This is a genomic window from Paenibacillus sp. Y301 (genome assembly GCF_059445505.1).
This window is the reverse complement of record NZ_JCAIUL010000003.1, coordinates 172,520-230,190: the sequence shown is the minus strand read 5'-3', so window position 1 is coordinate 230,190 and position 57,671 is coordinate 172,520. Positions and strand designations below refer to the sequence as shown.

Annotated in this window: 60 protein-coding genes (2 of these 60 running past the window's edge); 14 read left to right on the top strand and 46 right to left on the bottom strand. The window is 40.5% G+C overall.

Annotated features, from left to right (window positions below; translation table 11 throughout):
• Positions 1-709, top strand: the 3' portion of a protein-coding gene (locus tag AC1D69_RS07500) for an MATE family efflux transporter (RefSeq protein WP_495455513.1). 647 nt of this gene lie to the left of the window's left edge; 709 of the gene's 1,356 nt are visible here — the last part of the coding sequence; its start codon lies off the left edge, out of view; the stop codon is at positions 707-709.
• 119 nt (positions 710-828) lie between these two features.
• On the opposite strand, the gene pfkA is transcribed toward AC1D69_RS07500, so the two are convergent.
• Both pfkA and AC1D69_RS07490 read right to left on the bottom strand, forming a co-directional pair.
• Positions 829-1,800, bottom strand: a complete 972-nt coding sequence (gene pfkA, locus AC1D69_RS07495; protein WP_495455684.1) for a 6-phosphofructokinase — start codon at positions 1,798-1,800, stop codon at positions 829-831.
• Positions 1,801-1,821: 21 nt separating this feature from the next.
• A complete protein-coding gene (locus AC1D69_RS07490; protein WP_495455683.1) occupies positions 1,822-2,847 on the bottom strand; it encodes a tetraprenyl-beta-curcumene synthase family protein in 1,026 nt (341 codons plus the stop codon).
• Between the two features lie 269 nt (positions 2,848-3,116).
• Here AC1D69_RS07490 and AC1D69_RS07485 point away from each other — a divergent pair, with 269 nt between their 5' ends.
• Positions 3,117-4,448, top strand: coding sequence for a multi antimicrobial extrusion protein MatE (locus AC1D69_RS07485; protein ID WP_495455512.1), 1,332 nt, complete (start codon positions 3,117-3,119; stop codon positions 4,446-4,448).
• Positions 4,449-4,519: 71 nt separating this feature from the next.
• Here the strand turns inward: AC1D69_RS07485 and AC1D69_RS07480 are convergent, their stop codons facing one another.
• Positions 4,520-5,263, bottom strand: a complete 744-nt coding sequence (locus AC1D69_RS07480) for a YebC/PmpR family DNA-binding transcriptional regulator (protein WP_495455511.1) — start codon at positions 5,261-5,263, stop codon at positions 4,520-4,522.
• Between the two features lie 181 nt (positions 5,264-5,444).
• Positions 5,445-5,642, bottom strand: coding sequence for a cold-shock protein (locus AC1D69_RS07475; RefSeq protein WP_495455510.1), 198 nt, complete (start codon positions 5,640-5,642; stop codon positions 5,445-5,447).
• Positions 5,643-5,811: 169 nt separating this feature from the next.
• Between AC1D69_RS07475 and AC1D69_RS07470 the strand changes: the two genes are divergently transcribed.
• The 5 genes from AC1D69_RS07470 (at position 5,812) to AC1D69_RS07450 (ending at position 9,771) form a co-directional block, all read left to right on the top strand.
• The gene (locus tag AC1D69_RS07470) at positions 5,812-6,045 is read left to right on the top strand and encodes a hypothetical protein (RefSeq protein ID WP_495455509.1); all 234 of its coding nucleotides are present in this window, start codon (positions 5,812-5,814) and stop codon (positions 6,043-6,045) included.
• 6 nt (positions 6,046-6,051) lie between these two features.
• Positions 6,052-6,231: a hypothetical protein gene (locus AC1D69_RS07465; RefSeq protein WP_495455508.1), complete on the top strand. Its 180-nt coding sequence runs from the start codon at positions 6,052-6,054 to the stop codon at positions 6,229-6,231.
• 205 nt (positions 6,232-6,436) lie between these two features.
• Positions 6,437-8,227 carry an oligoendopeptidase F gene (gene pepF, locus AC1D69_RS07460; RefSeq protein WP_495455507.1) on the top strand — a complete coding sequence of 597 codons (1,791 nt, stop codon included), beginning with the start codon at positions 6,437-6,439 and terminating at the stop codon, positions 8,225-8,227.
• A 190-nt stretch (positions 8,228-8,417) separates the two neighbouring features.
• Complete coding sequence (locus tag AC1D69_RS07455) at positions 8,418-8,756, top strand: LapA family protein (RefSeq protein ID WP_495455682.1); 339 nt, start codon at positions 8,418-8,420, stop codon at positions 8,754-8,756.
• Positions 8,737-9,771, top strand: a complete 1,035-nt coding sequence (locus AC1D69_RS07450) for a M42 family metallopeptidase (RefSeq protein WP_495455506.1) — start codon at positions 8,737-8,739, stop codon at positions 9,769-9,771. The genes AC1D69_RS07455 and AC1D69_RS07450 overlap by 20 nt, the downstream gene beginning before the upstream one ends.
• A gap of 91 nt (positions 9,772-9,862) precedes the next feature.
• On the opposite strand, the gene AC1D69_RS07445 is transcribed toward AC1D69_RS07450, so the two are convergent.
• The 7 genes from AC1D69_RS07445 to hemE all read right to left on the bottom strand — a co-directional run bounded on the left by AC1D69_RS07445 (position 9,863) and on the right by hemE (position 17,829).
• On the bottom strand, positions 9,863-11,809 hold the full coding sequence (locus tag AC1D69_RS07445; protein WP_495455505.1) for an ABC-F family ATP-binding cassette domain-containing protein: 1,947 nt from the start codon (positions 11,807-11,809) through the stop codon (positions 9,863-9,865).
• Positions 11,810-11,887: 78 nt separating this feature from the next.
• On the bottom strand, positions 11,888-12,706 hold the full coding sequence (locus tag AC1D69_RS07440) for a DUF92 domain-containing protein (protein WP_495455504.1): 819 nt from the start codon (positions 12,704-12,706) through the stop codon (positions 11,888-11,890).
• A gap of 3 nt (positions 12,707-12,709) precedes the next feature.
• Entirely contained in the window at positions 12,710-13,333 is a 624-nt protein-coding gene (locus AC1D69_RS07435; RefSeq protein WP_495455503.1) for a fumarylacetoacetate hydrolase family protein, read from the bottom strand.
• Positions 13,334-13,341: 8 nt separating this feature from the next.
• On the bottom strand, positions 13,342-14,112 hold the full coding sequence (locus AC1D69_RS07430) for a glycerophosphodiester phosphodiesterase (RefSeq protein WP_495455502.1): 771 nt from the start codon (positions 14,110-14,112) through the stop codon (positions 13,342-13,344).
• A gap of 36 nt (positions 14,113-14,148) precedes the next feature.
• Complete coding sequence (locus tag AC1D69_RS07425) at positions 14,149-15,579, bottom strand: CapA family protein (RefSeq protein WP_495455501.1); 1,431 nt, start codon at positions 15,577-15,579, stop codon at positions 14,149-14,151.
• A 211-nt stretch (positions 15,580-15,790) separates the two neighbouring features.
• The gene (gene hemH, locus AC1D69_RS07420; protein ID WP_495455500.1) at positions 15,791-16,741 is read right to left on the bottom strand and encodes a ferrochelatase; all 951 of its coding nucleotides are present in this window, start codon (positions 16,739-16,741) and stop codon (positions 15,791-15,793) included.
• 44 nt (positions 16,742-16,785) lie between these two features.
• The gene (gene hemE / locus AC1D69_RS07415; RefSeq protein WP_495455499.1) at positions 16,786-17,829 is read right to left on the bottom strand and encodes a uroporphyrinogen decarboxylase; all 1,044 of its coding nucleotides are present in this window, start codon (positions 17,827-17,829) and stop codon (positions 16,786-16,788) included.
• Positions 17,830-18,030: 201 nt separating this feature from the next.
• Between hemE and AC1D69_RS07410 the strand changes: the two genes are divergently transcribed.
• Positions 18,031-19,245 carry an MFS transporter gene (locus AC1D69_RS07410; protein ID WP_495455498.1) on the top strand — a complete coding sequence of 405 codons (1,215 nt, stop codon included), beginning with the start codon at positions 18,031-18,033 and terminating at the stop codon, positions 19,243-19,245.
• 94 nt (positions 19,246-19,339) lie between these two features.
• Here AC1D69_RS07410 and AC1D69_RS07405 read toward each other — a convergent pair whose 3' ends face one another.
• Positions 19,340-19,972, bottom strand: a complete 633-nt coding sequence (locus tag AC1D69_RS07405) for an O-methyltransferase (RefSeq protein ID WP_495455497.1) — start codon at positions 19,970-19,972, stop codon at positions 19,340-19,342.
• Positions 19,973-20,168: 196 nt separating this feature from the next.
• On the opposite strand from AC1D69_RS07405, the gene AC1D69_RS07400 reads away from it, so the two are divergent.
• Together AC1D69_RS07400 and AC1D69_RS07395 are read left to right on the top strand one after the other, a co-directional pair.
• On the top strand, positions 20,169-21,326 hold the full coding sequence (locus tag AC1D69_RS07400) for a THUMP domain-containing class I SAM-dependent RNA methyltransferase (RefSeq protein WP_495455496.1): 1,158 nt from the start codon (positions 20,169-20,171) through the stop codon (positions 21,324-21,326).
• A 167-nt stretch (positions 21,327-21,493) separates the two neighbouring features.
• The gene (locus AC1D69_RS07395) at positions 21,494-23,467 is read left to right on the top strand and encodes an LTA synthase family protein (protein WP_495455495.1); all 1,974 of its coding nucleotides are present in this window, start codon (positions 21,494-21,496) and stop codon (positions 23,465-23,467) included.
• A gap of 72 nt (positions 23,468-23,539) precedes the next feature.
• On the opposite strand, the gene AC1D69_RS07390 is transcribed toward AC1D69_RS07395, so the two are convergent.
• From AC1D69_RS07390 to AC1D69_RS07340, 11 genes are all read right to left on the bottom strand, one after another.
• On the bottom strand, positions 23,540-23,815 hold the full coding sequence (locus tag AC1D69_RS07390) for a hypothetical protein (protein WP_495455494.1): 276 nt from the start codon (positions 23,813-23,815) through the stop codon (positions 23,540-23,542).
• 108 nt (positions 23,816-23,923) lie between these two features.
• Positions 23,924-24,145: a YuzB family protein gene (locus AC1D69_RS07385; RefSeq protein WP_495455493.1), complete on the bottom strand. Its 222-nt coding sequence runs from the start codon at positions 24,143-24,145 to the stop codon at positions 23,924-23,926.
• Positions 24,146-24,177: 32 nt separating this feature from the next.
• Positions 24,178-24,480, bottom strand: coding sequence for an iron-sulfur cluster assembly accessory protein (locus AC1D69_RS07380; protein WP_495455492.1), 303 nt, complete (start codon positions 24,478-24,480; stop codon positions 24,178-24,180).
• A 128-nt stretch (positions 24,481-24,608) separates the two neighbouring features.
• Complete coding sequence (locus tag AC1D69_RS07375; RefSeq protein ID WP_495455491.1) at positions 24,609-24,851, bottom strand: hypothetical protein; 243 nt, start codon at positions 24,849-24,851, stop codon at positions 24,609-24,611.
• A gap of 128 nt (positions 24,852-24,979) precedes the next feature.
• On the bottom strand, positions 24,980-26,179 hold the full coding sequence (locus AC1D69_RS07370) for a M14 family zinc carboxypeptidase (protein ID WP_495455490.1): 1,200 nt from the start codon (positions 26,177-26,179) through the stop codon (positions 24,980-24,982).
• Between the two features lie 319 nt (positions 26,180-26,498).
• Positions 26,499-27,311, bottom strand: a complete 813-nt coding sequence (gene racE, locus AC1D69_RS07365; protein ID WP_495455489.1) for a glutamate racemase — start codon at positions 27,309-27,311, stop codon at positions 26,499-26,501.
• Between the two features lie 193 nt (positions 27,312-27,504).
• A complete protein-coding gene (locus AC1D69_RS07360; protein WP_495455488.1) occupies positions 27,505-27,867 on the bottom strand; it encodes a YtxH domain-containing protein in 363 nt (120 codons plus the stop codon).
• A gap of 169 nt (positions 27,868-28,036) precedes the next feature.
• Positions 28,037-28,960, bottom strand: coding sequence for a DUF4261 domain-containing protein (locus AC1D69_RS07355; protein WP_495455487.1), 924 nt, complete (start codon positions 28,958-28,960; stop codon positions 28,037-28,039).
• A gap of 17 nt (positions 28,961-28,977) precedes the next feature.
• Positions 28,978-29,412: a DUF86 domain-containing protein gene (locus AC1D69_RS07350; RefSeq protein ID WP_495455486.1), complete on the bottom strand. Its 435-nt coding sequence runs from the start codon at positions 29,410-29,412 to the stop codon at positions 28,978-28,980.
• Positions 29,413-29,456: 44 nt separating this feature from the next.
• On the bottom strand, positions 29,457-29,744 hold the full coding sequence (locus AC1D69_RS07345; RefSeq protein ID WP_495455485.1) for a Dabb family protein: 288 nt from the start codon (positions 29,742-29,744) through the stop codon (positions 29,457-29,459).
• Between the two features lie 86 nt (positions 29,745-29,830).
• A complete protein-coding gene (locus AC1D69_RS07340; protein ID WP_495455484.1) occupies positions 29,831-30,250 on the bottom strand; it encodes a phage holin family protein in 420 nt (139 codons plus the stop codon).
• A gap of 192 nt (positions 30,251-30,442) precedes the next feature.
• On the opposite strand from AC1D69_RS07340, the gene AC1D69_RS07335 reads away from it, so the two are divergent.
• The gene (locus tag AC1D69_RS07335; RefSeq protein WP_495455483.1) at positions 30,443-31,045 is read left to right on the top strand and encodes a helix-turn-helix domain-containing protein; all 603 of its coding nucleotides are present in this window, start codon (positions 30,443-30,445) and stop codon (positions 31,043-31,045) included.
• 125 nt (positions 31,046-31,170) lie between these two features.
• Here the strand turns inward: AC1D69_RS07335 and AC1D69_RS07330 are convergent, their stop codons facing one another.
• From AC1D69_RS07330 to AC1D69_RS07285, 10 genes are all read right to left on the bottom strand, one after another.
• Positions 31,171-31,563 carry a winged helix-turn-helix transcriptional regulator gene (locus AC1D69_RS07330; protein ID WP_495455482.1) on the bottom strand — a complete coding sequence of 131 codons (393 nt, stop codon included), beginning with the start codon at positions 31,561-31,563 and terminating at the stop codon, positions 31,171-31,173.
• Positions 31,564-31,688: 125 nt separating this feature from the next.
• Positions 31,689-32,243 (bottom strand): 6-phospho-3-hexuloisomerase, encoded by a 555-nt coding sequence (gene hxlB / locus AC1D69_RS07325; RefSeq protein ID WP_495455481.1) that lies wholly within the window; start codon positions 32,241-32,243, stop codon positions 31,689-31,691.
• Between the two features lie 7 nt (positions 32,244-32,250).
• Complete coding sequence (gene hxlA / locus AC1D69_RS07320) at positions 32,251-32,883, bottom strand: 3-hexulose-6-phosphate synthase (protein ID WP_495455480.1); 633 nt, start codon at positions 32,881-32,883, stop codon at positions 32,251-32,253.
• Between the two features lie 333 nt (positions 32,884-33,216).
• Entirely contained in the window at positions 33,217-34,890 is a 1,674-nt protein-coding gene (locus AC1D69_RS07315) for a ribulokinase (RefSeq protein WP_495455479.1), read from the bottom strand.
• A gap of 2 nt (positions 34,891-34,892) precedes the next feature.
• On the bottom strand, positions 34,893-35,597 hold the full coding sequence (araD, locus tag AC1D69_RS07310) for an L-ribulose-5-phosphate 4-epimerase (RefSeq protein WP_495455478.1): 705 nt from the start codon (positions 35,595-35,597) through the stop codon (positions 34,893-34,895).
• A gap of 291 nt (positions 35,598-35,888) precedes the next feature.
• On the bottom strand, positions 35,889-36,983 hold the full coding sequence (locus AC1D69_RS07305; RefSeq protein WP_495455477.1) for a GntR family transcriptional regulator: 1,095 nt from the start codon (positions 36,981-36,983) through the stop codon (positions 35,889-35,891).
• A 698-nt stretch (positions 36,984-37,681) separates the two neighbouring features.
• A complete protein-coding gene (gene pstB / locus AC1D69_RS07300; RefSeq protein WP_495455476.1) occupies positions 37,682-38,437 on the bottom strand; it encodes a phosphate ABC transporter ATP-binding protein PstB in 756 nt (251 codons plus the stop codon).
• A gap of 19 nt (positions 38,438-38,456) precedes the next feature.
• The gene (gene pstA, locus AC1D69_RS07295) at positions 38,457-39,344 is read right to left on the bottom strand and encodes a phosphate ABC transporter permease PstA (RefSeq protein ID WP_495455475.1); all 888 of its coding nucleotides are present in this window, start codon (positions 39,342-39,344) and stop codon (positions 38,457-38,459) included.
• Complete coding sequence (gene pstC / locus AC1D69_RS07290; protein ID WP_495455474.1) at positions 39,341-40,246, bottom strand: phosphate ABC transporter permease subunit PstC; 906 nt, start codon at positions 40,244-40,246, stop codon at positions 39,341-39,343. The genes pstA and pstC overlap by 4 nt, the downstream gene beginning before the upstream one ends.
• Positions 40,247-40,338: 92 nt before the next feature.
• Positions 40,339-41,265 (bottom strand): phosphate ABC transporter substrate-binding protein PstS family protein, encoded by a 927-nt coding sequence (locus tag AC1D69_RS07285; protein WP_495455473.1) that lies wholly within the window; start codon positions 41,263-41,265, stop codon positions 40,339-40,341.
• A gap of 211 nt (positions 41,266-41,476) precedes the next feature.
• Here AC1D69_RS07285 and AC1D69_RS07280 point away from each other — a divergent pair, with 211 nt between their 5' ends.
• Both AC1D69_RS07280 and AC1D69_RS07275 read left to right on the top strand, forming a co-directional pair.
• Entirely contained in the window at positions 41,477-42,391 is a 915-nt protein-coding gene (locus tag AC1D69_RS07280; RefSeq protein WP_495455472.1) for a LysR family transcriptional regulator, read from the top strand.
• Between the two features lie 166 nt (positions 42,392-42,557).
• Complete coding sequence (locus AC1D69_RS07275; protein WP_495455471.1) at positions 42,558-43,394, top strand: patatin-like phospholipase family protein; 837 nt, start codon at positions 42,558-42,560, stop codon at positions 43,392-43,394.
• A 1-nt stretch (position 43,395) separates the two neighbouring features.
• Here the strand turns inward: AC1D69_RS07275 and AC1D69_RS07270 are convergent, their stop codons facing one another.
• Entirely contained in the window at positions 43,396-44,304 is a 909-nt protein-coding gene (locus AC1D69_RS07270; protein ID WP_495455470.1) for a VanW family protein, read from the bottom strand.
• Positions 44,305-44,581: 277 nt separating this feature from the next.
• Between AC1D69_RS07270 and AC1D69_RS07265 the strand changes: the two genes are divergently transcribed.
• Entirely contained in the window at positions 44,582-44,938 is a 357-nt protein-coding gene (locus tag AC1D69_RS07265) for a helix-turn-helix domain-containing protein (RefSeq protein WP_495455469.1), read from the top strand.
• A 12-nt stretch (positions 44,939-44,950) separates the two neighbouring features.
• On the opposite strand, the gene AC1D69_RS07260 is transcribed toward AC1D69_RS07265, so the two are convergent.
• The 12 genes from AC1D69_RS07260 to AC1D69_RS07205 form a co-directional block, all read right to left on the bottom strand.
• A complete protein-coding gene (locus AC1D69_RS07260; protein ID WP_495455468.1) occupies positions 44,951-45,586 on the bottom strand; it encodes a hypothetical protein in 636 nt (211 codons plus the stop codon).
• Between the two features lie 404 nt (positions 45,587-45,990).
• On the bottom strand, positions 45,991-47,331 hold the full coding sequence (locus AC1D69_RS07255; RefSeq protein WP_495455467.1) for a UDP-glucose dehydrogenase family protein: 1,341 nt from the start codon (positions 47,329-47,331) through the stop codon (positions 45,991-45,993).
• A 31-nt stretch (positions 47,332-47,362) separates the two neighbouring features.
• Entirely contained in the window at positions 47,363-48,733 is a 1,371-nt protein-coding gene (locus AC1D69_RS07250) for a sugar phosphate nucleotidyltransferase (RefSeq protein ID WP_495455466.1), read from the bottom strand.
• Positions 48,734-49,125: 392 nt separating this feature from the next.
• Positions 49,126-50,133: a polysaccharide pyruvyl transferase family protein gene (locus tag AC1D69_RS07245; protein WP_495455465.1), complete on the bottom strand. Its 1,008-nt coding sequence runs from the start codon at positions 50,131-50,133 to the stop codon at positions 49,126-49,128.
• Positions 50,134-50,147: 14 nt separating this feature from the next.
• On the bottom strand, positions 50,148-51,488 hold the full coding sequence (locus AC1D69_RS07240) for a lipopolysaccharide biosynthesis protein (RefSeq protein ID WP_495455464.1): 1,341 nt from the start codon (positions 51,486-51,488) through the stop codon (positions 50,148-50,150).
• 9 nt (positions 51,489-51,497) lie between these two features.
• On the bottom strand, positions 51,498-52,403 hold the full coding sequence (locus AC1D69_RS07235) for a glycosyltransferase (RefSeq protein WP_495455463.1): 906 nt from the start codon (positions 52,401-52,403) through the stop codon (positions 51,498-51,500).
• 3 nt (positions 52,404-52,406) lie between these two features.
• Positions 52,407-53,438, bottom strand: a complete 1,032-nt coding sequence (locus AC1D69_RS07230; protein WP_495455462.1) for a glycosyltransferase family 4 protein — start codon at positions 53,436-53,438, stop codon at positions 52,407-52,409.
• Positions 53,439-53,465: 27 nt separating this feature from the next.
• Positions 53,466-54,008 (bottom strand): acyltransferase, encoded by a 543-nt coding sequence (locus AC1D69_RS07225; protein ID WP_495455461.1) that lies wholly within the window; start codon positions 54,006-54,008, stop codon positions 53,466-53,468.
• Between the two features lie 49 nt (positions 54,009-54,057).
• Complete coding sequence (locus AC1D69_RS07220) at positions 54,058-54,630, bottom strand: DapH/DapD/GlmU-related protein (protein ID WP_495455460.1); 573 nt, start codon at positions 54,628-54,630, stop codon at positions 54,058-54,060.
• A gap of 4 nt (positions 54,631-54,634) precedes the next feature.
• Positions 54,635-55,756 (bottom strand): glycosyltransferase family 4 protein, encoded by a 1,122-nt coding sequence (locus AC1D69_RS07215; protein WP_495455459.1) that lies wholly within the window; start codon positions 55,754-55,756, stop codon positions 54,635-54,637.
• Positions 55,757-56,926: a glycosyltransferase family 4 protein gene (locus AC1D69_RS07210; protein ID WP_495455458.1), complete on the bottom strand. Its 1,170-nt coding sequence runs from the start codon at positions 56,924-56,926 to the stop codon at positions 55,757-55,759. It abuts the gene before it with no gap.
• Positions 56,923-57,671, bottom strand: partial view of an O-antigen ligase family protein gene (locus tag AC1D69_RS07205; RefSeq protein WP_495455457.1) — the 3' portion only. 646 nt of this gene lie beyond the right edge of the window; the window shows 749 of its 1,395 coding nt (coding positions 647-1,395); its start codon lies beyond the right edge, outside the window; the stop codon is at positions 56,923-56,925. Before AC1D69_RS07205 ends, AC1D69_RS07210 begins: the two co-directional genes overlap by 4 nt.

The window sequence follows — 57,671 nt, the reverse complement described above, 5'->3', positions numbered from 1 at the left end:
TCGTAAACAATCATTTGCTTCCTTAGGCATATTTCACAAATTCCATAGAATATCTCTAAAATCCTGGAGAGAATTATTAAAGATAGGTGTACCTATCGGATTCTCCATCTTTTTTGAAACAGCTGTCTTTGCTGCAGTAACCTTATTAATGAGTCAATTTAATACGGCTACGATTGCGGCACATCAGGCCGCACTGAATTTCGCGACGACGTTATACATGATTCCTTTAAGTATATGTATGAGTCTTACTATTTTGGTCGGATTTGAAAAAGGTGCGGGGCGAACTAAAGATGCCAAACAATATGCGTTTCTTGGAATCGGCAGCGCTGTTGTTCTATCCCTTGTAACCGCCGTTATACTTATCTTTGCTAGTAAACAGGTAGCCTTTCTCTATTCAGATGAAAGTCATATCATTGAACTCATTCAACATTTCTTAATCTATGCGATCTTCTTCCAAATATCAGATGCGATTGCGACACCCACACAGGGGGTATTACGTGGTTATAAAGATGTAACTCCTGCTTTCATTATTGCCTTTATCTCTTACTGGGTGATCGGTCTTCCTGTTGGCTATGTATTAGCTAATTATGCATCTCTTGGAGCAGACGGCTATTGGTTGGGCTTGATCACTGGATTGGCGATTGGAGCGACCCTTCTCCTTAGAAGGCTTATCTATATTCAGCGTCGTGATACAGTCACTGTATCTTGAGTACCATTGCTATACCTATACTTGAGACTACGATATCAAAATAATGCATACAAAAAATGGCAGACCAAGATAACATCTTGGTCTGCCATTTCCATTCCGTCTAACACTCTTAGTACAAATTATTGAGATAAACGTGCTGCTAGTTCATACAATTCGATATTGAAATCTTTTTTACTGTTAACAACCTTATCAATATCAGTAAGAACTAATTCATTTCTAATAATACCACAAGCTTTATCCGATTCGCCGGCAATAAGCATACGCACAGCGAAATCTCCTAAACGACTCGCAAGGTTTCTATCTGCAGGTGTTGGCGTACCTCCACGTTGAATGTGACCAAGTACTGTAACTCTCGGTTCCAATGTTGGGCAACGCTCTACTAGTTGTCTAGCTACATCCTCACCAGTACCTGCACCCTCAGCAACGATTACGATACTGTGGCGTTTACCATGCGCGAAATTCTGCTTCATACGCTCAGCAATTTCATCCATGTCGAAAGGTACCTCAGGAACAATGATCGTCTCTGCTCCTGATGCAAGACCCGCATGTAATGCGATATCTCCACAATGTCTACCCATAACTTCCACAATGGACGAACGCTCATGAGAAGACATCGTATCTCTTAGTTTATTAATTGCATCCACTACAATACTTACTGATGTATCGAAGCCGATTGTGAAATCTGTAAAAGAAATATCGTTATCAATGGTGCCTGGTAGAGCCATTGTGTTGATTCCAAGTTTACTCAACTTATTAGCACCATGATACGAACCATCACCACCGATAACTACGAGGCCGTCAATCCCACGGTTACGAAGAATATCTGCACCCTTTTGCTGACCTTCAGGTGTCATAAATTCTTTACATCGAGCGGACTGAAGAACCGTTCCCCCACGTTGAATGATATCCCCTACACTACGTAGATCCATCGAGAATATATCATCATTTAGTAGTCCTTGATAACCTCGTTGAACACCATACACCTCTAGACCATAATACAATCCACTACGCACAACTGAACGCACTGCTGCGTTCATCCCTTGAGAATCGCCACCACTTGTTAATACTGCTATTTTTTTTACTGACATGATTTCTCTCTCCTCCTTTTATCTTTATAAACGTTTACGAATCCAGCGACTATTCATGAAAAAGAATATCCGGGTAAGCGGACTCCCCTTCATCAATTGTCTTGAGGCAAAAATAACTTCCTGTTGCTCACTAACTTTAGGATCAGATAAGTAGAGGGCCAATAGTCCCTCAATAATCATCCGATGAAACGGAGAAGAAGGAATTGCTGTAACGTCCCTTCTTGCAGACTCTGCAATCATGGTGATCCGTTCTAGCAACATTTCTGTATCTTTATAATAATTACAGAAATTAAGATCTCCGCCCGATTGATCCTCTTCCTGGTCAATTAAATAATCCAACATAATATGTAGGCAGCATACATGTGGAAAATAAGATTTATGAATGGAAGCTGCTCCATCATCGGATAATCCGGTATCAGTTGCAGCAAGAAACAGCATAAAAACAGCTAACGTCGACCCTGTAGCAGCAGCGAATTCCTGCCACTCCAAATGAGGAGTGCGGTGTTTGTGTATCGACCACCAATTCAATAGTGCATCCTCTCGATCATCCGGGTGGATATGCTTGTACACTTGTAAATCCGTATATAGGCTTACCAAATCGATTATATATGGCATTACAACGGCATAGCTTGGAAGAATTCGTACACAGTTCTGGCAAGTCTCCACTAGGTCAGATAGGTAACCTCCATCATTTAATTCCTTGTGCAAAGCATAATAATCATGTTGCTTAGCATCAGGATTAACAGCATCTAACATGGACTGATGTAATAACCTGAAATCTTCTGCGTCCATAGATGTACTTCGGTCACATAAGTTATCAAGATAATCACTAATCGTCTGAAAAGACACAATGAGACGTATTAGTACGTTCCTATCGGGTAAGTCAATCGTTGCATACACTGCACCACCTTGGCAATGAAACTGTTTCGTATCAATGCTAGCTAGTGCCTGAGTCCGTAGTTCTGGATCCGGTATCTCGCTTGCCGTATGACGCCAAGCACTTAATTCCTTACGCACCTCTGGTAAAATATGCTTATATACCCGACTCATTAGACTTAATGGATTACGAGGAACTTGATTTAGGCGTTGCTCATTATCTTTCAATGACGGTGCCTCCACATTATTTATCTACTTAGTCCTATAAATCATCATTATTATAATATGTACCGTCATTTTGTACAAATAAACCAAATCACCATTTCACATTTTATTATTATAGATTCAGAATTTTGTCGAAATCCAGTAAATCACATCCATTTTTTCATGAATATGATATACTATCGCTACTTTATAACTACAACTTTAAGGAGTTTATTCCTATGTCGATTGACGAACCACTCTCTTGGAGGCGGTTGTTCACATTTTTTATACCCCTTGGGATATCAGCATCACTTGTAACCATATCACATGTCATCATTAATGGTACTCTCGCTCGAGCTGCAAATCCAGAAACCGTTATAGCGAGTTATGCCATCGCCAGCAGCCTTTTAACGATAACTGAACGTCCATCTACATTGTTAAGGCAGACTTGTTCAGCACTTGTAAGAGATCGTATATCCTTCCAAGCCGTGAACTATATAACCAAAGCATTCTTAGCCTTTGTTATGCTTATAGGATTCATTATCGTTTATAGCCCTGTTGGACATGGTATTTTTAAATATTTATTTGGAGTGGACCCTAGTCTCTTATCCTCTGTGATCGATGTGTATCAGATTCTTATGTTTGTTAGTGTCTTCTCTGTTATTCGTAATATTTATCAAGGTGTTATAATAACCCATAATCGCACAAAATGGCTAACGATCGGGATGGCTATTCGCCTTTCTGTTATGTATATTTTATCTTTATATTTTGTTCTTTCGGATAATATTTCTAGTGGACGTGTTGGAGCTATTATCTTCTTAGCAGGTATGATCATTGAAGCCGCTGTTAGCTATTGGGAAGGCCATCATATCGTACGCAAAATGCCAAAGAAGCAGGTAGATCATCCTATAGAGACCAAAGGTCACGTCTTCGATTTCTATAAACCTTTGCTGCTATCATCTTTCATTGCTATGTTTATTGGCCCTGTTATTAATATCATGCTTGGAAAAACAACAGGTATTATTTTGGCCATATCTGCATTTACCGTTGCTAGTAGTTTGATGCAATTAATGCTGAGTTTCTTCACTTATATTCATCAAATCGTACTCAATTTCCATTATAATAATCCTGCTCTGGTGAAGAAGTTCGCGCTTAGCATAGGATTTATTCCATTCTTCTTACTAGTAAGTACCGCTTATACCCCTCTTGGTCCTTGGGTGTTAGAACATTTGATGAATGTGACCGGTGATCTGCTCACTGAAAGTCTTCTTACCTTGCGTGCCTTTGTGTTATATCCACTGGTCATGCCGTGGCTTGACTATGGGAATGGGCTAATTCTCCTTCGAGGACAGACAAAGACGATGTTCCGTTCTCAGACAGCTAATGCTATATGTACAATTATTGTCTTATGTATTCTCGTATTTTTCTCTCCAGGATGGAATGGAATGGTCGGCGCAATATCGCAATCCTTAGGATTACTCGCAGAATTGTCCATCGTGTGGATCGTTATACGACGTTATAGCAGAGAGCCTTCCCTAAATCACAAACGACACACGTTAAAGCATCATTAGAAGACACAACAAATGCACTGACCTTTTCATTCTCAAGGGTCAGTGCATTTGTTGTAATCTTAAAAAAATCCTTATCCAATACGTTCAATCTCTGCTTCACTGATTTCGAAGTTCGTATAAACATCTTGTACATCATCGTTATCTTCAAAAGCATCCATCATACGTAGCAATTTCTCCGCATTCTCGCCTTCCACATCAATGGTGTTCTGTGGAATCCAACGTACTTCAGAGCTACTAAATTCAAGATTAGCCCCTTCCAAAACACCCTTGATCGCTTCAAACTCATGAGGATGAGTTAACACTTCAAAGCTCTCTTCATTGGTGATTACGTCTTCTGCTCCAGCATCAATCGCTTGCAACATAAGTGTATCTTCATCTAGATCTTCAAATTTCTCACGGTCAATAACAAGCATACCTTTTTGGTCAAACATGTATGATACACAACCCGACTCACCCATGTTTCCACCACGCTTATTAAAAATCGATCTTACATCAGCAGCCGTACGATTACGGTTGTCTGTTAGACATTTCACCATGATTGCTACACCGCCGGGGCCGTAACCTTCATAATAAATTTCGTCATACTCTACGTTGTCACCATTTCCCGTAGCTTTTTTGATAGCACGTTCAATGTTATCAACAGGCATATTAATCTGACGTGCATTATGGATAGCTGTCTTCAATCCGAAATTGGCTTCTGGATTAGGCCCACCCTTACGTGCTTGTACATAAATTTCACGGCCAAGCTTTACGAATTTATTATTCTTAGCCTGATCTGCTTTCCCTTTGCGATCTTTAAATAATTTAAACTTCATAACGGTAGCGCTCCCTATAAAATTGTATGTTTCATCCCTTACAGTGTATCATTCTGTTGTAGAATCGGTCAAAGTAGGATTGATACCTTTCCCACTAAAAGCAACAAAAAAGCACAATTCTCAATGAAGAAAATTGTGCAAACTACCGAAATTATATCATTCGAAACATCAGGTTTGATTGTTATAATTTGATCACGTTAGCTGCTTGAGGTCCTCGATTGCCTTCAGTGACTTCGAATTCAACCGATTGACCCTCATCTAGCGTCTTGAAACCCTCACCTTGAATGGCAGAAAAGTGAACAAATACATCCTCGCCACCTTCCACCTGAATAAAACCATACCCTTTTTCCGCATTAAACCATTTAACTGTTCCCTTCAAATGAACAACCTCCTAAAAATACCGCCAATGAAAGCGATTGTGAAAATGATACCTCATGATTTTTATCATTGTTTTCGCAACCAATATTATGATATCTCCGTTTTTATTTGCTTTTATAAGTAGGTCTGCGTTATCATTTTATCAAAAGAGCAAACGGAGATATGTGCATATGATAAAAAAACATGAAATATACAAAAAAGACAACTGGAATATGATGACCATCGAAGTTCAAGGAAAGTATATTGTCCTTCGCGAGATCTCAGATCAATGGGGAGAAGAAACGCAAACGTTTCTTAGTCGGCCTGCGCTAATGCATTGGGCTAACAATCGTTTTCCTAAAGAAGAGTATAAGGATAAAGAAGATGAGTGGCGCGAGATCATGGCTGCTTTTAAAGGAGTATAGTTATCAATGGATTCAAGTGATACTCTCATCTTTATCATTGTAGCTTTTGCTTTAGGTGCTGTCCTAGTCATGGGCAAGAACTCCGTCCCGCCTTCATTAAGGCGTTGGATGGCTCTTACTGCCATCGTCATGATCCTCATTGCCTTTATCTTAATAATATTCAGTTTTCTAAACATGGGTTCCTAAATTGATGAGAAAATATTAATAAACATGGGTAGGACTGGATATACTATGGGCTGATCGCATATGTAAAGGAGGTACAACTTTGGCTATTTCAACCAAGTCTGTATCGCTCATCATGGCCCTTAGTATTTTGTCCAGTCCCTTTTCTTCATCAATTGAAGCTTTACAAGGAGCCCAACCTTTAAACACACACTTAAGGAGGATTCCCATGGACCAATTATTGAAACGCTCAGAAGTATCTAAGGATAATCAATGGAAATTAGATGATTTATTTAAAGACCAAGCAGCTTGGGACCAAATTTACAATGAAGTGAAGAAGAAAATTACCAAAGCATCTGACTATCAAGGTAAGCTAGAGTCAGTTCAATCCGTAAAAGAATGCTTTGCCTTAGACGACGATATTTCCTACCACGTGGAACGTCTTTATGTATATGCCCATATGCATCTTGATGAGGATACAACTAACCCTACATACCAAGCACTAACTGAAAAGGCAAAAAAATTAAGCGTTAATGCAAGCGAAGCATTATCTTTCGTAACACCAGAACTTCTGGCACTTCCAGATGCTACACTTGATGCATTCATTGCTGATCCAGCTTTAAGCGAATATAAATTCACACTTCAAGAAATGAAACGTGAAAAAGCTCATGTACTAACAAAGACTGAAGAAGCCCTTCTTGCACAAGTTGGAAATTTATCTCAAGCACCAAAGGATATCTTCGGCATGCTTAACAATGCGGACATGAAATTCCCTAAGATTAAAGATGAGAACGGCAAAGAAGTTGAGCTTACACACGGTAGCTATATTCAGTATCTTGAAAGCCCTAACCGTGAAGTTCGTAGTCGTGCATTCAAGGCGGTATATGAAACTTATGGTAAACAAAAGAATACAATCGCTGCAACATTAAGCGCTAACGTCAATAAGAATATTTTCTACTCCCGTGTTCGTAAGTACCCTTCTGTGCTTGAAATGTCTCTATATGGGGATAACATTCCGAAGGAAGTCTATACGAATCTAGTCGATACGATCCATGAAAGCTTACCTTTACTACATCGCTATATGAAACTTCGTAAGAAACTACTTGGCGTCGATGAATTACATATGTATGATCTGTTTGCTCCACTTGTGGATGAGTACAAAATGGACATTACCTATGAAGAAGCTAAGAAGACAGTTAAAGAAGGTCTGAAACCACTTGGAGAAGATTATTTAACTGCATTACAAGATGGCTATGATAACGGATGGATTGACGTCTATGAGAATGAGGGTAAACGAACTGGCGCTTACAGTTGGGGAGCTTATGGTACTCATCCTTACGTCCTACTGAACCACAAAGAAAATTTAAATAGTATGTTCACGTTAGCCCATGAGATGGGTCATGCATTACACTCATATTATTCAGATAATACGTTGAATTACCGTGATGCCCAATACACTATTTTCTTAGCTGAAGTGGCCTCTACGACGAATGAAGCTCTATTGATGGATTACTTATTAAAGAAATCGACAGATCCTAAAGAAAAAATGTATCTGTTAACTTACTATGCGGACCAGTTCCGTACAACCGTATTTAGACAAACGATGTTTGCTGAATTCGAGAAGATCATACATGAGCATGCTGAGCAAGGTGAATCTCTTACTCCTCAAGCCTTAACCGACATTTACTATGACCTGAACGTTAAATATCATGGTCCAGACATGGCTGTAGATAAAGAGATTGGTATGGAATGGGCGCGTATTCCTCACTTCTATAACAGCTTCTATGTATATAAATATGCAACAGGATTCTCTGCAGCGACTAGCTTCTCCAAACAGATCTTGGAGGAAGGGCAACCCGCGGTTGATCGTTACCTTGGATTCCTTAAGAGTGGTGGCAGTGACTACTCCATAAACATTCTTGAGAAGGCAGGTGTGGATATGTCCTCACCTCAACCAATCCGAGAAGCCATGAGTGTATTCGGAGAATTAATTACGCAAATGGAGCAATTAACGAAGTAATATAATCTATTGTTATAAAATCCCTTGTCCATTAGGTCAAGGGATTTTATACTGTCATTGAAGGGCTACGCTACAAAAAACTTTAGTCTACGCTTCCGAGGTTATGCTTCCGAGGTTATGCTTTCGATGCAATTTTTTTACGATGATTAACTGTGAGTGATGCTACAAAAAAAATTTAGGAGGTGTTATGATGAAAATGCAATGGTCATTGATTGCTGGACTTGTGTTTGCGCTATTAACAGCTTTGTTCGCAGTCATTAATGTTAATCCTGTTGAAGTTAATTTCTATTTCAACGTGGTAAATATCCCTTTAATTCTGCTCATTCTGGGATGTACGCTCATAGGCGGTATCATCGTTGGTTCATATGGGATCTTCAGGCAGTATAAGTTGCAAAGAAAAATCAAACGTTTATCTAATGAGTTAAATCATGTTATCACAGAAACGGGATATTCCAACGAATCATCCACTACATCACCCAATAACGAAAATCATAAGGAGGCTGAACCCCTTGTCAATCCAACCCAATGAGAAATATATTCTGAGTTTCCTTCAGAAGTTACTAAACACGCCTAGTCCGAGCGGTTATACCGCTCAAGTCATGAAATGGATTGAAGAAGAAGCTACGGCCCTTGAGGTGCCCCTCACATGGAATCATAAAGGTGGAGCTATATTAACCATCCCAGGACATGATGACAGCCGTACGATAGGTCTGAGTGCCCATGTGGACACCTTAGGCGCAATGGTTCGTGCAATTAAGTCTGAAGGGACGCTTCGACTTACATTAGTCGGTGGCTTCATGCTTCAAGCTATCGAGAACGAATACTGCACCATACATACACGTAGTGGTAAGACTTATACCGGAACGATATTAAGTATCCATCCTTCTGTTCATGTTTATAGCGATGCCCGCGATTTCAAACGCCAAGAAGAACATATGGAAGTTCGTATTGACGAACTTGTAGAATCCAAAGAAGATGTGAAGAAATTAGGAATTGCTGTAGGTGACTTCATATCGTTTGATCCAAGAGCTATCATCACAGACAGTGGATATATTAAATCTCGTCATCTTGATGATAAAGCTAGTGTTGCTGCTCTATTCGGATTACTTGAATCCATGAAACGTGAGAATTGGAAACCACGCCATACGGTTAAGATTCTTATCTCTAATTATGAAGAAGTTGGACACGGTGCTGCCTTTATTCCTGAAGATATCCAGGAAATGATTGCAGTAGATATGGGATGTATCGGTGATGATCTAAGTTGTAAAGAAACCGATGTATCGATCTGTGCTAAGGACTCTTCCGGACCTTACGATTATGATATGACAAGCCGTCTAATAGAACTAGCTGAATCTGAGAACATTCCATATGCTATCGATGTGTATCCACACTATGGATCAGATGCCTCTGCAGCACTAAGAGCCGGAGCTAACATTCGTGCTGCTCTAATCGGTCCAGGCGTACATGCTTCTCATGCTATGGAACGTACACATAAGCAAGCAGTTATCAATACCATGAAATTACTTGCAGCTTACTTGAAATAATCAGATACAATTCCATGCATTATAAAAAGGCACAGTGCTCTTGAGCACTGCGCCTTTTTTTGATACAAATCATTAATAAGTGGTCAGTCCCTTACATCTTCTCTGCTAATTCATTTAAATAGGTCCAACGCTCCATCAGAAGTTCAAGCTCTTGTTGTGCTTTCTGTTGCTTCAACATAAGTTCCTGAAGAAGGGCAGAATCACTATACGCTTCCTCCATCTTACGATTGATATCCACGATATTCTGTTCAGCCATCTGAATAAGACTATCAATCTGTTCATATTCACGTTGTTCTTTGAAACTGAACTTAATTTTCTCCGTTGACAATACGGATCCCGTTGGTTTTAGAGGTTCAGGTTTGAGCTCAGGCTCAGGTTTGGATTTAATTACGGGTTCGGAAGGTTGATTAACGCTTTGTGGAACCGATCCTTTGGACACGTTCTTAGCCAACCATTCCTCATATTCGCTATAAGACCCTACATGAACTCTGAGATTCCCATCTCCTTCAAAAGCAACAATCTTATCTACCGTACGATCTAAGAAATATCGATCATGGGATACGGAGAATACGACGCCAGGAAACTCATCCAAATATTGCTCCAAGACTGCTAGCGTCTGGATATCCAGATCATTGGTCGGCTCATCCAGTAAAAGAACATTCGGAGCTCCCATGAGAACTCTTAGCAAATATAGACGTCTCTTCTCTCCACCGGATAATTTCGCGATCGGTGTCCATTGAAGCGTTGGTGGAAACAGAAACCGTTCCAACATTTGTCCCGCAGTAATGGTACTTCCATCAGATGTGCGGATAATTTCCGCCTCTTCTTTGATATATTCAATCACTCTTTGCTTCTCATTCATCTCTTGATGTTCTTGCGTAAAGTAACCAATCTTCACCGTAGTACCAAGACTTAGTTCCCCGCCATCGGGCTGAAGTCTACCCGCGATAAGATTCAGTAAGGTTGACTTCCCGCTTCCGTTGGGTCCAACAATCCCTACTCGGTCCTCTGGCACTGCAATATAAGTAAGATCTTTTATTAGGGTCATGCCATTACTCGTCTTACTCAAATGGTCAATTTCTAATATTTTGCGACCAAGACGACTAGAAGCTACCGACATGTCCATGGCTCCAGCACGCTGTACGCCTTGTTGATCTTTCAATTCTTCATATCGATCAATCCGTGCCTTCTGTTTGGTAGTTCTCGCTTTGGCTCCCCGACGCATCCAGGCAAGCTCCGTACGAAGCAAATTCTGTCTCTTATGTTCTGTTGAAGCCTCTCTCTCTTCGCGATCCGCTTTCAGTTCCAAGAATGCTGAGTAATTGGCTTGATATCGAAATAGTCGCCCATAATCTAACTCCAACATAACGTTAGCCACCCGGTCGAGGAAATAACGATCATGGGTAATCATGAGCAAAGCACCGCGTCGCTTCTGTAAATATTGCTCTAACCATGCCACCGAATCTGTATCGATATGGTTCGTAGGTTCATCTAGAATTAGCAACTCGCAAGGTTGAATCAATGCACTAGCTAAAGCTACACGCTTCCGTTGTCCACCAGACAACGTACCCATCAAAGCATCAAACTGTGTAATACCGAGTTTATTCAGAATGGTCTTCGCTTCGCTTTCAAGTTGCCAAGCCTGAAGAGTATCCATCTCTTGATTAAGATCTAGAAGTCTCTCCAACACTGTTTCATTGGTAGGATCAAGTTCTAATAAGTCCATCGTTTCGGTATAATCACGTACGACCTTCATTTGTGGATCATTACCTTGAAACACTTGCTGTAGAACGTTCATCTCTGGATCGAAGTCAGGATTCTGAGCTAGCGTTCTGATTCTAACCGCATTCCCAATAGAAATCTGACCTTCATCTGCCTTCTCTAATCCCGCAATAATGCGTAAGAAGGTTGACTTCCCCGTCCCGTTCACACCTACAATTCCTATCTTATCTTGGTCTTCCATACCAAATGAAGCATCTTGGAATAGCACTTTTTCTCCGTAACTTTTACTTATATGTTCAACAGTCAATATATTCATCTTTAATTTTCCCTACTAACTTTTCTTATTTGATCGTTCTTGGCGTTCTTCTCTATTGTAGCACTTATAGACCCTCATTTATAACCCCATCGCAATGCCAATGAGATATCCTACCAATCCTCCGAAGATCGAACTCCATATGTTTACCGCATCATTATTCATTCTGAGCCACCCACGTATATGTTCTGTTGGTTGGCTGCAATGATGTAATACTTCAACTTCTCTACCACACACACGACACTTGTACATGACTTGAATAGATGCGCCTAATATGGAGTCTGTAAATGCTCCCACCCATCCAGCAACTAATCCAATGAGTACCCATATCAAAAGTCCATGTAATTGAATATCTAAAGATCCAGTTAAGACTTGTAGAAACCAAGCCATTCCTCCGATCATAACTCCAGCGACAGCTGCTGCAGTGCTCCCTAAGAGAGATACGCCACCCGAAGTTCCAACCGTCAATACCTTCCCATTCAGAACAGATCGTGGAGATTTAGAACTTAGACTTCCGATCTCTGTTGCCCATGTATCGGCAGTCACTGTTGCCATAATACCTATAAATAAATACATCCATTCAACATGTGGCCATATCGCATTTAGAATACATAGCACCATTCCTATTCCACCATTAGCTAGTACTTGCCCTGCGTCACGTCGTCCGGTCTTTGCATAAGATTTCTCCATCTCAGCTTTATGGCTCTGCCGGAACTTGGATAACACGGAGGAAGAGACAAAGAATACCAGTAAAATACCGAACCAGAATAAGCCTCCTGCCGCAAAGTAAACTGTTCCCATGATGGTTGCTGCAACGGCTCCTGACACTGCCAGTGATTTCTTCCAATAAGCCAGAACAGACACGATCATGGCGCATATACTACCCACAATCCACAGCATGAGTTAACCAATAACACAGCTTCCCAGCTGCTGATCTCCCCACGAAAGTTCAAATTGATCTCCAGAAGACACAGGTCCAACACCTGCTGGAGTCCCTGTGAAGATGATATCACCTTTACCTAATCCATAATGTAGGCCAATGAAATCCACAATATTTTGTAGTGAAAAAATCATATCGCTCGCATTACCACGCTGTACTTCAACTTTATTCTTAACAACCGTGAAATCCTGCGACGTTAGTTCATCCGTCCCTGGGAAAGGGACAAATGAGGTCAGAGGTGCAGACGACTTGAACCCTTTAGCTGCTGTCCATGGGTGTCCCTTTTCCTTAATCACTTGCTGCACATCACGCAAAGTGAAATCAATCCCTAATGCCATGACATCCACTAAGTCGTTGACACTAACCCCTTGTTCATAATCCCGCTCAATATGGATAACAAGTTCTCCTTCATAATGTACTTCACCTTGATCCTTAGGCAAAGTAATAACACTTTGATCTAGTGGGATAACCGCATGAGAAGGTTTCATGAATATCATCGGTTCCTTTGGTACATCATTACCAAGTTCTGCTGCATGCAATCTGTAGTTACGACCAACACAATAAACATTACGAAGGGTTGAATTCATGAGTTATATCAGTCCTTTTTTTTGAATTTCCATTGCCAAAATGATTGTTTACGTTCTAGAAAGGTTTCGCTCCATACATTAGGACGATTGGTACAGATCATGATCTCTGAATCGATGGATGCCAGCCGTTTCATACTCCTAACATCATCCACAGTCCATGCCATGACTGTAATCCCTTGAGTGACAAGCATAGATACAAGTGTATTATCCAAATGCGAAGCTCCGATGGACAGAAAGGTACATTGCAATGTTTGAAGTCGATCCAGCAAGTCCAGAGGTCTTGCATCAATGATCAGCCCCGTTTTCATATCAGGATTGATCTCTTTCACTCTTTTTAATGCATCACTATCAAATGAGGTTAGTACTACATCATGCTCCATATTATAATACCGAACTCGATCTATAACCGCTTGCTCAAGACCTGGGTACATATCGCCCAGCGTCTTAAGCTCAATATTCAGGCGAAGACGCCCACAACATCGTTTAAGTACATCATCTAGAGAAGGGATTACTTCTCCTTTAAAAGCACTTCCCTTCCAACTCCCCGCATCTAATTGCTGCAATTGTTCCCACGTGTAATCTTTCACCTTACCCTTACCATTTGTCGTCCGATTCAGCTTGAAATCATGAATGACGACGGGTACTCCATCCATCGATAGTTGTGTGTCGATTTCAACCCATTGCACAAAAGACTCTGCCATAGCCATTCTTATTGCTGCCATTGTATTCTCAGGAGCTTTGTATGAAAACCCTCTATGGGCTACGCATAAATTATTCACAACTCTTCTTTAACCTCCCAAACAGACTAACGAGAATCATGATTTAGGTTTAACAACTGTACCGTCTTTATGAATGGTCACACCACCTATAGACAATTCCTGCATTTCTTGAAACAGTCGTTGTCCGTCTTGTTCTGACATAGGTACCGGTTGACCCAGCTCAGCGTGGTAAGGAATAAGTTTTATCTTGCACTCTCCCTTAGGTGTACAGGTTGTTGCAAAGACTGCTGTCTTCCAAGTCGCTGGTGTGGCCGATTTCGTAAATATGAAATTCCCTGTACTATAAGCGATCCATTTACCCTTATATTGCTCAAGTCCTTGAAGGACATGAGGATGTGATCCAATAACAAGGTCTGCACCCGCATCCACAAATTGGTGAGCAAGCTGTGTCTGTTTCACATTAGGAAGCAAAGCTCGCTCTTCTCCCCAATGTGCCATGACGATAACAATGTCTGCATTTTTACGAGCTGTTTTAATCGACTTCAAAGCAACTTCAGGACTATATACTTGTGCTACACCTGGTTTCCCCTTTTCAGCGAACCAATCTGTATCTGGTGCAACTCGACTAACGGCCACAAGAGCAATTTTTATCCCTTGACGTGTGAAATATTCTGGTGCGTAAGCTTCATCTGCATTCTTTCCCGCACCTGCATACTTAATCTTACTCTCATCTAAATGGGTTAACGTATCCAACAATCCTGAAACACCCTGATCTAGGATATGATTGTTTGCTAGACTTACACCATCCATCCCTGCCTTTTTCAAAGCATCTAGAGCCTTAGGAGAGGACTTAAATACATACTGTTTATTTGTTGCTCCAACCCCTGCTGTCGTTACTGGCGTTTCTAAGTTAGCGAAGGTTAAATCGTCCTTTTTAAAGAGTTCCTCTACGTATTTAAAAGGATAATCATACCCTTTCTGACTTAGGATCCCCTCCACTTTTCCCGAAAATATCATATCCCCGACAAAGTGAAACGAAAGAATCGTATCTGCATTAGGAACGATCTCGCTGGCATCATTCGATTGATCCTTTAGCGTTTGTTTTACAGGATTTGTAGATTCCTTACGCTCTTCAGCTTTTGGTGATTCTTTGGGAGTATCCTTAACCGTGTTCTTAATCTGTTCAATATCTGTTTCAGCAACCTTTGTTGGTTCTGTAATCTTCGCTACTACTCCTGTTTGTTTCAGAGTCTCTTCTGGACTAGATTGTTCTGCCTCTAGATTAGCATCAAGAGAACGATCTGCGTCCACCAGGTCGCTACCTTCTGTTGATGAATTCCCAGTTACAATAGTGTCTGTTACATGCAATGGTTCAGCTAGTTTATCATCCTTAGTTATCAAGTAATAAGAGAATAATACTACAATCAAGGAAAATAAAAATAAATTAAGTAATGTCCGTAACTTACGAAAACGCATCTTCTTTACTCTTCTTGCAGCCTTTCCCTTTTCGGAACGTGGTGGATACATTATTCACTCCTTCTTACATCTGTAAAAATGTATAAACTAGTATTAGTGTTCATTATATCAGGTTCAGTTAAACAAATAGAACCCCCGAATCGTCGGGAGTTCTATTGAATACCATATCTCTTTAGGCATACGTTGTTGAAGCCATCCGAGTGGCTACCTCTTTGGCCTGTTTAATACAGCCAGGAAGTCCTATCCCTCATAACTGCACCTGTCATGATTCATCGCTTTTCGCTAAACGGTTCAGTATCTCATCACGAAGTGTTTCCATATAGAGAGGATCGCTATTTAACGAATCAATACGCATTAAGCGCATATCAAGTTCCTTAGAGATGGCTTGAGCCTCTATGTCCAAGTCATACAATACTTCCAAATGGTCCGATACAAAACCTACAGGTGCTACTAACACATTCTCAATTTGCTCGGCACTAAGTTCCTGAAGTGTATCGAGAATGTCTGGACCTAGCCATGGCTCTGCTGTGCGTCCAGCACTTTGCCATGAGAATTGCCAAGAGGTAACTCCTGTCTGCTCTGCAATAGCGCGTGAGGTCTCTAGTAATTGATCCGGGTAAGGATCTCCCATCTCAACAATTCGTTTAGGTAAGCTATGTGCACTAAAAAGTACCCGTACATCTTCTCGATTAGCTCCCGCTTCCTCAAACTGATCTAACTTCGCACTTACACGTTGGCTCAGAGCCTGGATCAATTTGGGATGGAGATGATAATGCTCCACGAAGGACATATCTATACCTAGCTCTGTTGCTTTCGCTTGAGCACGTTTAATGTAAGACCCTACACTCATAACGGAATAATGTGGTGCCAATACAATACCAACAGCACGTTTAATGCCATCTTTAGCCATTTGTTCTATACCGTCTTCGATGAAGGGTGCAGCATGCTTCAATCCTTGGTAACATACGAACTCATTCTCGGCTTGATCACCATTTTGATTAAGCGTCGCTTCCAGCGTGCTTACTTGTTGGTTAGTATTCTCACGTAGGGGGAATACTCCTCCAACAATAGCTTCATAACGACTCACTAAATCTTGAAGCTGTTCCGGAGTTGGAGCATTCCCTCTGCGGATATGTGTATAGTACGTTTCTATTCCTTCTAGGCTTTCCGGTGTTCCATATGACATAACTAAGACGCCTACTTTTGATTTCACGAACAGTTCACCCCTATGTCAAAATGTAATGTTGTCTTTGATCGTTAAGATTTCAATTGAGAAGCCGAATATTCTTGAATAAATTGTGTTAGCTCGGCTAATTTATCAATGGATGCTTCTGGAAACAATCCATGTCCAAGATTAAATATATACCCAGGTTCCTGAATGCCGTTATCGATAATTTCTTTGGCATATTGTTTAATAACATTCATAGGAGCCGTCAAGATATATGGATCAAGATTGCCTTGCATAGCAAATCGACCACCTGTTCTTCGTCGTCCTTCAGAAATAGACACTCTCCAATCAAGCCCAATTACATCACATTGGACCTTGTTAAGCACAGGTAAGAGTTCTCCAGAACTTACACCAGGAAAATAAATTTTGGGTACATTCAAATCAGAAATTTCGGCAAAGATACGAGTAACTGTTGGAAGCACATACTTCTCGAAATCCTTAGGAGCAAGTGCCCCTACCCAACTGTCAAATAGTTGAAAGGCTTTCCCACCATTGGCAATATGAGCCCTAACATATGTAATAACCATATCTCCAAGCTTGTCCATTAAAGCTGACCAAAGATGTGGCTCACTATACATCATCGTCTTGGTAAGGATATAGTTTTTAGAAGGGCGACCTTCAATAAGATAACTTGCAATCGTGAATGGCGCACCTGCAAAAGTAATAAGAGGTACGTTTAATTCTTTATCAAGAATACGAATCGTCTCCATGATATGACTTAGATCTTTATCTACATCAATAGGACGAAGACCTTCAATATCAGCTGCCGAGCGAATCGGATTTTCAATGACAGGGCCAATATTCTTAACAATATCGAAATCCACACCAAGCGAAGCTACGGGATTCATAATATCAGAGTATAGAATAGCTGCATCAACACCTAATTTGTGGACGGGCATCATCGTGATTTGCGCCGCAAGTTCAGGTTGACGACATATTTCAAGAAGACTATATTTCTCCTTAATTTTACGGTATTCAGGGTCGTAACGCCCCGCTTGTCTCATATACCAGACAGGTACGTGGTTTACATCTTGCTTATAACAAGCTCTTATAAAAGTATCATTGTAGGTCATTCATAGGCCCCCAGTATAGTTAGTTTCCCTTTATATATATTATGCCCTTTTTAAAAGTAAGTAACAACTCTCACAGCGTGTGATGTCATGACAATACTATGACATTCCTATCAGAAGAGACAAATCAAGATGTGATATACTATATAACTATTTCTTTGAAGATGGATTATCATGGCAACTTAGAAAGGAAGTGCACCACTTTTGAAAACATGGAAATTAAACCTGATTGTCCTGTGGATTGGGCAATTTCTCGTCAATGCTGGCACAACGATGATTACACCCTTTTTGGCTTTATACCTCTCTCAAGATTTAGGAGTTCAAGGAGAACATGAAATTGGAATTTGGGCTGGACTCATATTTGCTGCGAATTTCTTGACATCCTTTATTTTTCAACCTATTTGGGGTAAATTGGCTGACAAATATGGACGTAAAATTATGTTGTTACGATCTGGTTTTGGTATGGCCATTGTGATTGTACTTATGGGCTTCGCACGAAACCCTTGGGAATTGCTGTTGCTTCGTCTATTAAACGGTACTATATCTGGCTTCAATCCCGCTGCGATCTCACTTGTATCCGGTACATCTCCTAAAGCCCGAATGGGATTTGCTATGGGAATGATGCAATCCGGCGTAGTAGCAGGTACCATTCTAGGGCCATTAATTGGCGGTAGTTTGGCAGATTTCGTAGGATTTCGTCCTATTTTCTATATCACAGGAACTTTAATTCTTATTGCCTCTTTCCTTGCCCTATTCTTAGTCAAAGAAAACTTTAATCGCGAAGAAGCATCGCATGTCCCACAGGTAACTGTCCTGCAGGGTCTTAAAGAGCTATCGAACATCCCTCAGCTACCCGCTTTATTTGCAGTGACATTTCTCTTACAATTCGCAATGGTAAGTCCCATGTCATTGTTACCGTTGTATGTACAAAAACTCCATAATTCTACAGTAGACATTGCTTTTTGGGCAGGTGCAGTTATAGCAGTAACAGGTGTATCCAATATGATCTCCTCCCCTATACTTGGTAAGATAAGTGATAAAATTGGTGCACACCGTATCCTTACCTATGCATTAATAGGCACAGCCCTAACGTTGATCCCTCAAGCCTTCGTCCAAAGTGTATGGCAGCTCATCACGGTCCGGTTCCTCATGGGTATCTTTATGGGAGGTTTATTACCGAGTGTAAATGCACTCATCCGCTCCTATACTCCTGATGGGATGGAGAGTCGTTCCTTCGGTTTCAACAGCAGTACGCTTGCTTTAGGTAATATGCTTGGGGCCGTTATTGGAGGACTCCTATCTGGGTTTATTGGAATTGAAGGCTTGTTTATTACATCCGGTTGCTTACTACTTCTGAATATGGTGTGGGTCAGATTTAAGCTCTATGCCCACAATGATAAACAACGTCAATTCCATTAGAACGAGCGTTCCAGAGAAAAAACAGAGACTACCCCCTAAGGTCCATATTAGACCCTAACGGATAGTCTCTTTTTCATTAAGCGTAGATCTTTTTTTATTTCACCCGAGAGATGGATAATCCATCATAGTCTGGAAGTAATGTGCTAACAAGCCGTTCATCCGAAGCCACTTGCTCATTGAACCTGCGCATCCCTTGCACCCCAGGACCATTCTTATCCGAGTTCAAAGTGCGCCCGCGCAAGAAGCAGTTATCCCCTACAATCAATGATCCCGGCTTGGATAACTGAATGGCATAATCTAAATACAAGGGGTAGTTCTCTTTATCCGCATCAATAAAAAAGAAATCAAATGTTCTTCCAGACTGTTTAAGTTCCTCCAGACTATCAAGTGCTGGCCCGATCATATAATTCACGCAATTTCCAAAACCAGCAGATTCAAGATTACCCTTCGCTAATTCCGCATACTCTTCCTTCAACTCCAGTGAGAGTAATTGTCCATTGGCAGGGAGTCCTCTAGCTAGGCATATTCCGCTATATCCACCTAGAGCACCTATTTCAAGTGCGCTCTCAGCACGGGACGTCTGAACCAATAAGGTTAAAAGTCTACCATAGGCTGGCGCTACGGACACTTCAGGCATGTCCTTTTCTCTAATACTTTCTTTCACACGGTTTAATTGCTCATCTTCTTCGTACAATTGGTTAACATATTCATCAGGGGTGAGATTCACTGCCTTTTCCTCCTCGAACTAACTTTCCATATAAGCCTATTTGTTTTATAATGGATGTTTGGTTGTATCGTTATGTGTGACTAATGTAATTATTGTATGTGTTTTGTCGAAAACCGGCAAGGCTCGTTAAATTTATAGGTCTCCTAATGTGGCCATATGGCTACAGGACAGGCCGGATGGGGTTGAATTGTAAAGCATGGCTAATTTGCAACTTATTGCTACTGCACCAATGGGATTAGAATCAATTGTTGCTCGTGAATTAAAAGATCTGGGGTATCATGATTTAACGGTCGAGAATGGACGTGTCATCTTTAGTGGTGACTTAATCGATATATGTCGTTGTAATTTGTGGCTTCGTACCTCAGACCGTGTGTTGATTCTGATGGGCGAATTCACTGCCCTCACTTTCGATGAATTGTTTGAAGGTGTCAAGGCTTTACCATGGCAGGATGTCATTCCACAGAATGGTGAATTCCCAGTTGAAGGACGTTCACTTAAGTCACAATTAAGTAGCGTACCTGCTTGTCAAAAGATCGTTAAAAAGGCGATCGTCGACAAATTAAATCAGACTTACCATACGGAATGGTTCCCTGAAGATGGACCCCGTTATGTTGTTGAGGTCATTATGTTAAATGATGTTGCCTTGATCACGCTAGATACGACAGGATCTGGTCTTCATAAGCGTGGCTATCGTAAGCTCGTAACAGAGGCACCATTGAAAGAGACAATGGCATCAGCTCTTATTCAATTAAGCCGTTGGAACCCGTCCAGACCTTTCTATGACCCATGTTGCGGTTCAGGTACACTCTTAGTCGAGGCGGCGATGGTAGGTTGGAACATTGCACCTGGGCTACGTCGCACTTTTAATTCGGAAGATTGGCCAATCATTCCAGAAGCATTATGGAATCAAGCAAGAGAAGAAGCCTTTGATTCCGTTCGCGATGACATTCCATTACAGATTTCCGGAAGTGATATCGACCCAGCGGCCATTGAAGTTGCTCAAGCTGCAGTAAACAGTGCGGGATTTGCCAAAGATATTAAATTAGAGGTACTACCGATCGCCAAAGCAAGACCTCAAGGTGATTATGGTGTAATCATTACAAATCCTCCTTATGGGGAACGTTTGAGTGAAATAGCTGAAGTAGAGCAGATTATTCGTGACTTAAAAAGGTTGACCGTAAGTATACCAACTTGGTCATTCTTTGCGATTAGTTCAACCAAACGTTTCGAAACCATCTTCAACAAGAAAGCTGACAAACGTCGCAAGTTATACAACGGAACCATTGAATGTCAGTATTATCAATACCTTGGGCCTCTTCCACCTCGTGGTCGTCAAGAATCTCAAAGTGAATAACATTTCTGTATAATTTCCGGGCATAATCTACAGGAGCGAACATTAAAGCGTATGAAATCATACGTCTTGGTTCGCTCCTATTATGTATTCACATGTTACCTTACATCCCTGTTTCACCTTCAAGGTCTAGCATTTGGCATTTCGTATATAAAAAGGAGAGACTATTCATGTATTCTCATAACAAAGGCATACGCTCTCTGGGCTGGAGCTCACCTAACAAGCTACGTACATTTCACTATTTTAGCTATCCATTATTCATTATTCTTATGTTGTGCAAGTTAACGTTGATCGATAAACGACTGAATATTCCGTATGTTGAGCTTAGTTTTCTAGATTACATCATCGCCATCGGATCCGTTATGATCGTATCGTTCTGGACATTGTGGTTGCCTCGCCATGGCTATCTCGTATCCCTCATTCTATTGAATGTGTTCTTGACAGCCGTGATGTATTCCGATCTCGTCTATTATCGCTATTTCGAGGACTTCATTACGATACCCGTTCTTCTTCAGACCGGTCAGATTAGTTCATTAGGTGATAGTATTCAGTCACTTTTACGTTGGAACGATCTATATTTATTTATCGATTGGTTCATCATCATCGCTTATCTCATCTTTAAGATCGTCCGACGCTCAAGACGCAATACTCAACTATATATATCGCGAGAACAGACACCCGCTCGCAGAGGCGCAAGAGTTATCCAAAGACTCATCACGGGTTTGCTGGTATTCATCATTGGGTCTGTACTTACTTTTGCTCCTATTAAACACTATAGTGACACTTGGGCTAAAGGCTTGTTCGCAAGTAACTGGTGGAACATGACGATCTATAATGTTACCGGGTTACTCGCTTTTCATGGATACGACATTTATCGATATGCACAAGATCATCTTGGTCCTGAACATTCCCTACCACAAGATGAAATGGATGCTATAAAGGATTTATTTCAGCAAAAGAGTGCTCAACGATCCATAAAGAACGATACGTTCGGAACTTACAAAAATAGTAATGTGATCGTCCTTCAAGTGGAAGCCTTTATGAATTTCATGATTGGCAAAAGCGTCAATGGTCAGGAAATTACACCGAACTTCAATAAACTTATGAAAGATAGTATGTATTTCAGCAATTATTATCATCAGACTGGACAAGGAAGAACATCTGATGCAGACTTTAGCTCGCACAGTTCGCTTCACCCGTTACCTTCAGGTTCTGTATTCATCCGTTATCCTGACCATGAGTACAATATGCTACCAGCCATCTTAGAAGAGCAGGGATATTCAACGAACGTATTTCATGCTTACGATAGTAGCTTTTGGAATCGAACCATTATGTATAACCATATGGGGTACGACCGCTTTTTCAGCAAAAAAAATTATACCATCGACGAGCGGCTGGGATGGTCACTTGGCGACAAATCATTCTTTAAACAATCGTTAGATGAAATGGCATCGATCAAGGAACCTTTTTATTCTTTCCTAATCACACTCTCCAGCCATCATCCTTATTCGATCCCCAAAGATAAACAAGTGTTAGATGTGGATGAGTTCAGTGGTACGATATTCGGTGATTACCTGCATGCAATCCATTATGTTGATGAGGCTCTAGGGGAATTTACAGAACAAATGAAAGATATGGGGCTATGGGAGGACACTATTCTTGTAGTATACGGTGATCATGATAATTCGATCAAAGATAAGTCCTATTATGAACAGTTTCTAGATAAAAGCTTAAATGATCTCGATATGGAACAAATCATGAATCAAGTGCCTTTACTGATTCATCTACCCGATCATAAACAAGCAGGAGAATATTCTAAGGCATCTGGTCAATTAGATATGTCACCCTCTCTCCTTCACCTGCTAGGAATTCCAACAGATTCCTACTATATGCTGGGAAACAATCTGTTCTCCAATGATAACCCATTTGTTGTTCTTCGTACTGGAGCCTTCACAGATAATAGAATATTCTATATTCCATCGCCTAGCGGCATATTTGAGAATGGTACTTGCTATGATCTCAGTACACGAGACACGATCGAAGTCGGTGAATGCCGAGTCGGTTATGATCAAGCCAAATTACAACTCCATATCTCGGATCAAGTCATCCAATATGATGTACTAAGTAAAATGGACAATAAATAGGTTACAAAAAAAGGAGTGTTCCCACTGCCATTCTCAATGGCGGCTGGGAACACTCCTTCTTCATTTGTAAGATTAATCATTAAACTCAGAAAGGTTCATTGCGGCTAATCGGCTTTTCTCCTCTGCCAGCAATTCTTCCGTTCGTTCAGCAGCTAGTCCATACTCACTGCCCTGGATGGCCTGAACGGCCTGCTCTGTATGGGCTAATGAATTCTCCACTTGATCCAGCAGTTGCTCTGTAGGATGGCTTAGAGCCTTGGATATCGACTGATGGAGCCTATCTACGGCGTTATTCGCTTGTGAAATTGGTGTATTCTTCTGCATACTAGAAAAATCCCGTTTAGACATTTGGTTGTTCCCCCTCACTACATATTCCTAATCATATACACCATGTTTAGCTTGGTTTCGATGAGAAGAAACTATGCATATAGAGAAACTTCATCATTTACCAGTAGATTATTTTATAAAAGGTGCTACTTTTGCAAGCACTTCTTCTTCTGTTGGTGCACTCACATAACGTCCGTTAATATAGACAAATGCTCTTTTACCGCAAGGACCACAGTAAGATTTACATCCAATCTTAATCTCTGTGTCTGGCGCCATCTTTTGGAGCTTTGGTACTATACTTTTGAGACGTGTATGCTTGCATTTCTCACATACACGTATATCATTTGCCATTTTTATACCAACCTTCTTTACTATTTACGACTTTAGTGGTCTCCGTGATTCCCTTTAGATGGATTCGTGATTACAAAACCTTCTTCAGGTAAATATAGATAATCAATCTTCACACCATCCAGCAAAGGTTCACTCGTATTCAAGATGACATCAATATCTTTATCTGTTGATACCACTTCATCGTTCTCTGTTGCCTTATCTAAGTCTAAACCATAATGCGCATGATCACCATGTGCATGAGTGACAAGTACACGAATTTTCAAATCTTTATTCTCTTCTTTGTTCAGCTCTTTAGATAATACTTTTGCCGCGTTACGGGTAATTTTACACTTCATCTGCTGCATCTCCTAATTACGTATGATGTCTTACTCTTTTATTTATTGTAAAGAAACAGATCCTAATTCGCAAGACCGGACTTGTCCATATTTATCGAGAACAGTAATCCATGATCCTTATTATACGTCTATAACTTTGGATATTTACGTTGTATGCGGGTGGTAAACCATCCCATCAAGAACATCGTGACACCAATATCATCTATAGGCAGACCTGGCAATAAGTCAAAAGGGAATAGCCAATATACAATAACAGGTATGAGAAATAACAACTTGTCTCCCAAAGAAACCTGAGATGACGTAATATACCTCCGTATATTACCAATCATCATGGACCAAAACCTAAACGATAGTAATCTTCTGATCTTCATGATTCCTACCTCCATTCTTATACCTTTAAAAAAGAGAGCAACCGCTTGAAGAAAATAGAATCATGCTTAAGCGGCCACCCCCTCTTGTATATCATACGACTTGTGTATGAAAATGTTTCATGAAGTTTTCAAAAACTCATCAATTCTCCCACAATTAAACCCACCTCAAGACTCATATTCCGAAAATCCTGAATGGGAAGAGGGTTTACACCTTGACCGATCTCTACTGTAAAACCTGGTCGTCTGAAATGTTGAATAAACCAATCTTTATATCCAGCGTCACTGCCCTGTAATTTCACGGATCGGTATCCACTCACTTGAGCTAATCTCCGACTCCATTCCTCGCTCACTTCGGGCTCATAATCTCGATAATTCCAATATATTTCTTGGCCTTGACTGTGTAGTGAAATGGCCGCATCGGGAGAAATATCTATTGTAAAAGCAGCAAGTGCGTTGGCTTCTGGTTCGCTTAGAGGGCTTATCCCAGCATAATCACGCGGTAATGGAGAATGCTTCCCTCTACGACTCACTTCTTCTTCCCAATGGGCTGGGAACTGATCACCTAGGTCTACTCCACGAATATTTGCTTTCCAATGTTTGAAATCTCTTCGCTGGCTATTATATTCCATAAGTTCCGTATAGTAAGGATGTTCCTGCGTGACACCTTCTTGAACTAACTCTACACCGTCTGGATTAGCCATAGGAAGCAACCATAATGTACAGTTAGTGAACCACTCTTGTGGATTATATCCATTCCACATTGTCTTATTCTGATATGCTTCCGCATACTCCTCCACGAATCGCATTAAGCATAACGTTGTAATCCATTCATTAGCATGGATAGAGGCATTCACATGTATTCGTCTCTCGCCTGTACCTATTTTTAATATCTCAAGCGACTTACCCATGACACTTTCACCTATCGATCGTGCCTCTATAAACTTATACTTACCCATTAATTCGTTAATATGTCTCATCATATCCATATATCCATATTCGCCTTGTGGCGCAACAATAGACTTCATTTCAGATGTAGGTAATACTAGGACACGACCTACTGGAAATCGATCATGGGAAATTCCAGGATTAAAACCTTCCAAAGCTTGTTCTGTAATAGAGAACTGATCCAATACGCTCTCAAGCGTGTCCCCCATCTGTATCGAATATCTCCGTCGAGGTGTCGATGGAATAAATAATATTTGACCAGGAATAAGGTATGGTTGTTCAGTTGCCCAAGGGTTGGCGTTCACGATATTTTCCGGCTTAAGTCCTCTTGCCGAAGCAATGCGTTGTAGGGTATCTCCTTTACGTACAATATATTGAAGCATACATACCTTCCTTTCTGGGATATGAACGTGAAGCCTCCAATAGTAAAGTTAGAGTGGTTAGATTGTATGCCCGCATTGTTGTCCATCATGCATAAATAATTGCTCTTTCTAAGACATCATTAAGGGGTTGTCTCTATGTAGAAGAAAGTTAGGTGTCCTGAGAGAACGCTGCCATACACCAACGAATGGCATAAAAAACCTCAGCTCTATGTAAACGAGCTGAGGAATCGTTCTTTACACTATCACATAGATAGGGGGCACTGAAGTGACCTTGACCTGCTATTTTTGTGCATCCGTTTTTTTTAAGGAATTCGGTTCATCATTCTTCAAACTTAGATACTTGCCACACGACAGGTGTGCGTCGGATCTGTTCACCTAACCATTCATTCGCAATCTTCTTGAATATCTCGCCATCCCCACTACAGAAAAATTGATGTATCGGGCTCTCATCACTCTTAGCGAGTTGACCCTTTTGATATAATATGGTGCTAATTTCTCGGGCTGTCTCCTCTGCCGAACTGATTAGTTTGACCCGATCTCCCATAACCTCTTGAATCGATTCCGTAAGAAAAGGGTAGTGAGTACATCCAAGAATCAGGCAATCAATAGAGGTGTTCCGGATATTCTCCAAAGATCGTTCCACAATATGTTGCGTCTCACTTGATCGAAATAATCCTTGCTCAACAAGAGGTACAAGCAATGGACAGGCCTCACTAGTCACATTTACATAAGGTGATAGTTCTTTTAATGCATGAGTATAAGCTCCACTACCTATCGTACCTACGGTTCCGATAACACCTACATCCCCCGTCTTTGTAGCTGTTATCGCTGCACGAGCTCCTGGATGAATAACACCAATCACAGGTATGGATACTTTATCTTGAATATATGTGAGTGCTGCTGCTGTTGCTGTATTACAAGCAATAACAATCATTTTCGGTTCAAATTGGATGAGAAAATCAACAATTTGCTCAGTAAATACTCTAACTTGCTCAGATGACCTTGGCCCGTAAGGCGTACGTGCAGTATCTCCATAATATATAATTTTTTCTCGAGGGAGCTGTCTCATCACTTCTTTAGCTACCGTTAGTCCCCCCACACCCGAGTCTAAAATTGCAATTGCATGTTGCACGAACACACCGCTTCTTTCTGTATCGAATTCTGTTATCTACTCTGCTACCATATGTCAATGATTATTATAACGTACCTTGAAACTTAGCCCAATTCTTTTAACTCTTATAGAATCGTACATAGTGTCTTGAATTCACAGAAAAACAGACCTTACTCCCCTTAGAATCATAGGGTAAGGCCTGAAATTCAAGTTATTAGATCAACTCTTCATCCACAAAAAGATCAAATGCATCTAATTCTGGTTTCTCTTGATCTTTCTCTTGTATTGATGATATCTCAACCTTCTTTTCTAGAGTTTCATCTTTACAATGCCGCCATGATTGAACGTCTTGAACGATATCCGTTGCCTTATTCTTCACAATTCCATAGATAACGGCACCCTGTTCACCAGCTACGCTCACTAGTTCTTGTGTCTTATCACTTACCTGACGTGTTTTTTCTACAATATCCTTGCGTAGCTCTGTACCTTGCTTCGGTGCTAATAACAGGGCAGTTACAGACCCCACAACACTTCCAATCAAAGCTCCCCACAAAAAGCTCTTGTTACTATCTTTCATTGTCCATCTCTCCTTCATCCTTAGCTTTAGACTCCCCCTGACTTTGGATAGAGTAATAATCTTTACTCTCCCTACTTCCAAGAACGGGCGAATGCCTATTTGTTAATGCATTATAGTCAGAAGATACTTGTCTTGACACTCAAGGACAACCGAAAATATAAATTATTATTTAAGATGGGTTGTTACGTTGGATTTGAGCTGCATGCGCAGCTCCTGGATTCAGATCAAGGACATATCGTGGTGGAACAACTATTGCATGTTGATGTTCACACAAATAAGCCTTGTCTGCCGAAGTTCCAATGGACTCACCGTCCTTGATGATATCACCCTGATCATATAAATACTTAGATATCACGAGCAAGTCTCTCGCTACCTCGCTAGGATCCATATCGCGGAAATGACACTGAGCATCTGGAATTCCCAATGCAGATAATCCTAGAGTATCCATGATCATTTCCTTTTCTTGACCCGTACTATACAGACGAAGATTTACTGCACCATACAACTTCTCACCTAGTTCAACAGCTTCTAGATATGTTGTAGGTTCAACGAGTTTGTCACTAGTATGCCAGAACATCGCTTTACAAGGGACTGTTTCAAGTATGGCTCTAACGACTCCCAATATAAGATCGAAACGATCCTTATAGGGTAATCCTGCCGTAAATAAATCATGGAAACGAATACTGTATGTACAGTTATCTATCGTTTCGCGTGCGTTCTGCCAGTGAAATGATTGCTGGAGAGCACTATCAAAACGACGAATATCTTGAAGAATTGCTGGTTCGTATATACAGCTCTGTGCTGGTACTTCAGCATCTTCAAAAGATACTTTGTGATCCATATGGAAAAAGACCTTAGGTTGTATCTGTTCTTCGCCAGACGTAACTGCTTCCAGCGCAAATGGAGAAGGAATATTATTCTGTCCATCTGATATTTTTATGGATCCTGTATATTTTTCAATATTAGCACGGAGTTTTTCACTTGATACATTAGGCATCTTGTCGAATAAGAATTCAATCATGTAGATAGGTTCGAATCCAGAAACATCACTTTCATTTAATTGCTCTTGATGATTAGTGTTTGTATCTTCCATACAATAACGTGCTCCTTTTATGTTTGTACATATCCTAATTCCTGATCTAAGTAATTCCCCACAGATGAGGAGAAATCATTCAGAACTGTAGGAAGTACACTAGTGAGGTGATGAAGAGAAGTCCGATCCCATTCATAATAATTCTGTACCAATGGTTTGCGAAGTTGTACCAGTTGTATTAAGACAGCATGTATTTCACTGTTAAATACCTTTTCCTCATAAGTAATATCAAGGATATCCTGATAACTACTAGCATCACGCATGATGAATCCATCAATAAGGTAACTACATACATCCGTAACCACTTCAATAGCTAAATGAAGAGATCTCTCTTGGACAAATCCCAAGATAAGACCTCCATCCCATTTTGCTGTTGCTGTTTGTAAACCTAGAACAATTTCAGGAATCGTATGCAACCGTCTTTCGATCTGTTCTCTATTGACATAGTACATAGTTCTACCCCCATGACATCTGATAACGGATATTTTCTTCTATGTTATAGTTCGTAATCGACTGCGACCGAGCTTTCTTTAAACTCATTCATATGTTGGATAACTTCTTGGTGAACAGGATGAATTTGATAGGATTGAAGATCCTCTAAAGACTGTACTTCCGCTATGAGAGAAATATCATATGAACGTTCCGAACGAATCACATCTACACCAATTTCTAATGACACAAGCTGAGGTATTCTACCTTGCATATTTCTTAATATGGTTGCTGTTCTATTCACACTTTCAGGAGAACTATCCTTTAATTTAAAGAATACAATATGTTTTATCATGAATGGCTCCTTGTCCTCTAAATAGTATAAGGTACACCAAAAAATATAACATAACCCATGCCTTTGGGAAAGGAACTTGTCAGCTATCACTTATCTTTGTCATCCTTTTGCTTATCCTTATTTTTTAATATCGTAATAATTCTTATTACTTTGTTAGGTAGCGGTAACCCCAACCGTCCATAATTCTCTGTAATCGATATCAACTCATTCGCCATGTAGAAATAGACAGCCCCACTTTTCACCATACCTATATCCTGACCAAGTAGACCATCCATCTGATGAGCTAAGAGGATGACAAGAAACATTAAGGCTTTTCTAGTTAATCCCCAGAACCCAATTTTGCTGTTGAGTCCTGTACGATCCTTAATTGCTGCCAGTACCCCTGTAACATAGTCAATAATAATAATAACGAGAAAAACACTTAACAGATCGTCCCACCCTCCAAAAGCAAAGGCTAGAACTGCTCCCACTGCCCCACTTGCTCCTTGTACAACCATTGAATTCATTGCGACCACTCCTTGTAAACATTACATACAACATCATATGAATAGTTCTGATAGAGTGCGAAGCCATTTGTCATCTATTTAATAGATTTATAGAGTACATTTAAGTGGAAATATACGACAGGTTCGTTTTGCTATTGAAACTACTACTATAAATAGGGTAAAATTTATATTAAAAAAAATATCGGAGGAAATATGCCTACACAACCAGAAAAACATTCAATTCAGGCGTGGTCTCTGATCAATCGCAAGTATTTAGGAAAAGGCGTGCGTGTGAAACGATTCCGTAAACCGACACGTTGCCAAATTCGTAATCGCGTTCTACTCGCTATTTTAATGGCAAATGACATCAAACTATCCTATTTGGCTGAGCAACTCTCTGTTTCATCAAGAAGTGTAAGTGCTTGGGTGTACGAAGGCCGGGTTCCTGGTAAGAAGAACATGGAGAAAGTGTGTCAATACTTAGGATATCCTCGACATATTCTATTTAATGAAGACCTTCTCTCGAAGAGTCCCATCATATGCCAGCCCGCTCATTCCAGATTTATGCGCAGAACACTAACTCGTTCTCCTGTAAGCAATAAGATTCTGACAGGGCTTTGCATGGTCCATGACTTATCCGTAAGTGATGTGAGTGACTGGATTAACGTTCATCCAGGTACATTCCGCAAGTGGTTACATCAAGGAGCATTACCTTCTATGACCTTTCAAGAAAAAACGGAAGGATTCTTCCGCATTCCAAAAACGATATTATTTGCGGATTGCGTATTGAAGGACAACTCCATCCAATCCATATGAGTCAAGTAGAAACGGTAATACTGTCCTTTTTCAAAGACGGCAACCATTCCAACGGAAATATCAAAACAAAAATAGCCTCTTCATCCCAATTGGGTGCAGAGGCTATTTCAATTAATAGTCAATTTTTAACCGCTAGTAATGCACTTATCGTTAGAAGATGTTGTGTCTTTCCAAATCACATTTTCTCCGTAGTTCTTCCCCCAGTCATACATCATGCGTAGAACTGGCATTAGACTTTGACCGTATTCAGTTAAAGAATATTCTACTTTGGGTGGAACCTCCGCATATACTTTTCTCAGAACAAGCTTATCTTCTTCCAATTCTCGCAATTGATTGGTTAGCATTTTTTGGGTAATGTGTGGAATAAGCTTCTTGAGTTCACTAAATCTCTTGGTTCCTTCGAGGCCGAGATGCCACAAAATAATCAGCTTCCATTTACCACCGATAACGGCAAGCGTAAGCTCCTTCTCACAGTTGATTTCTTTCAAGTTAATACGATCTTTAATCTGTGTTGCCATATTATTAACCCCCCCTCACACTTATCATACTACATCATGCCCTAGGGACTCATTTACGCACAAAAACGAATACCTATCCACATGGGTAGCATTCGTTTTTGTGTTGAATGGCTTTCTATATGTTATTATTCCAGATTAGCATGTTTACCGAACATTTGCTTCGTAGTCTGACCTGTCTGCTCCATCATTTGTAGAATGATAGCATCGTAGAATATCAGCATCGTCTGCTCAAATAGTGAAGCCATCGGCTGAATGGTCGTATAACTTCCACTCTGATCCTTCGGTGACCCTGGTAACTTCACGGTGTAATCTGCTAATCGACCAATCGTCGATTCCGGTGTAATGGTAACTGCTACAACGGTGGCACCTATCATTTTGGCCCTTTCTGCCATCGAAACAAGGGACTTTGTTTCACCAGAACCAGATCCAAGGACTAACACATCTTCCTTATCGATTCCAGGAGTAATGGTATCTCCAACGACATATGCATCAGTACCTACATGCATGAGCCGCATGGCGAATGCCCGCCCCATTAATCCTGATCTTCCAGCTCCTGCTACAAATACTTTGCTAGAACGCAAGAGAATCTCAGCCAGTTGACTATCTTCTCCTTCTCCGATCTGTGACACGGAATGCTGTAGCTCATTTACAATTTCCTGTGTATAATCCACTGTATTCATTAGAATCTTAGACTTGGCTTACAAGGCGTTTCATTTCTGCTGCAGTTGCCTTTTTATCCTGTTCGCCAGTGATACCGCCACCCACGATAACAAGATCAGGATTTGCAGTAATAACCTCTGGCAGAGTACTTAGCTTGATCCCACCAGCTATAGCTGTTTTCGCATTCTTCACGACGCTCTTAATAGCGTTTAAATCATCAAATGAATTCTTACCAGCGGCTTGATGGTCATAACCAGAATGCACACAAATGTAATCAACACCAAGTGCATCAATTTCTGCTGCTCTTGTCTTTATGTCTTTTACATTGATTAGATCCACTAAGATCTCTTTATTATGTTTCTTCGCTTCCTCAACCGCACCTTTAATAGTCGAATCATCGGATACACCTAGCACTGTAACAATATCTGCACCAGCTTCTACTGCCTTCATGACTTCATAGCCACCAGCATCCATAATTTTAAGATCAGCTAATACAGTTAGTGATGGAAAAGCTTCTTTGATCGCTTTTACCGCATGTAATCCTTCGTTAATAACAATCGGTGTTCCAATCTCAACGATATCTATATATTCAGCTACTTCCGATACAACCTCTATTGCTCCGTCAATATCTACCAGATCTAATGCTAATTGTAATTTCATAGTTGTTATATCTCCTCATCCATATATTATAGGTGTTGTAATCATTGTAGGACCTAACATTCTTTTGAGGAAGTAGGCACTTTAAAGTGAGGAAGTTACCTGAAGGATACTAATGCGTAGTTATAGGATTTATCACAATCTTAATATGATGACTTTCGCTATTAACCCCATGAGCAGCTTCTTTTAGTGATGTTTTAGCATGCCACATAAGTAACCTTATTAACATTTTTTCGCTATTCCATAAAATACACAAGCTATAAAAAAATAGGGATGCTCCCCTAGCCATTTTTATGACTCTTGGAACATCCCCATTTATTTTATTATGAATAAACCTTAACCTTCAGCTTGTTCTTTTAAAGATTTCAGCTTCTTCATCACATGATTCTCACCACGACCGAAATAATCATGAAGAAGACTATATTCTTGATATAACACGTCATACACTGCTGCATTCTCAGGAATAGGCTTAAAGCTCTCCTCACGAATACGTGCCATATACTTCGCTGCATCCACAATGTTATCGTATCCGCCAGCTTCTTTACCCGCTGCTACCGCAGCAAACATCGCAGCACCCAGAGCTGGTGTCTGTGTTGAAGCCGCTACCTTGATCTCACGTCCAGTTACGTCAGCATAGATTTGCATGAGAAGTCTATTCTTCTGTGGTAATCCACCACAGGCATATAATACCTCTACAGGCACACCGTTGTTATGGAATGCATCAACAATTTTACGTGTTCCAAAGGCCGTAGCTTCAAGCAACGCACGATATACTTCTTCTGGTTTAGTAAGCAAAGTATATCCTACAATTAATCCTGTTAGATCTGTATCAACCAACACGGAACGATTTCCGTTCCACCAATCAAGGGCGAGCAAGCCCGTCTGACCTGGTACATATGCTGAAGCTTTCTTTTCTAGCCATTCATGGACAGAAATACGTTCTTCTTTCGCTTGTTCTTTAACGTAAGCCGGTACGGACTCATCAACAAACCATGCAAAAATATCTCCAACAGCAGACTGCCCCGCTTCATAACCAAAATATCCAGGAATGATGCCATCTTCAACAGCACCACACATTCCTTCTACTTCACGTTCTTCATCACCAAGAAGAAGATGACAAATAGAGGTTCCCATGGACATCACTAGTTTACCTGGTGTTACTACACCTACTGCTGGAACAGCAGCATGTGCATCCACGTTTCCTACAGCGACTGCTGTGCCCGCAATCAACCCCATCTGCTCAGCCATGTCAGGAGTTAAGCCCCCAGCTTTGGTTCCAAGAGGATATACTTCTCCCCGAAGCTTCGTATCTGCTATTTGCTCTAATCTAGGATCAAGTGCTTTGAAGAATTCTTTGCTTGGATATCCCTCACGCTTATGATGAATCGATTTGTAACCCGCAGTACATTGATTACGCATCAGGTTTCCACACATTTGCATAATGACCCAGTCTGTCGCTTCCACAAATTGATCTGCTGCCTCATAAATTTCGGGGGCCTCATTCAGAATTTGCCATGTCTTCGCGATCATCCATTCGGAAGAAATTTTGCCACCATAACGAGGGAGAAAGTTCTCGCCTCTTGCAGCTGCAATATCATTTAATCGATTAGCTTCATCCTGTGCCGCATGATGCTTCCACAATTTCACCCAACTATGTGGATTAGCTTTATAATCATCTCTTAGACATAATGGTGTTCCTTGTTCATCAATTGGTAGCATCGTACAAGCGGTGAAATCAATTCCGATACCAATGACGTCTTCTGGTGAAATCCCCGATTCTTTCATAACAGCAGGCACTGAATTTGTCAGTACTTCGATATAATCTGCGGGATGTTCGAGCGCCCAATCCATCCCCAACTTCAAACCGTTCCCAGGAAGGATTTCATCGATTACACCATGACGATAAGGGGTTACATGTGTTGCAATCTCGTCACCATTCGTTAGATTCACAAGAACGGCACGTCCTGATTCTGTCCCATAATCCACACCTACAGCATACTTAGGATTCATTCTTATTTCTCCTCCTTCTTGATCTGTCCATAATAAGCATTGGCTCCATGCTTGCGGTAGAAGTGCTTATCTAGTAACACTTGGTCCATCGATTGTAATTGTGAATTCAGAACGAAAGAACGATAGGCTATTTTAGCTACTTCTTCCGTAACAACCGCGTTATGAACGGCATCATTAGCGTTCTTACCCCAACAGAAAGGTGCATGCAAGTTCACTAATACGGCAGGTACATCCATTGGATTGATATCTTTAAAAGTCTCTATAATGACATGACCTGTCTCCAGCTCATATTCTCCAGCAATTTCTTCCTCCGTCATCTTTCTAGTGCATGGAATTGTTCCAAAGAAATAATCACCATGAGTTGTTCCTAGTGCAGGTATGCCACGTCCGGCTTGCGCCCAACTAGTAGCCCATGAAGAATGGGTATGTACAACACCTCCGATTCCTTCAAAACTTCGATACAAAGCCAGATGTGTGGGTGTATCCGAGGATGGACGCAAATCCCCTTCGATGATATCTCCTTGCAAATTAACGACAACCAATTGCTCTGCCTTCAATTTTTCATAAGGTACACCACTTGGTTTTATTACAACGAGGCCCTGCTCACGGTCGATTCCACTGACATTTCCCCATGTAAATGTGACTAAACCATGCTTGGGTAGTGCTAAATTCGCCTCTAATACTTCTTGCTTCAGTTGTTCTAACATGTATTGAAACATCTCCCTCCAATGAATGAATAAAAAGAAAATAGGAATGTAAGCGCATTACATAATGACCCTAATTATTTCATATATAGTTCAATAAGAACGATTATACATCTTGCTACGTCTTTTATTATACACTTGTACGTACAAGTATTCCAACCTTTTTTAAAACAGAAGAAGTACCGTCAACACCCTTGTGTTTTTATTCCAAAAATAAACAAATGAAATAAGAGCCTTATCTCTAAATGAGAAAAGACTCTTATAGAATAGATCGGTATAGCCAGCCAACACACATTATTTAGGTATAGCAGAAGATTCTCGAACAATTAACTCTGGTTTGTAGATCATTTGACTATCTTCAGGTAACTCTGGCTTTCCTTCAACCATCGCGATCATCCATTCAGCAGCTCTAATGCCCATTTCTTGCTTCGGATGACTAACCGTCGTGAGCTTTACTTCCGTGGCTGTCGCTAAGAATGAATCGTCAAAACCTACAATCGACAGATCCTGAGGCACAGACAATCCTATAGAGCGAACGATATTGAGCAAATTCACAGCTAATTGATCGTTATAGGTGACCCATCCGGTGGCTCTATCCTCAACTGATTGACTCAATAGTTTCTTCGCTTGCTGAATCGGTGTATCATTCTTTTCCTCTGTCGTATATGTAAAAACAGAAGAAGGGGATAACGATACATTGTATTTATGGTGTGCGCTTATAAAGCCCCTCATGCGACGTATTCCCTGCATATCATCCGTTTTGAAGAAACCTGCTATTCTTCGATGTCCTAGCGAAATCAGGTGTTCCGCGGCAAGAAATCCGCCCAGCTCATCATCTACTCTCAAACAAGGTGAATTCATTTCTTCATATGCAGCATTTAGCATGACATAGGGTATTTGTCTATTCTCCAGCGTTAAGAAATAACTTAGATTAGGATTACGTTCCCCACTTTTGGTAGGCTCTATGATAATTCCACTCAGAGATTGATCAAGCATCATCTCAAGACACTCTCTTTCCTTCATGCGATCGTTATCCGTACTCGATAAGACAAGGCGGTACCCTCTGCTACGAAGTTCACTCTCAATGCCTTGTACAATTAAAGGAAATATGTAATCCGATATATAGGTCGTAATGACTCCAATCGTCTGAATATTGTTGCTAATAACCTTTACACCGGGTTCATCCGTTACGAACGTCCCTTTTCCTTGAATACGAAACAGCCATCCTTCCTGCACTAACTCACCAATGGCTTGTCTCACGGTTTGACGGCTAACCTTGTACTGTTCAGAAATCTCATTCTCTGAAGGGAGCTGACTTCCTGGTAGCAGTTTAGATGAATGAATCCAGGATAGAATTTCATGCTTCACTTGCCTATATTTCGCGGTCATGTATTCCTCCGTTAAATCATTGGTTTCTAATTATATTGCCTAAATCATACAACATTATAACACAATTAACATTTGTACGTACAACCCGATTTGTTAGGTACTCCATTCTATTAGTGACCACTACAATAATATCCATATTCGACTTCGTTAGTCTATTGATCGAATTGTCTTCTTCTAACACACAAATTGAACCGCTCTTTGCAGTCTTATTCAGCAATTGTGATTTCGGTTACCGGAGAGGACTTCGTCGCGGCTGGATTTTCTTCATTTAACGGGAAAATCTCCCGTTAAATGGTTGGTAGAGCGCCTTGTATCCGTGTTAACCATAAATCCGATGATAAGCCCCCTTTAGATGGAGAAATTCCATCTAGATTATCTCCCAAGGCGGAAACTAGACATATTAACAGGAAAATTTACCGTTAGTCGTCTTCCTCTTCAGCATCCATTAATATAACATCATCTTTATCTTATATTGCACCACTTTTACTTTTTGGCAGCACCATATTCAATATTCACCTTAAATTGCATTCAAATGAAACTTATATTTATTCAGTATTGCCAAAAAGACCGCTACTGCTCTTTAGCATCAGCGGTTTAACTATTCATCTACTCTATTCATCTTCTCCATTCATCTACTCTATTCATTCATCTACTCTATTCATTCATCTACTCCATTTGTCTAAACTACTCATCTACTCTTACCCAAATCTGCCTGAAATGTATTCTTGTGTTGTCGTATTGGACGGGTTCGTGAAGATGGTGTTTGTATCATCGTACTCCATCAGAGTTCCTAAATAGAAATAGGCGGTGTAGTCAGATATTCTTGCGGCCTGTTGCATGTTATGAGTAACAATCACAATACTTAATTCCTTCTTTAGTTCTACAATTAATTCTTCTACCTTTGCAGTGGATACGGGATCAAGCGCAGACGCCGGCTCATCCAACAAGAGAATACGCGGACTAACAGAGAGCGCCCGTGCAATACAAAGCCTTTGTTGCTGCCCACCAGATAGAGACAAAGCAGATTGTTTTAGACGATCCTTTACTTCATCCCACAAAGCTGCTTTCCTTAGACTACTCTCAACGATTTCATCTAACTTTTTCTTGTCCTTCAACCCATGATATTTCGGTCCAAAGGCAATATTCTCATATATAGATTTATAAAAAGGATTAGGACGCTGCCATACCATTCCTATCTTTTGTCTTAATTCGATGACATCCGTTCCTGGTGCATTAATATCTTGTCCATCAATCCAGATTTCACCTGTAATTCTAGAGCCAGCAATATCATCATTCATACGATTTAACGAACGAAGAAAAGTGGACTTCCCGCAACCAGAAGGACCGATCAAAGCCGTTACGCTTTGTTCTGGGAAGTTCATGTCTATACTTTTTACTGCTTCATATTTTCCATAAAAAACGCTTAGTTTCTCGGTTCGAAAGGTTGTTTGCATAATCATTACCCCTATTCCGTTACTTTGATGCTGTGAAAGTGCGATACAATACTCTTCCTAGCCATCTCGCAGATAAATTAAATACTAATACGAGGATAACCAACACAGCTGAAGCCCCCGCAGCAATCGCCATGGCATCTGGAGCAAGACCTTCACTATTAATTTTCCATATATGAACAGCCAATGTTTCCGCTGGACGGAATGGATTAATGGGTGACGTAGGACTAAGTGGATTCCAATCCGTGAAGTCCAATCTCGGTGTGGACATTCCCGCTGTGAACAACAGTGCTGCAGCTTCTCCGAATACTCTACCTGCGGCAAGGACGGTACCTGTCACAAGATTTGGTATAGCAACCGGTAGGAGAATGGATGTAATGATTTTCCACTTTGATAGCCCTAGAGCAAGTCCTGCTTCTTTCTGTTCCTTAGGAACTCCACGGAAAGCTTGCTCGGTTATACGAACCATTAGCGGAAGATTAAATATCGTTAATACAAGCGCACCTGAGAATAATGAGAATCCAAATCCAAATGTATTTACGATAAGTAATAAACCGAACAACCCTACCACAATGGAAGGGAATGAAGAAAGAACTTCAACTACCAGGCGAATGCCCCCAGTAATCTTACCCGGCTTAGCATACTCCGACATATAAATTCCCGCTCCAAGTCCTAACGGAATCGTAATAACGAGTGTTAGAACAAGTAAGAAGAGTGAGTTAAATAATTGCGGTCCAATCCCTCCACCTGCTCGAATCGTCTGTGGAACAGAGGTTAGAAATGACCAACTAATATGACTAAGGCCACGGAATAGAATAAATCCTAACAATCCCAATAATACCGCAACAATAAGCGAGGAAAATACGACAATAACGCCAGTGGCTATTTTATCAGCTGTTCTTGGTTTCATCCCCGATGTCTCCTTTCCAAGAGCCTAACAACAATGATGAATATGAATGTCATAACCATGAGTGCTAGGGCCATACTCCATAGAGCATTGTTTTGTACTGAGCCTGCGACCGTATTACCCATATTCAAGGTAATGACACTCGTAAGTGTGGATGCTGATTCGAACAAAGAACGAGGGATATGTGGAGCATTCCCAATCACCATCTGAACAGCTAATGCCTCACCAAATGCACGTGCCATCCCAAGAACTATACCAGTCAATATAGAAGGCATAACCGTTGGAATAATCACACTTGAAATCGTCTGCCATCTTGTAGCTCCTAACGCATAGGATGACTCCTTCAATCCCTTAGGAAGTGAACTCAGCGCATCACTTGCAATACTAGTGATCGTGGGTAGAATCATAACCGAGAGTACTATCGCACCTGCCGCGACACCTATTCCTTGCCCAGGAAACCAATTACGAAATAGTGGAACGATAACGGTTAATCCTACGAAACCATAGACTACTGAAGGGATCCCCGCCAATAGTTCAATTACAGGTTGTAGAAGTTTTTTACCCCATGTTGGAACAATTTCCGTCATAAATAGCGATGCGCAGATACTTAAAGGACTCGCAATTAGAGCAGCTAACAATGAAGTCGCAAAGGAACCCGCTATAAAGGGAAGTGCACCAAATACCGGATTTTCTCCATTGGGATCCCACTTCGTACCAAACAAGAAATCCCCTATATTAACACCATCTTTAATAAAAGTTGTAAGCCCTTTGGAGGCAACGAAATATATCATTGAAACGATGATAATCACTAAGAGAGATACACAAAAGGTAGTATAAATTCGTCCAATCCAATCTTCTAAATGGTGCTTTTTGATAAGGACAGGTGATCGATTGTTTAATTTCATAATTGTCCTACTTTCTTAAAGTGAAAATAGAGGCAGATGAATCCGCCTCTTTGAGCATATTTAGCAATAGAGTTCTAAACCAGCTTGTGTCATTATTTCTTTGTAACATTTCCATCTACATCACGACTAACTTGCATTTTGGAGGTTGGAATATACCCTAGTTCAGCGACATCTCCATTTTGAACTTCATCTGAAACCATGTAATCCAAGAACGCTTTAGCAACTTCGTTTGGCTCACCTTTGGTGTACATATGCTCATAAGCCCATACTGGATAACTACCTGAGATTACGTTATCAATCGTTGCATCAACACCATCATATTTCACGGACTTAATGGAATCGTCTAAGTAAGAGAATGCAAGATACCCAATAGCACCTGGTGTTTCACTAACGATTTTTCTAACCGTTCCTGACGATTCTTCTAGAATGGCTCCTGCCATATCTTCAACCTTCGTACCCAATGCATATTTCTCAAAAGTACTACGAGTTCCAGAGCTACTTGGACGGTTTACGATAACAATCTTCTCGTCGATTCCACCCACTTCATTCCAGTTTGTTACTTTACCAGAGAAAATATCTACCATTTGTTGTTTGGTTAACGTATCTACACCAGTATCTTTATTAGATACGACAGAAATAGCAACCACTGCGACTTGATGATCTACAAGTTCTTTCGCTTTGTCAGCATCTCCGTCTTTAAGCTTTTCTTCTGCAAAAACATCCGAGTTACCAATATCAGCCTGTCCTCCAGCAACCTGTGTCAGTCCAGTTCCACTCCCGCCGCCTTGAACTTGCACTTGAATACCTGAATATTTAGCATCAGCCATAAATTTCTGTCCCACTTGCTCCACCAAAGGCTGTAAAGCCGTTGATCCAACTGCAAGAATAGAACCACTTAACTTTTTCTCTGTATCTGTCGAATTACTTGCCCCTTGATTATTACCGTTATTACCACAAGCCGCTAATGTAAGAACGATGGCAAGAGCCCCCATCATAAGTGCTGGTTTCTTTAATTTCATAATTTAATTTTCTCCTCCTCATATCTCTCAACTAAATGTTTCCCCGTAAGCCTCTTTTTCTAACTTACAAAACCTATTTTAATTCTCAAACATTTTTGCAAAATCGTTAGTTTGTAAAATCAAAAATAAATTTCGCAATATAAACTTTATATGCCTATAGATTTTATTTATAATGAATGAAACACGATTATGTATACGAGGTGGGATTCTAATGAATATTATTAAATTGATGATTCTGGTTTATATCGAGAAATATAAAAAGGTCACAGATGTCGCAAAAGAAATGAATATGAAGCAACCCTCCGTATCCTTCCATATGAAGAGTCTTGAAGAGGAGATGGGCATCGTACTATTTGAATCGAAACGTGGACGGATGATTCTTACTGAAGCTGGGAAGGCACTCTATCCTTATGCTTTGAAGATAACTGGACTTGCTGCAGAAGCAAAAAAAGTCGTTCGCGATTACGCCTTGCTGGATAAAGGGACATTACATATTGGAGCTGACTGCATCACTGGTACTTATCTTTTACCAGAGTTCATGAGTATATTCTCAAATAAATATCCTGGAACTCTCCTTCAATTATCAATCAAACCAACTGATACCATTCATCAAATGCTGGTGAATCAGGATATAGATATTGCCTTCTGTCAATCTAACCCGAGCCGACTCGGTATATATAATGGATTCCAACACGACACTCTTGAGGAAGATGAACTGGTTATCATCTTTAGCCCCACGCATCCTTTTGCGAAACTTCAAGCGCTCACCCCTCAACTTATTGCTAAACAATTCTTCATCCAACATGCAGAGGGAACTTATATAAAAGAATTATCATTAGAATGGTCCAGTCTAAATGACATTCATCTGTGGGAACGAATTCAAATGGATTCACCTGAATCAGTAAAAATAGCGGTGCAACACAGTGATCATATTACCTTTTTTCCACGGAACGGGGTTCAACAAGAGCTTGCACATGGACATCTCCTATGTTTGCCAATACCTGCACAAACAGAATCAATTCTATCCTCATATATGATTTATCCACCTGATTCATCGCACTCTTCTTTACGTAATCAGTTTGTGGCGTTTATTAAAAGTCAAAAGCACGATCTGCACAACCAATAAAAATACAACTATTGTAAATTAGTTCGATTTACAATAATTAAATATATAAAATATGTGATATTATATGTTAATATTAACATATCTGAAATTGTATTATAGTTTCCGTAGCATACGGTTCAAGCAATGTATAGAATGTGAATAAGCAAAATCTGAGAGGTGATAACAAATGCCAAGTTTAATACTGGAGGGAGGGACTTTTCGTCCTATTTTCAGTGCAGGTGTGATGGATGCCCTGTTAGATCAAGACGTAATGTTTCCTTATTGTATCGGTGTATCTGCGGGAATCAGTAACGGGTTGTCTTATATTTCCAAGCAAAAGCGGAGAAATTTAGAGGTGTTGGAAAAGTATCGGAATGATCAACGTTATATCGGGGTAAGAAATTTTTTACGCCATCGTAGCCTCTTTGGATTGGATTTTGTATTTGATGAAATTCCAAACACATTAATACCATTTAATAAACAAACCTTTAATAGTTATAGTGGTAAACTTGTAGTCGGCGTTACTAACGCTCAATCAGGAACACCAGAATATATGAATGGATTGGATAATGATGAACACTGGACGATGCTCCGTGCCACCTGTGCTCTCCCCCTCTTCTTTCCTGCTATTGAAATAAACGGAAGCAAATATTATGACGGAGGTTTAAGCGACCCCATCCCGATTCGTAAAGCGATTGCAGACGGTAATGACAAGCATCTCATCGTTCTTACCCAACCTAAAGGGTATGTTAAAAGTTTCAGTAAAAAAAATGCGATGATTGGTAAGGTACTGAAGCGTAAATTTCCTCATCTCGAAGAAGTCTTGCTAACAAGACATGAAAAATATAATGAAACGGTTGCGTTTTGTGAGCAGTTAGAGAAAGATGGGCAAGCTGTAATTCTCCGTCCGAATCATTCCCTAAACAGCTTAGAGAAAGATGTTAACAAACTCAGAGATACCAATCAACATGGCTACGACGAAGCAATGAACCATATCAATGACATTCAAAAATTATTCTCTTAAGTCACATATGGTTGACATTTAAATCTGTCACAACCTCCTCTGGCATTTTTTTGGAAGCACTAGGCACTTCTCGCGGTTTATTATCAATCATATCCGATGAACTAATCATGATACTTACCTGACCTCCGTGCGCGTAAGCTCGAATAAGGACCGGTTGACTATATTTATTTTTAAAAGTGAAATCAGGTCCATACCAGCTTACCGTAGCATCGCGGCCGGGTGGTACATAGGTGACAATCTTGCTATGAGAATAGCGCTGGATAATTTGTAGTCCCGCACGATCTGCAGCATTAAATAGGGTTGATGAAATCTGACAAATTCCTCCTCCAACATCTTCGGATGCCTCACCTCTTACAATAATAGGTGCACGTAAATATCCCTTCTCTTTCGTTCGTTTACCCACAACTTCATTAAATGAGAACGTTTCTTCGGGAAAAATCACCGTATTATTGATAGCTTTGGCAGCCAATCCAATATTATGAGAACGGTTTTTATTATTCGGATTGTAATATGTAAAATAGTTTCCAATCTTTTTCTCCATAATGGATTGTAATAACTCACTATCTACTTTGGCATATACACTGCGCAAGGGCACTTCCAATCTCGATAAGTTCCCCTCATATATATAACTGTAGAACTGAGCCTTAAACCGTTCTCTGTTAAGTGTTGTACCTGCTTGCTCAGCTAATATTCTGCCCTCTCCATTAATAACAGCATTCTTGGGTGGCAAGGATACTCGCTTGTCTAGATCATTCATTAGGGCATTCAACTTCATATCATCAACAATTGGTACTCCGGGAACAGGTATCGTATAGGTAGAATGATCCACTTCTACAATAGGTTCACCCTGTTTTTCAATTACCAATGGCTCTAGAGGAGCCCATTGTTGAACCATTAATAATATAGCCATAATTAAATGCAACCCCAAGGTCACCACTCCCCCTTTTAAGTCAGTCATGATCGGCTATAGTATGAATCAAATGGGATGTGCTGATACATTATGAATTGGGAAAAATTCAAATAGCTCTATTTAATTCCAAAAAAAATGGAATAATTGAAAAAGTTCACTAGTCTGATTGTGCATACAACTAGTGAACATGATATAATTATGGTTGCATTTGATTTAGTGAGTACATGTAAGTTACTCAGTAAAACACTTATAACAGAGTTATAGAGGGGGTTAGGGAATGTTCGCGAAGCGACTGAAACAGTTGCGTAAACAAAGAAAGTTGACCATGCAAGAAGTGGCCGATTATGTTGGAGTTGCAAAAAGTACATATGCAGGATATGAATCTGGATACCGTCAGCCCACGTTAGAATCTATTCATACCATTTCTCGAAAGTTACATACTTCTGCAGATTACCTTCTAGGGCTCACAGATTATTCCGAACCTCCAGCGGAACTGAATCATAATGCGAAAGAATATTTAAATTATGAACAGCTACACTGGGATGGCGTACCTTTGGAAAAAGACGATTTGGACCTCATTCGAATACTCCTCGAACGGATTATTCGCGACCGGAACTTACCAAAGGATAACTAACTCACCCTCACATTAATTGCTGAGCGACCACTCCTCAATGACATTGATAGGAACTTCATCTTTCTCTGCAGCACGAATTAAATCTTGATATGCAGCTTCACATGTAGATTCCGCAGTTGTTATTTCTATATTCAAGTTTTCTTCTTTCCATGCTTGAACATCCACGATATTACCCTTATTCAGTTTCTGGAAGCTCGTATTTGCTTTATTTAATGCATTATTCATATCATTTCTACAACTTGTCTCCAATTGGATCATTTCTTGTTCATATTTCTGAACGATGGTCACACCATCCGTCGTTTCTTTGCTACTGGATGATTCCGATTCCACTTGACTAGTGTAATCAGACGTCGGTTGAGATGAAAGCTGTGGTTGTGTAGTTAGTTGTTGGGATGAAGATGTTGATTGCGATGGATCCGGTGCTCTAACAGTTAATGCATCATCATCCATTATTGAAGGATTATTTTCCGAATCTATTTCTATATCTATATCCATATCTAATGGAGCCTCTGTTACTGAGGATTCCTTCCAATATAGTCCCCCCCACACAAAAAGCAGCAAAATAGTAATACTTGATAAAATAACTATAAGAGGTTTCGGTTTCCGAAATTGATGACTTCTTCTTTTGCGTATACGTTCAGTACTCATCGTTACCATAACACCACTTTCTTATCAAATTTACAATCTTTATGCGATACGAATATTTCGTGCCTAGTTATAAATTCAATTCTTTCTTGGATTCATCAAATGTTTTCCCTCTACGGACACCATATTTCTTGGCCAATGCCGATAATACGTTATAATCTTCAGGTGATAGTGGTTAGAAAAGAAAGAAAAGAAAAGAGGCCAGCCCTCCTTCAAAGAAGGAGAGCTGGCTGATATTAAAATTTCATTAAACTTTTGATCATAAGATCTGTCATTTGAGTACTTGCTTTTTCACATTTGAAATAGCGTAATCGGTAATCGGTAATTCTCCCATTGATACAGTGAGCATCGATAGCACGATGGCGAATACACTTTCTTCACCCCCTAATATCGATATGAAAAGTCGTTTAGAATTGCAAAACTGGCATTTCTTGTTTAACACCTTGATTTAAACTTGGACGACCCACCGAATAATAAATGAAGTCTGTACCCAGCAAGTTCTCTTCTTTGAACACGTTTCGTCCATCAATAAGAATTGGCTGTTTCAACACCTTTTGAAGTTCCAAGAGATCTACTGTTGCGAACTCATCCCACTCCGTTAATAGACACAATGCGTCTGCATCTATAGCCGTTTCTAGCGCTCCATTACACCATTCGACACCATCCATCCCATATAATGCTTGAAAACTTTCCATTGCGATAGGATCATAAGCCTTCACATTCACGCCATTCTCAACTAAATGCTGAATAATCTCCAATGCAGGTGAATCGCGTACATCGTCGGTATTTGGTTTGAATGCCAACCCCCATACAGCAACCGTTTTCCCTTGCAATTGTCCTTCAAATATAGTCTCTAGCTTACGGATAACATTAAATCGTTGATCTTGATTCACTTCCACAACGGATCGTAGTAGTTTAAATTCATAATCAACATGACCCGCAATCTGGATTAATGCACTTGTGTCTTTAGGAAAACAGGAACCTCCATAACCGATACCAGCCCTCAGGAATGATGGACCGATTCGTTTGTCGTATCCCATTCCTTTTGCCACTTTGGTTACATCTGCACCTACCTTTTCGCAAATGTTAGCAATCTCGTTAATGAATGATATTTTCGTCGCTAGAAAAGCGTTAGACGCATATTTAATCATCTCCGCGCTCCGAATATCTGTCACAACGATATGCTCTGTTAGTGGCACATGAAGTTCTGTCATCGTGTCAGCAGCACTCTGACACTCCGCACCAATGACAATTCGGTCAGGATGTAACGTATCCTCGATAGCCGAACCCTCTCTTAGAAACTCTGGTAATGAAATGCTGTCAAAAGTCTTATCCGATTTGGACTGAATTAATTTAGCAAGTCGTTCATTCGTTCCAACTGGCACCGTACTTTTCACAGCAATAATTTTGTGCCCATTCATCGCCTCTGCAATTTCAACCGCAACTTGATCAATAAATGCTAGATTCGCTTCTCCGTTAGGCAATGGCGGAGTCCCGACAGCTATGATGATAATGTCCGATTGTCTCACAGCACTAGATAGATCGCCTGTGAATGATAGTTTCCCCGCAGCACGATTGGATGCAGCTAATTCTTGTAACCCCGGCTCATAAATAGGGATGCCACCCGCATTCAACATATCTATCTTCTGTGGATCCTTATCTACACATATAACTTGATTGCCTAGTTCCGCATAACAAACGCCCGATACAAGACCTACATATCCGGTTCCAATAACTGTAATATTCATTATTAACACTCCCTCGTTGTTTTCATTTCATTTATACCGTGCACAATTGCATGATCTCGTTCCAGTCAAAAGCAAGTCTAACGATATCCTCTTCAATAAGCTCGGTGCCTGTCTGCACCTCAATGAGTTCCATTTCCGTAGTTGCTCGCAGGCTATGTTTCGTGTCTTTTTTAATCACTAAGACGTCCCCAGCCTTGACTAGAATGTGCTTATCATTCAGTACCATTTCTCCTTCACCAGCAACGACCGTCCATACTTCATTTCGTAGTAAATGGTATTGATAGCTTAGATTCTGACCTGCCGTAACACAGATTCGCTTGGTTAATACTTCTTGTCCATCAGGATATTTTAAATAATCGAGAACGCGGTACCGTCCCCAACGTCGCTCTTCATACATAGGTCGCTGATCTGAATGCTTCATGACTTCTTTAATCATCGGACTTGATGCCTTATCCGATACCAGAATCCCATCCGGACTTGCCGCAACAACAACGTTAGATAAGTTAAGTAACGTAATGGGAATATCCAGTTCATTGATAACGTGTGTATTCGTCGATTCACCACTAATAATCCCTTTACCAATGAGTGAGGATTCGATCTGCTCCGTTAATGTATTCCATGTACCTAAGTCCTTCCAATCCCCTTCATAAGGAAGCGCAACGATGTGAGTAGCTTTCTCCACAACTTCGTAGTCAAAGCTATTTTTGTTAATCCGTCCATACTGCTTCGACATCTCGTCGTACTGGATCGGATAACCTTTTTCAATAAGAATATTAATTAGAAAATTAAGCTTAAAAGCAAAAACACCGCAGTTCCAAAGTGCAGCCTGTTCAATCATGGCTACCGCTTCTTCCTCACGGGGTTTCTCTCTGAAACTCTGAACGGTTACGAAAGGCTCATCTACCTGTGTACCGATTTCTGGAACGATATATCCGTATTTCTCGGAAGGATACGTTGGCTTCACACCCATGAGCGCCAAGTCCGCACCGGATTCATTCAGAACATGTTCAAGCTCCTTCGTCTTATGAAAGAATGACTCTTCCACGTACGGATCAACAGGCATGACAACGACGGTCTCATCTAGGCTTACACCTTGTACCGAATATAAATATGTAGCTGCTAACGCGATAGCTGGGAAAGTGTCTCTTCTCTCTGGCTCGACAATCACCTCAATCTTACTACCGAGCTGGCTATGAATCATTTCAACTTGTGATTTACTCGTTGCGATATAAGCATGATCATGGAGTCCAGCTTTAGAAATTTGTCCCCATACTCGCTGTACCATTGACTCCCGTTTACCATCAGCACTCCCCAACACCTTCAAAAACTGTTTGGAACGTGATTCATTCGATAACGGCCACAGGCGTTTACCTGATCCCCCGGATAGAAGAACAATTTTCATAATGACTCCTCCTAAAAGTTTTTGTGAAGCAATACTATTCAATTTATCTCCGCAACAAAAACTTACGTCGTAAGCATATGCTAAAATTTTTATGAAGCGTTAGCCTCCTGATAGTCTTCGCAATAAAAATTCACTTCGAAAGCATATACTTAGTTTTGTTTAGCATTTCTTCATTGCTTAACTTCGTAACAAGAACTTACGTCGTAAGCATATGCTTAAATTTTTATGAAGCGTTAGCTTCCTGATGATCTTCGCAATAAAAATTCACTTCGGAAGCATATGCTTGCCATCGGATTTCTACCGCTATAAGCGGTATATAATCAAGAAATCTGATGGTAACAGCGATCGTAAGGACAATCCGCCACCGTAGCGGACATCTCCGCACTATATCCCTACTTCGACAACATCACCTTAGCTTTTTTCAACAAAGCCTCTTCATATAATCTAGTAAGCTTAGGGCTCTTCACAACGAGTTGTGAGGATTGAATGCCGCTAGTCCATGTATTATAGTAATTGGAGTTTTTGCCGTATGAATTATCTAGTAAGGTATTAGGCTTATCCATTAAGCAAGCTAGAATATGCCCATGTAACCTTGAAGTCTGTACATTGCGATAACCACTGAAGCGTCTAACGGCTTTGTTTACCAGGTAATCGCTATATTTATTCCAGATGGGATACAGCGGTATGCCGCTACCTTTTCTCATGACTTTAGCAGTCACGTTGATCAACTTTTTCTCCACTCGATTATATAAGGACGCCCAGTCTAAGAAATCACCTTCTCCATCGGACTCGAACTGAATTTGTTCCTTGGTTTTCTCAATATCAGTACGGAAGAAACAGAGTAGGTCTTTATCCGGTTTACCTTTCGGCATAATAGGCCATAGTTGATGCGCCATGTCAGGCGATAAGTAGATGTGACATTTGTGGAATTTATGTCTAGCCATATCGTATGTTAATGTATCTCTTACAAAGAGATGAGCATCTGGATGATTATTAAAAAGTAGTGCCGTACGATCATATTCAGATTCTTCCTTGAAGAATATCGTCTGTGGAAGTAACACGATCCGATTGTGAACATACTCCGTAACGATTCTCTCACGCAATCTTTGATGTACCGGGTACAAATCCCCAAAGTTGCCTCCACCCTGAAGGACAATGATCTGATCTTTCGGTATGTTTAACTGATCTGGGAAATCAAGGACACTGTAGCGTGCTTGAACGTGAATATTATGATCTCTGAAGAACGCTTCAGTACCTTTCATAATCAGTAAGTCACCACCGTTGTTGTACACAGGGTAATCAATATAATAAATACTTGATCCTGAAGGGATTACTTTCAGAATTTTACGTAGCTCCTCTTTCAATACGTCCATCGGGTGAACATCTGGTTTCACTTGCATAGCAACGTACTCCTTTACTTTTTGGTTTTTTCTTTCAAACGCTCTATTAGAAAACGAAAATCATCCTTATCGAAGAACATTCCCCTAAACTTTACTTGAAACACAATCCGCATCGATGCCATCGTCACCGCTAATCGGATGATAGCTCCAATTAATAGAGAAAATGCGATTCCGTTCAGCCCATACAATGGTGTAAATATGAAGAACAATCCAATCGTTACTACAAGTGCAATAAGTTGGCGAACCAATACAAGACCCGGTCTTCCCATCGCATTAAAAGAGGATGCTAGAATCCATGATCCACCACCCAGAATACATTCAATAGATAAGAGATAGAAGGCTACGCTAGCCTCTAGAAAAGGTGCACCAAACAGTACCCCCATTAGATACCTTCCAATGAACATGCATGGAATAACGACAATCGTCATTAAAAGCATAGATAGTCGGAACGCCCGACCAACCGTTGTCATAATCGTCTTCTCATCCATCCCCGTTACTTTCGGAAAGATAACGCTCGTAATGGCTGTCTGCACAACATTAAATACACGGGATAATGCATATACCACCGTGTATAATCCCAGATCTCTTGCGGTTAGCATCGATAGAATGACGATCTTATCGAATTGAGAATACAGCGTTCCCAGTAGCTCTACTCCGAACACTTTACTCCCATAACCAAACAACGCCTTCGCAGCTTGTGTATTTCCTAGTCCTTTGAACCATTGAATCCGAAGCTCTTCTCTTACACTGTACAAGGCCCATAATATGACAACAACGCTGGTCACGAGAAACACCCGTGCAGCTGAATGAAGACTTAAATTACCCATCGACCAGAGAACCAACAGCCCGATCAGATTAATCAATGGAAAATATAATCGAACACCGTTATATACATTAAATTTACCTGTGCTCTGTGCAAGTGCAGATATTAGATTAACTGCAAGCAATATCGGGAGCATCAGTACTGTATACCACCTAGCTGTCTGAATGACGGCTTCGGGGTAATTCCCGAGCCATGCAGGCAACCAGATCCAAGCGACTATTCCGACAATGATACTAACGGGAATCTGAAACAGAAATCCTGCTCTTACGAAATCAGCACCTCTACCCTTGTTCTGCTTAAGGTTATAGATCAGCGAGGTTGGAAGACCAAATCCTACAAGTCCTGCTAGCAATGTTGGCCAGAATAGAATTGCTGAGAACTCCCCTTTCCCCACGACACCAAACATGCGAGCCGTCACAATCGAGGTTAACGTGCTGATGACCATAACTAAGAGATTAGTTGCACTAGTGCGAAGAATCGTTTGAAAGAGTCCGCCACCCTTCATTTCTTTACGAATGGTAAGCTCTGCCATAACCTATCCTCAACCCCTACTGTTATATCGCAAGATACCAACAAGTGATCCGTTGCGGTAACATATTTTAACGACTTGTCTGATAAAGGTCTTGAAATGAAAAATGGAGAATATCGAGGATAGAATAGCCTGAGCCATGCGAATGATATTCTTTAATATGGCTATAGAACCTTTATCTTTCCTTTTCACCGCATCGCTCACGCCTTGCCAGAAAATCCGTTTCAAGAACCATTTCTTCGTCGTTCGTTCCTTCGCAATCTTGTGCTTCACCGGTGCAAACGGTGTATAGAATACCTTGTACTTTTCACGTACTCTAGCAATGAGTTCACTTTCCTCGCTTGACAACAGGTTCTTACCAACCCGTCCCAAGTCCTCACGGAATGGCTTCATCTCTTGAAATACACTCATTCGAAAAGCAACATTCGCGCCATACGGGATCGATGGAGATGGCATTTCTTTCACTTCACTCGAATAATCGAGGATAGTAAATACCGATCGATGTTCCTCCGGAATCCAGTCAGGCTCCGCGACTTCCCAGATTGGATCAATTTTGCCACCAACACATCCAATCATTGGATCCCTTTCAAATACTTCTACAATATTCTGAACCCACTCCACGGAGGCAAGCGCATCATCATCCAAGAAGAGAATGTACTGACCTCTCGCCTCTTGAATTGCACGATTACGTGCAACCGACAGACCCAGTTTATTTTCCAATATATAACGTATTCTTGGACCATGCTGATCTCTTAGCTGATTCACGACCTCAGCCGTATGATCTGTCGATCGATTATCGATCACGATAATTTCAATTTCCTCTTTTGCATAACTTTGAGTTAAGATGCTCTCAATGGCTTCTCCTGTATCCTGTGCTCTGTTATGCGTACATATAGCTACCGTTACTATAATACTCATCGTTCATCCCCATCCTTGATAAACGTTTTTGGTCTTTTGAGCGATTGTACTCCACTCTAATTCTTTCAATACTTCATCATAATCTGGTAACTTCTCTTCATTCTTTACGTTTAAAGCCACTTTCATCGCGTTCGTCAGCCCCCGACTATCTTCTGGATCATAACGAACAACCATGTCTTCCTTACAATATTCATCAATGAAATCATTATTGGGCATGACAATCAGTTTCTTGAACGATAGCCCCAATATAGCGGATCCCGAAGTCGTTATCTCTTTGTAAGGCATCACCATCACATCAACAGAGCTAATTAGATCGGCGATCGATTCGTTCGGAATAAAACGTAATTCCAAAATAATGTTATCCAGATCCTGAACACCTTTCAGATATTCCTGCATCTCTTGATCAGCTTTGCCGGCAATGATTAAATAGGATTGTTTCGTCTTCACGGCATTAAACGCTTCAATTAAATCTTCAACGCCCTTATATGCTTTGATCGCACCAAGAAATAAGTAGACGTCGGCATCTTCACTTATGCCGTATACTTCCCTGTAGTTCATGCCGTTCCGTTTATACACGCCTACATAATGACCATGTTTCACAACGAATAACTTCTCATCAGGAACACCGAATTCAGCGATAACCTTTTGTTTGATAGACTCAGAGGCAACAATCAATTTACTACAGAAACTACAAATTAATCGACGCATGAAACGTTCCATTGTGGGGTACTTCACATGATGTGGGTACAGATTATGAATGGTCCAGACTAACTGTATATTTCTTAGCTTCAAATACACCATGGTTAGAATAAATATGAACGATTTCACTATAAAAATCAGCGGATTCCGGTTCTGATAAGCATGGTGCATCCAATGAATATGGACGATATCACCTGATTTCGCTTGACCTACCTTCAGCATGAACTTGCCATGCTTTAGATCCCTAATATCCATTCCTGCACCGCACAACGAATCTGTTAATAAATCATTATAAAAGTTTAACTCGCTCGACTTCGGCCACATCCATACTTTCATCGCATTACTCTCCCTAACTTGCTAGAATCAATTCCACCGGACATCCTTTTTGACTACCTTGGCCGGTATCCCTGCTACAAGTGTATAGGGCTCCACATCCTTCGTTACAACTGAGCCGGCAGCAACAACAGCACCATTACCAATGGTCACACCTTTTAAAACAATAGATTTGCAGCCGATCCATACCTCATCACCGATCACAACAGGTTTCGTCGATATCGTTCCTTCTAGCTGATGGTAATCCGTGTCTGTTATGACAACATCCCATGAGATCGCGCAACCTCTACCAATCGTTACTGACTCCTTCGCCATAATCTCTGTCCGACGATTAATGTACGTGTTATCACCGATCATGATCTTTGCGCCGGGAGCATCTAAATAGAAATTAACTTGGTTATAGAGCATCACTCTATTTCCTAGTATTAATTGTGAATGGACACATTTTGAAATTACGTGAGAACCTGCAACTTGGAGCATTGAACCACTTTTAGTTACTCTTAATGCAAATAAATAACCTCTAAGTATACGATTAACCTTCTTGATGACATGCCTTACCTTACTTGCATTCAAGTGAAGCCCTCCCTGGCATTACTCGCTTCTATACTCCTGTCACGATCCTTTAGTTATATCTCCGGATCCAATCATTCGGTACGTTAATTTCACGAATGACTTTAGCAGGTGTACCACCAGCCATGACATTGGCTGGAATGTCGCGTGTAACGACGCTGCCTGCTGCGATCACACTATTATATCCGATCGTTACACCAGGCAAGATAAGTGCTCCTCTACCGATCCAGACATTATCTGAAATGACGATATCTCTACTAATAGATTGATCATCTTTATCCACAGGATGAAAGTTCGTATCAATCATATTAACCATTGGGCCTATAATTGAATTACTACCAATTCGAATCGATTTCGAACAGCCTATATCTAATCCATAGTTAAAAAATACGTTGTCTCCCACCCACAATGTGGCTAGTTTATCAACGGAAATCGAGGACTGAAAGGGTTTCGCATGAAAGGATACATTTCGTCCAACGACGAATTCACCTTTATTCTTTACCGTCAGTCGACCTGAAATTCTGCTCAACCTGCCCACAGATTTGGTCTTGAACGGAAGAATTATCGCACCCTTCAGAACAGCTACCAACTTACCTACACTGAGTTGTCTCGTTATGCTACTCATACACTCAACCCACCACTTCTGGCTTCAAGTGATTAGTCAATAATGTATGGTAGGTGTCCTCTACCTTCCGAGCAATTGAATCCATGTTGAAATCATTCATTACGCTTGCATGACCTTGGCTTGCAAGCTCCTGATAGTTCACTCGTTTATCGTATACCTTCTGAATCGTCTGATAGAGTTCTTCCACGTCTCCATCCTTCACGATGAAGCCGCCCTGAGTCATCTGGATGATTTCAGGAGCTCCACCAGAATCGGACACAATAACGGGTGTCTGTACCAACATAGATTCAATAATGACTCTGCCAAAAGGCTCATTTAACGAGAAGTTAATGGTCAGATCGCATTCTTTCATCAGTTCAAGTGGCTTTTTACTATAGCCATAGAAGATGATGTTATCTTCCAAACCATACGTAATGACCTTTTGAATCATACTGTTGAAATATTCATCCGATCCATCGACGGAAGTGTCTCCAACGATGATCAGCTTCCAGTTGTATTTCTTGTTATCAGCCAATTTCTTGACGGCCTCAATCATAAGATGGTATCTCTTCCACTCAACGATCCGTCCAAATGTTCCAATGACGAGCGTATCATCTTCCATAAAGTCTCGATTCTTTATCGTAAGACCTAGCTCTGTATCAACGCCATTATAGATGATCGTCTTATTCTGACCCTCGATTGAGTTCGCTACAAATTGTGAAATACAAATAACTTGATCGAAGAACCTTGGTAATACACGATTAAACATACGTAAATGAGTATAATCCCGATGGTGCCACACCAATTTGCATTTAGATAGGAATTTAAGGGGCGCAGTATACCATGGCGCTCGCCATCCATTCGCATGAACAATATCAATCTTGTTTTTCTTCACGAACTTCTTGATTTGAAATACGGTCTCCAAATAGCCGAAGCCTAGTTTCTTCTTGATGCTATTCAGTCGAAGTGGAAAGTGCTCGTACTCCGTTTTGATTTCATTCAAATACTCGGCATCCCCCGGGCTTAATAAGAAAATCCGGTATTGAGAAGTGTCCAAATAATTGATTAAATGAATTAAACTTTGTTCGGCACCTCCCTTTTTATCCGCATGGGTTACAAACATGACATTTATTCTTCTCTTATCCATTCACAGCACCTGCTTCATTCGATAACTTGTGTTCAACGACTCTATGTAACCCTTCAATACTTCTTTATGATCGTAATGAGTGCGTATGAATTTCTGTGACGATTCTAGTAGTGTTCTCGCTCTTGTCGGATTGTCGAACAATAACTTGATCCTACGGTAGAACTCTTCAGGACTATCTGCGACCATAATGTGCTCGTTATCTACTAGACCCGTGCCCTCATATCCAATAGAAGTTGAGATGACCGGCAATCCATTCTGGATCGCTTCAATTGTTTTTAGCTTAACACCTGCACCGTTCTGCATTGGATTAACAAATAGATACCCATCTTTATATATGTCTTCCAGACTCTCTGGTGTATCATGTACGATAACGTTCGTCATATCATATGAATCTAGCCAGGATAGACTCTGCTTTCTGCTGTTTCCTGCCACGATGAACTTGTAATCTGGCTCTTTCAACATTAATGGATGAATATGCTTCAGATACCATTCGATAGCTTCACGATTATTCGGCATAAATAACGATCCGATAAATACGACATGTTTGCTGTCAAATGTGCTTGCAAGGAACCTCTCCTTGGTTACCGGAGGTGGTAAGAACAAACTTTTGGCTGAAGGATGAAGTTTATGGAATGTTTCAAATTCCTTATTTGAAATAAATAAGTACTTATCTACTTTTTTCAACATCTTCTTCTGCAAGAATGTGAACTTCGTACTCTCCATCCGATAATAGATCTTATGAATAACGTTAGAGGTACTCTTTGCAAGTGCATTGAAGTATACTGCCTCATCGTTATGAACTCGTAAAATAACATTCGCGTGTTTGACCAGCGGATTATTCAGGATCGGATAGACATAGTCGCCTTCAAGCAACACATAGTCATAATCCTCGTCGATATTCACTTTTCTTAGCTCATTCCGTGAGTGTACTTGCATGGGGACCCTATGTAACAAATCTGTGAGTTTACTTCTCCGATCACATATCTTTATATCCTCAACGTAACGGAATACCACTTTCATATCCGACGCTGAAGGCATTTGTTTACCGCAAACAAGAAGATGGATTGTCCACCCCAGATCGGCTAACACCTTAATTCGTCCCCACGTATCGACCCTGCCGCCATGATCGGCGGGATAAGGAAAATCACTACACACAACCAGTATTTTCATTTGGATACCCCCGACATATTGGATTGGTTTAATTCATTATTTTCCCCTAAGAATATACTTATAAATGCGAATAACATCCAAATCTCATATTTGATCTCAAGCGCCACAAAGAGTAAAGAGAATAACATGCAGACAAGCGCTAGAAACAAGATAAGACTAGATTTCACTTTAACGATCAAGTCCTTGGCCATCTTATAAAAGAATACTAGTGAGAATATTCCACCAAACATAAACCATTGAAAAAATCCAGATTTAACACCTAGATTCTTATCTGATTCAGAATATTGTAGTAACTCTCCTGTATTAATCTGGCTTACCCCGAAAACATTGTAATAAAAATGGGTCATAAACTTAATCGAGTCATTTAAGTAGTCATCGAAATACATCAAGTAGGCTCCTGTACCAACCCCAAGAGGATGATGGAAGATCGTAATAATGGCGATAAGAATCGTCCCCATTCGCGTATATGATGATGTATAGTTCTCGATATCGTTACTAAATGAGCTGATCAACCCTGCTGAGAAATAAGCAATAAACATATACATGGCTAAGACCACGCCGATGAGCACAATGAAGTTCCTCTTTTTTCTGAAATCAAGAAACTTAATCATCGCTACAATTAACGTCAGTAGACATACAATCAGAAATCCTTTGGATCCCGTAACTGATAAATAGAATAGAAAAAAAGCAGCGACATATAGATTAGAAAGAATTTTTGCAAAACGTTCTAAATATTGACTCAAAT

Bases quoted from the DNA above. Each gene is read 5' to 3' on its own strand.
- AC1D69_RS07490 (WP_495455683.1), bottom strand. From the start codon at position 2,847: ATGAGTCGGGTATATAAGCATATTTTACCAGAGGTGCGTAAGGAATTA.
- AC1D69_RS07485 (WP_495455512.1), top strand. From the start codon at position 3,117: ATGTCGATTGACGAACCACTCTCTTGGAGGCGGTTGTTCACATTTTTT.
- AC1D69_RS07480 (WP_495455511.1), bottom strand. From the start codon at position 5,263: ATGAAGTTTAAATTATTTAAAGATCGCAAAGGGAAAGCAGATCAGGCT.
- AC1D69_RS07470 (WP_495455509.1), top strand. From the start codon at position 5,812: ATGATAAAAAAACATGAAATATACAAAAAAGACAACTGGAATATGATG.
- AC1D69_RS07465 (WP_495455508.1), top strand. From the start codon at position 6,052: ATGGATTCAAGTGATACTCTCATCTTTATCATTGTAGCTTTTGCTTTA.
- pepF (WP_495455507.1), top strand. From the start codon at position 6,437: ATGGACCAATTATTGAAACGCTCAGAAGTATCTAAGGATAATCAATGG.
- AC1D69_RS07455 (WP_495455682.1), top strand. From the start codon at position 8,418: ATGAAAATGCAATGGTCATTGATTGCTGGACTTGTGTTTGCGCTATTA.
- AC1D69_RS07445 (WP_495455505.1), bottom strand. From the start codon at position 11,809: ATGAATATATTGACTGTTGAACATATAAGTAAAAGTTACGGAGAAAAA.
- AC1D69_RS07440 (WP_495455504.1), bottom strand. From the start codon at position 12,706: ATGCTGTGGATTGTGGGTAGTATATGCGCCATGATCGTGTCTGTTCTG.
- AC1D69_RS07435 (WP_495455503.1), bottom strand. From the start codon at position 13,333: ATGAATTCAACCCTTCGTAATGTTTATTGTGTTGGTCGTAACTACAGA.
- AC1D69_RS07425 (WP_495455501.1), bottom strand. From the start codon at position 15,579: ATGTATCCACCACGTTCCGAAAAGGGAAAGGCTGCAAGAAGAGTAAAG.
- hemE (WP_495455499.1), bottom strand. From the start codon at position 17,829: ATGACCTACAATGATACTTTTATAAGAGCTTGTTATAAGCAAGATGTA.
- AC1D69_RS07400 (WP_495455496.1), top strand. From the start codon at position 20,169: ATGGCTAATTTGCAACTTATTGCTACTGCACCAATGGGATTAGAATCA.
- AC1D69_RS07395 (WP_495455495.1), top strand. From the start codon at position 21,494: ATGTATTCTCATAACAAAGGCATACGCTCTCTGGGCTGGAGCTCACCT.
- AC1D69_RS07390 (WP_495455494.1), bottom strand. From the start codon at position 23,815: ATGTCTAAACGGGATTTTTCTAGTATGCAGAAGAATACACCAATTTCA.
- AC1D69_RS07385 (WP_495455493.1), bottom strand. From the start codon at position 24,145: ATGGCAAATGATATACGTGTATGTGAGAAATGCAAGCATACACGTCTC.
- AC1D69_RS07380 (WP_495455492.1), bottom strand. From the start codon at position 24,480: ATGAAGTGTAAAATTACCCGTAACGCGGCAAAAGTATTATCTAAAGAG.
- AC1D69_RS07375 (WP_495455491.1), bottom strand. From the start codon at position 24,851: ATGAAGATCAGAAGATTACTATCGTTTAGGTTTTGGTCCATGATGATT.
- AC1D69_RS07370 (WP_495455490.1), bottom strand. From the start codon at position 26,179: ATGCTTCAATATATTGTACGTAAAGGAGATACCCTACAACGCATTGCT.
- AC1D69_RS07360 (WP_495455488.1), bottom strand. From the start codon at position 27,867: ATGAAAGATAGTAACAAGAGCTTTTTGTGGGGAGCTTTGATTGGAAGT.
- AC1D69_RS07355 (WP_495455487.1), bottom strand. From the start codon at position 28,960: ATGGAAGATACAAACACTAATCATCAAGAGCAATTAAATGAAAGTGAT.
- AC1D69_RS07350 (WP_495455486.1), bottom strand. From the start codon at position 29,412: ATGTACTATGTCAATAGAGAACAGATCGAAAGACGGTTGCATACGATT.
- AC1D69_RS07345 (WP_495455485.1), bottom strand. From the start codon at position 29,744: ATGATAAAACATATTGTATTCTTTAAATTAAAGGATAGTTCTCCTGAA.
- AC1D69_RS07340 (WP_495455484.1), bottom strand. From the start codon at position 30,250: ATGAATTCAATGGTTGTACAAGGAGCAAGTGGGGCAGTGGGAGCAGTT.
- AC1D69_RS07335 (WP_495455483.1), top strand. From the start codon at position 30,443: ATGCCTACACAACCAGAAAAACATTCAATTCAGGCGTGGTCTCTGATC.
- AC1D69_RS07330 (WP_495455482.1), bottom strand. From the start codon at position 31,563: ATGGCAACACAGATTAAAGATCGTATTAACTTGAAAGAAATCAACTGT.
- hxlB (WP_495455481.1), bottom strand. From the start codon at position 32,243: ATGAATACAGTGGATTATACACAGGAAATTGTAAATGAGCTACAGCAT.
- hxlA (WP_495455480.1), bottom strand. From the start codon at position 32,883: ATGAAATTACAATTAGCATTAGATCTGGTAGATATTGACGGAGCAATA.
- AC1D69_RS07315 (WP_495455479.1), bottom strand. From the start codon at position 34,890: ATGAATCCTAAGTATGCTGTAGGTGTGGATTATGGGACAGAATCAGGA.
- araD (WP_495455478.1), bottom strand. From the start codon at position 35,597: ATGTTAGAACAACTGAAGCAAGAAGTATTAGAGGCGAATTTAGCACTA.
- AC1D69_RS07305 (WP_495455477.1), bottom strand. From the start codon at position 36,983: ATGACCGCGAAATATAGGCAAGTGAAGCATGAAATTCTATCCTGGATT.
- pstB (WP_495455476.1), bottom strand. From the start codon at position 38,437: ATGCAAACAACCTTTCGAACCGAGAAACTAAGCGTTTTTTATGGAAAA.
- pstA (WP_495455475.1), bottom strand. From the start codon at position 39,344: ATGAAACCAAGAACAGCTGATAAAATAGCCACTGGCGTTATTGTCGTA.
- pstC (WP_495455474.1), bottom strand. From the start codon at position 40,246: ATGAAATTAAACAATCGATCACCTGTCCTTATCAAAAAGCACCATTTA.
- AC1D69_RS07285 (WP_495455473.1), bottom strand. From the start codon at position 41,265: ATGAAATTAAAGAAACCAGCACTTATGATGGGGGCTCTTGCCATCGTT.
- AC1D69_RS07280 (WP_495455472.1), top strand. From the start codon at position 41,477: ATGAATATTATTAAATTGATGATTCTGGTTTATATCGAGAAATATAAA.
- AC1D69_RS07275 (WP_495455471.1), top strand. From the start codon at position 42,558: ATGCCAAGTTTAATACTGGAGGGAGGGACTTTTCGTCCTATTTTCAGT.
- AC1D69_RS07270 (WP_495455470.1), bottom strand. From the start codon at position 44,304: ATGGCTATATTATTAATGGTTCAACAATGGGCTCCTCTAGAGCCATTG.
- AC1D69_RS07265 (WP_495455469.1), top strand. From the start codon at position 44,582: ATGTTCGCGAAGCGACTGAAACAGTTGCGTAAACAAAGAAAGTTGACC.
- AC1D69_RS07260 (WP_495455468.1), bottom strand. From the start codon at position 45,586: ATGAGTACTGAACGTATACGCAAAAGAAGAAGTCATCAATTTCGGAAA.
- AC1D69_RS07255 (WP_495455467.1), bottom strand. From the start codon at position 47,331: ATGAATATTACAGTTATTGGAACCGGATATGTAGGTCTTGTATCGGGC.
- AC1D69_RS07250 (WP_495455466.1), bottom strand. From the start codon at position 48,733: ATGAAAATTGTTCTTCTATCCGGGGGATCAGGTAAACGCCTGTGGCCG.
- AC1D69_RS07245 (WP_495455465.1), bottom strand. From the start codon at position 50,133: ATGCAAGTGAAACCAGATGTTCACCCGATGGACGTATTGAAAGAGGAG.
- AC1D69_RS07240 (WP_495455464.1), bottom strand. From the start codon at position 51,488: ATGGCAGAGCTTACCATTCGTAAAGAAATGAAGGGTGGCGGACTCTTT.
- AC1D69_RS07235 (WP_495455463.1), bottom strand. From the start codon at position 52,403: ATGAGTATTATAGTAACGGTAGCTATATGTACGCATAACAGAGCACAG.
- AC1D69_RS07230 (WP_495455462.1), bottom strand. From the start codon at position 53,438: ATGAAAGTATGGATGTGGCCGAAGTCGAGCGAGTTAAACTTTTATAAT.
- AC1D69_RS07220 (WP_495455460.1), bottom strand. From the start codon at position 54,630: ATGAGTAGCATAACGAGACAACTCAGTGTAGGTAAGTTGGTAGCTGTT.
- AC1D69_RS07215 (WP_495455459.1), bottom strand. From the start codon at position 55,756: ATGGATAAGAGAAGAATAAATGTCATGTTTGTAACCCATGCGGATAAA.
- AC1D69_RS07210 (WP_495455458.1), bottom strand. From the start codon at position 56,926: ATGAAAATACTGGTTGTGTGTAGTGATTTTCCTTATCCCGCCGATCAT.